Below are 46,814 nucleotides of genomic sequence, written 5' to 3'. Positions count from 1 at the left end.
CTCGCCCCCGAGGGCCGCGCCGACGGCCGTGCCGGTGAGGGGCACCGTCCTGCCGACCCAACCGACATGCCGGATCGAGCGCGAGCTCTCGGCGGTGGCGAGGTAGACCGCCCGGTCGCCGTCGATCACCGCGAGGTACGACGACTCCCCCGTTCGCTCCGTCAGCTCGCCGAGCACCGGGCCGGCGGCGGTGATCAGCCGCGCGAGCGGTCCGTCGTCTCGCGCCGACTGGGCGAGCCGCAGCACGGCCGGGCCGGCCGAGAACACGCCGTCGCCGCCGCGGCGGACGTACCCGCGCGCCTCGAGCGCCCTGAGATGGCGGAGCGCTGTCGTCGGCGTCAGACCGGCGAGCTGGGCCGCCGGTGACAGCGTCGTCTCGCCGCCGTCGACGACGATCTCGAGGAGGTCGAGCGCGCGCCCGACCGACCGCGGCACGACGCCACGCTCCGTCATCGTTGCTGTCCCGACTCGGTCACTGCGAATGTCACTCCATGACATCTCTTGACGTTGGTTGACAACGTAGGCGGGCTCGGGAGACACTGCAAGAGCCGCCGTGTGGAGGAGGCCGCCATGACGATCCCGACCGTGACCGCGCCCAGGGGCACGGCCCTGCACTGCCGGGGATGGCAGCAGGAGGCGGCGTATCGGATGCTCCACAACAACCTCGATCCCGAGGTGGCGGAGCACCCCGCCGAGCTCGTCGTGTACGGCGGCACCGGCCGGGCGGCGAGGTCCTGGGACGCGTTCCACGCGATGGCCCGCACGCTCACGACTCTGGCCGATGACGAGACGATGCTGGTCCAGTCGGGCAAGCCGGTGGGCGTGCTGCAGACCCACGAATGGGCGCCCCGTGTGCTGATCGCCAACTCGAACCTCGTGCCCGACTGGGCGAGCTGGGACGAGTTCCGGCGCCTCGAACACCTCGGGCTCACGATGTACGGCCAGATGACCGCCGGCTCGTGGATCTACATCGGCACGCAGGGGATCCTGCAGGGCACCTACGAGTGCTTCGCCGAGATCGCCCGCCGGCGATTCGGTGGCAGCCTGGCCGGCACGCTCACGGTCACCGCCGGCTGCGGCGGGATGGGCGGCGCACAACCGCTCGCCGTCACGATGAACGGCGGCGTCGTGCTGATCGTCGACGTGCAGGAGCACATGCTGCGGCGCCGCCTCGACCATCGCTACCTCGACGAGCTGGCGCCCGACTACGAGACCGCCGTGCGGCGAGCCGGCGAGTTCCGGGCGGCCGGCGAGGCGCTGTCCATCGGCCTGGTCGGCAATGCCGCCGACGTCGTCCCCCGCCTCCTCGCCGATGGCGTCGAGGCCGACATCGTGACCGACCAGACGAGCGCGCACGATCCGCTGACGTACGTCCCGAACGACCTCACCCTCGATGCGGCCGACGAGCTGCGACGCAACGAGCCCGACGAGTTCGTCCGCCGTGCGCGTTCGGCGATGGCGACCCACTGCGAGGCGATGGTCGGCTTCATGGACGCCGGCGCCGAGGTCTTCGACTACGGCAACAGCCTGCGCGCCGAAGCGAAGCTCGGCGGGTTCGAGCGCGCCTTCGACTATCCCGGCTTCCTCCCCGCCTACATCCGGCCCCTGTTCTGCGAGGGCAAGGGACCGTTCCGCTGGGTTGCGCTGTCGGGCGACCCGGCCGACATCGCCGCGACCGATCGGGCGGTGCTGGAGGAGTTCCCCGACGACGAGGCACTCGGCCGCTGGATCCGGCTCGCCGGCGAGCGGGTCGCGTTCCAGGGCCTGCCGGCGCGGATCTGCTGGCTGGGCTACGGCGAGCGGCACCGGCTCGGGCTGCGCTTCAACGAGCTGGTGCGCTCGGGCGAGGTCTCCGCACCGATCGTGATCGGGCGGGACCATCTCGACTCGGGTTCCGTCGCGTCGCCGTATCGGGAGACCGAGGACATGCTCGACGGCTCGGACGCGATCGCCGACTGGCCGCTGCTCAACGCGCTGGTCAACACCTCGTCGGGTGCGACGTGGGTCAGCATCCACCACGGAGGTGGCGTCGGGATCGGCCGTTCGATCCACGCCGGGCAGGTGAGCGTGGCCGACGGCAGCGATCAGGCCGCCGAGAAGCTGTCGCGAGTGCTCCTCAACGACCCCGGGACCGGCGTCATGCGTCACGTCGACGCCGGCTACGAACGGGCGGTCGAGGTGGCAGGCGCGCGCGGCGTCCGGATCCCGATGCGCGACGCACGCGACTGAGGAGCCGAGACGATGACGTCGACCGACAGGTTGATCTGGTGCGAGTACGCCGTGTTGCCGGCCGGCGTCGCCGAAGGTGTCACGATCGAGGTGGCCGGCGGTCGGTGCACGACCGTCACGACGGACACCGAGCCGCAGACGGGCGGCGACCGTCGTGCCGGCATCACGCTGCCGGGGGCGGCCAACACCCACAGCCACGCGTTCCACCGTGCGCTGCGCCATCGCAGCCAGACCGGGCGCGGATCGTTCTGGACGTGGCGTGAGCAGATGTACGCGATCGCCGAGGCGCTCGACCCCGACCGGTACCACCGGCTCGCCCGTGCCGTCTTCGCCGAGATGACCCTCGCAGGGTTCACCGCCGTCGGCGAATTCCACTACGTGCACCACCAGGCCGACGGCTCGCCCTATGCCGAACCGAACGCGATGGGGCTGGCGCTGGTCGAGGCAGCGCGCGACGCCGGCGTGCGCATCACGTTGCTCGACACGATCTACCTGCACGGCGGCCTCGACGCCGGGGGGTACCGGCCGCTCGAGGGCGCACAACGTCGGTTCGGCGATGGCTCGTTCGACGGGTGGGCCGAGCGGGTCGCCGCGGTCGCGCCGGCGCCGCATCTCCGGATCGGTGCCGCCGTCCATTCGGTGCGCGCAGTCGATCCCGCCGCGATCGCTGCGGTGGGCGAATGGGCGGGCGGCGCTCCGCTGCACGCGCATGTCTCCGAGCAACGCGCCGAGAACGAGGCCTGCCACGCAGCACACGCGAGCTCACCCACCGAAGTGTTCGATCGCGCGGGCGCCGTCACACCGACGTTCACCGCAGTGCACGCCACGCATGCGACCGACGGCGACGTCGACGCGCTCGGGCGCGCGGACGCCGCCGTATGCCTGTGCCCGACGACCGAGCGCGACCTGGGCGACGGCGTCGGACCGGCCTCTCGCCTCGCACGTGCCGGGGTGACGCTCGCGATCGGCAGCGACTCGCATGCCGTCGTCGATCCGTTCGAGGAGGCGCGACTGATCGAGCTGCACGAACGTCTGGTGACCGGAGCACGCGGCGTCTTCGACGCCGGCGACCTGGCGGCGACGATGCACGCGGGTCATCAGGCCCTCGGCTGGGACGACGCAGGATCCATCGACGCCGGTCAGCGCGCCGATCTCGTGACGGTGTCGCTCTCGACGCCGCGTACCGCGGGCGCCACACTCGCACCGGACCTCACCGCGGTCGTGTTCGCTGCGGGCGCCGCCGACGTCACCCACGTCACGATCGACGGGGTCGACGTCGTCGCCGACCGCCGGCACGCCACCGTCGACGTCGCCACCGAGATGCCGGCCGCCATCGAGGAGCTCACGCCGTGAGCACGCTCGTCATCGACCGCATCGGATCGCTCGTCACGAACGACCCCGAGCTGGGCGCCGGACCGCTGGGCATCGTGCGCGACGCATCGGTCGTCATCAGCGAAGGCGTCGTCGAGGCCATCGAACCCTCGGGCGCGATCGCCGACGAGCGCATCGACGCCGACGGCGCATGCGTGCTGCCCGGCTTCGTCGACTCACACACCCACCTGGTGTTCGCGGGCGACCGCGGAGCCGAGTTCAGCGCTCGCATGGCCGGCCAGCCGTACGACGGTGGCGGGATCGCCGTCACGACGGCGGCCACCCGTGCCGCCTCGACCGAAGCGCTGTCGCAGCTCACGCGTGAACGCGTCGCCGAAGCGCGCCGCCACGGCACGACGACGGTCGAGATCAAGTCGGGATACGGGCTCGACGTCGCCACCGAGCTCCGGATCCTCGACGTCGCACGCGAGTTCACGGCGGACACCACGCTGCTCGGCGCCCACCTCGTGCCGCACGAGTTCGCCGGCCGGCCCGACGACTACATCGACCTCGTCTGCGGCGAGATGCTGGCTGCCGCGGCGAGCCGCACGCGCTGGATCGACGCGTTCTGCGAGACGGGCGCGTTCGATGCCGACCAGTGCCGGCGGGTCCTCGACGCTGGCAGAGCGGCGGGACTCGGACTGCGGCTGCACGGGAACCAGCTCGGCCACGGGCCCGGTGTCCAGCTCGCCGTCGAGGCCGGCTGCGCGTCCGTCGACCACTGCACGTACCTCTCCGACGACGACATCGAGGCACTCGCCGAGAGCGACACGGTGGCGACGTTCCTCCCCGCATCCGACTTCTCGACGCGCCAGCCGTACCCGGATGCTCGGCGTGCGATCGACGCCGGCGTGCAGGTCGCGATCGCGTCGAACTGCAATCCGGGTTCGAGCTACACCACGTCGATCCCGTTCTGCATCGCGCTCGCCGTCCGCGACCTCCGGATGACGATCGACGAGGCCGTGCGAGCAGCAACCAGCGGGGGCGCACGGGCGTTGCGGCGCAACGACGTCGGTCGGTTGTCACCCGGATGTGCCGGCCACGCGGTCGTGCTCGACGCCCCGAGCCACCACCACCTCGCCTACCGCCCCGGCGTCCACCTCATCCGTACGACCGTGATGTAGTGCCCCGGCCGGTCACGGCGCCCACAACTCGACCGTCGGAAAGTAGGAACGGTATCGACGGGCGTCCCGCGTGAGGAGGGCGAGGTCATCGACGGCTGCGTGCGCTCCGATGAAGAAGTCGGGCAGGGTCGACGACATCGTGCCGCGCCGCCGCCGGTACCGGGCGAACGCCTTGCCGGCGAGGAACGCTGCCGACCACGGGATCGCGGCCCGTCGGAAGTCGCTCGCGGGCAACGCCTCATCGAGTTGCTCGACTCGGCTGAACCGGATCGAGACCTCGCTGAAGATCACCGGGTTGATGACGAGGGGACCGAGCTCGGCGGCGGTCGCGAGCGCCGAGACCGACCAGTCGGCCCAACGTTCATCCTCGGTCATCACGTCGAGCAGCACGTTGCTGTCGACGAGGGTGCCGACCGCCATCACGCACTGCGCGTGAGCGCCATGATCTCGTCTGTGGTCATGTCGACGTCGCCGCGTCCCCGAAGCCGAGCCGCGAGCTTCGACCCGCGAGTCTCTGGCCCGGCGACCTTGCGAACCACGATCTCGTCGTGTTCGACCTCGAACACGACTTCGGTGCCTGCGCCGATGCCGAACCGGTCACGGAGCTCTTTCGGAATCGTGACTTGGCCCTTCTCCGTCACCTTCACGGTAAGAATCGTACCATTCTGATTCCTACCAACGACCTCCTGTGCTGTGCGAGCACGGGGTCAGGCGCTGAGTTTCGGTCTCGGAGAGCGCGCGTGGCCTGCGTCGGGGTACGTTCGAGGGCGGTCACCCCCGCCATCACGAATCGAGACCGACTTGTCGACCTCCACCACACCCGACCGCCGGCCGCCCGGCCAAACGTTCGGCGACGTCGTCGCCGTCACCGGATCGATCGGTGCCGAGCGGGCCGCCGAGCTCGAGCGGATCGCCGGGGAGGGAGGCGTCGTGCTCCTCGTCCCCGAACCCGGGGACGAGTGCGGCGCGAGGCTGGCGGGTGCGCGCGTCGAGGCGACGCTGCCGCGGGCCGAGTGGTTCGTGACGCTCGCCGACCGCGCCGAGAACGTTCGCCTCGACGGTGAGGTGCCGGTGATCTCGGCACTGCGAACCCTCGACATCGTCGACCCGAACACCGTGGCCGCTGCGACCACCAGCGTCCGGTTCCTCCACCAGCCGACCATGGCCGTGCGTACGGTCGGCAGGGGTCGGATCGTGACGTCGGGCATCGCCGACCTCGATGCGCTGCATGCGCATCCGACGCTCGGCACGTTCCTGCGGCGCCTGGTCCGCACCTCGTTCGCGGCGAACCAGCAGACCGACCTCGGCGTCGGTGTGGTCGGCTACGGGCCGTTCGGCGGCATGGGCTACCTGCACGGGCTGGCCGCTACCGAGACTGACGGCCTCGCGCTGGTTGCCGCGGCCGACTCCGCACCCGAGCGCCTGCACGCCGCCACGCAGGACTTCCCCGAGCTCCACCTGCACCCGTCGGCCAAGGCGCTCGCCGCCGACGACGCCGTCGACATCGCCATCATCGCCACCCCGCCCGTCCACCACGCCGAGCTCGCACTCGAGCTGCTGCGCGCCGGCAAGCACGTCGTGGTCGAGAAGCCGATGTGCCTGAAGACCGACGACGCCGACCTGCTCGTCCGCACGGCCGCCGAGGTGGACCGGACGATCACGGTCCACCAGAGCCGCCGCTGGGACACCGACTGGCTGGCGATCCGGCGCATCATCGGCCGCGGCGACCTCGGCGACGTGTTCAACATCGAGACGTTCGTCGGCGGCTTCGAGCACCCCTGCAGGGCCTGGCACTCCGAAGACACGATCTCCGGCGGTGCCGTCTACGACTGGGGTTCGCACCACGTCGACTGGATCATCCAGCACTACGGCACGGCGCCGGCGAAGGTGCTGTGCACCGCCCACACACGCGTCTGGCACGACACCACCAACGTCGACCAGTTGGCCGTGTGGATGCAGTGGTCCGACGGCCGCGAGGCCACCTTCCGCCAGAGCGACGTCTGCGCGATCCGACGGCCGAAGTTCCACGTCGAAGGCACGGCCGGCACGCTCGAGGGCCACTACGAACCGGTCCGCCAGGACACGATCACGCCCGGACGCGGGTTCCAGGCAGCCGTCTCGCACCACGCCGAGCGTCCCGTCGACCTGCGGGTCGCCCGCTACGACGGGGATCACGGGCTGATCGAGTCGACGATCCCGCCGGCCCCGCACCCCGGCTGGGGCTTCCACCGCAACCTCGCCGACCACCTGCTGCTCGGCGAGCCGTTGGCGGTCCCGGCCGAGCAGTCGCGCGACGTCGTGGCGGTGCTCGAGGCGGCGCACCGGTCGGGCGCGAACGGCGGCGAGCTGATCGAGCTGTGACCGACGGCGGAGCGCAGGTGGCTGCGCCCGTGGGCATCGGCGTCCTCGGAGGGCGATCGTTCGTCGCGACGCGTGCCGTGATGCCGGCCATCGAGGCCTCCGAGCGGGCGGTGATCGCTGCGGTCGCGTCGGCGGGCGGCGCCGTGCCGGATCCGTGGGCGGCACACGCGGTCGACTCGTACGCCGCCGTCATCGAGCACCCTGACGTCGAAGCGGTCTACGTGCCGCTCCCGAACGGCATGCACGCCGAGTGGGTCGGCGCCGCTGCGGCCGCCGGCAAGGCGGTGCTCTGCGAGAAGCCGTTGGCACGCGACGCCGACGAGGCCCGTTCGATGGCCGAGGTCGCACGGCGGGGCGGCGTCCTGCTCGCCGAGGCATGGATGACGCCGTTCGACCCGCGCTGGTCGGCGGTCCTCGACCAGGCGCGATCCGGATCGATCGGCGAGATCACCCACGTCGACGCTGCGTTCACCTTCACCATCCCCGACAGCGCCGCGGACAACTACCGCTGGCGCGCCGACCAGGGCGGAGGCGCGCTGCTCGACGTGGGGATCTACTGCCTCGGCGCAGCTGTCGAGCTGTGGGGCGCCGAACCCGAGACCGTCGTGGCGACCGTCGAACGCACCGCGGGCGGCGTCGACGCGACGACGGACGCAACGCTCACGTGGACCGGTGGGCGCTCGGCCCATGTCCGCTGCTCGTTCGTCGAGGACGAACGCCAGACGCTCGAGCTGGTCGGCACCCGCGGTCGGCTCCGGCTCGACACCGACGCCCACACCGGAGGCGCCGACACCCTCGCGCACGTGGACGAAGCCGGCGACGCCCACGACGAGCTCGTCGAGCCCGGCGACCCCTACCTCGGCATGATCGACGCGTTTGCCGACGCCGTGCGAGGCGATGCGGAATGGTCGCGCCCGGTCGAGCGTTCCATCGAGCTGATGTCCCTCCTCGACCGCATCACCGCCGCCGGGAACGCGCCCACATGACCGGCGACGCGCGCGCCTCGATCTCGCCCGAGCCCCGTCGTCACGCGCTGGCGTCCGGGGTCGAGCTGCACACCTTGCGCTGGTCGCCGAACGGTGATCGCGCCCCGGGCAACGACGACCACCGGCCGTGGGTGCTCACGCACGGGCTCGCCTCGAACGCCCGGCTGTGGGACGGCGCCGCACGGCAGCTCGCCGCGCTGGGACACGAGGTGGTCACCGTCGATCAACGCGGCCACGGCCTCTCCTCCAAACCCGACGACGGCTACGACGTCGCGACCTGCGCCGACGATCTGGCCCTACTGATCGACGAGCTCGGCTTCGAGCGTCCTGCGGTGGCCGGTCAGTCCTGGGGCGGCAACGTCGTGCTCGAGCTCGGTCACCGGCAGCCCGACAAGGTCGCCCTCGTCGCTTGTGTCGACGGCGGGATCATCGACCTCCGTTCGGCGTTTCCCGACTGGGACGATGCCGCCCGGGCGCTCGCACCACCTCGACTCGCCGGCACGCCGCTCGCCGACATGGAGGCCTGGATCGCTCGCTCGGCGGCCGATTGGCCCGACGAAGGCCGGCGGGGCACGCTCGCCAACTTCGAGGTACGCGAGGACGGCACGATCGCGCCGTGGCTCACCTTCGATCGGCACCTGACCGTGCTGCGCGGGCTGTGGGAGCACCGGCCGTCGAGCCGCTATCCGGAGATGACGGTGCCCGTCCTCCTCGTGCCGGCCGAGACCGGCGACTCGAACTGGACGGACTCGAAGCGGGAGGCCATCGACGGCGCGCTCGACTCGCTGCCACGCGCCCGAGCCCATTGGTTCCGCCCCGCACACCACGACGTCCACGCACAGCATCCTGCGCTCGTCGCCGACCTGCTGCACCGGGCAGCGACCGAACCCGGCTTCTTCGAACCGACCGGCCGATCCGACACGACCGACACGACCGACACCCGCTCCACCGGAGGTGGCTCATGACCACGCCACGCCTGCTCGTCATCATGGGCTCCGGCGAGACCGCGCCGACGATGAAGGTCCCGCACCGGACCGTGTTCGAGCGGCTCGGCGATGCAGCGTCGGCGGTCATGCTCGACACGCCCTTCGGCTTCCAGGAGAACGCACCCACGCTCGCCGCCACCACGACCAAGTACTTCAAGGATGCGGTCGGGCGCGACGTCGCAGTGGCGGGGCTGGCGAGGACCGACACCGGCGACGTCGTCGCCGTCGAGTCGGGCATCGCCCGGGTTCGTGCCGCCGACTGGGTCTTCGCCGGCCCCGGCAGCCCCACGTTCGCCCTGCGGCAGTGGCGTGGCACGGCCCTCCCCGACGTGCTGGCCGAGAAGCTCCGCACCGGTGGCGCCGTCGTGTTCTCCTCAGCCGCCGCGCTGACGCTCGGCGTCGCCACCGTGCCGGTGTACGAGGTGTACAAGGTCGGCATGGAGCCGTGGTGGGAGCCGGGTCTCGACCTGCTCGCGCCGATCGGCATCAACGCCGCCGTCATCCCCCACTTCGACAACGCCGAGGGCGGCAACCACGACACCCGCTTCTGCTACCTCGGCGAGCGGCGGTTGGCGATGCTCGAACCGCAGCTCCCGGACGGCGCGTTCGTCGTCGGGCTCGACGAGCACACCGGCGTCATCATGGATCTCGACCGCGACGTCGCCGAGATCGTCGGCAAGGGCGCGCTCACGCTACGGCGCGACGGACGCTCGGTTCGCATCGATGCCGGCGCCACGATCCCGATCGACGTCATCCGGTCGGGCGGTGCCGAGGTGTCGGGTCCGTCGGCATCCGCGCCGGACGTGGTCCAGGCACGCCACGAATCCACCGTGGACGAGACCGTCGAGCGCGCCGACGCCTCCGGCAACGACGACTCGCTCGAAGCGGCCACCGCTCGCCACGAGGCGGCGTTCGACGCTGCGCTCGACGCAGGGGACGCGAAGGCGGCGGTCGAGGCGGTGCTGCTGCTCGACGCGGCGATCGTCGAGTGGTCGGCCGACACCCTGCAGTCCGATCAGGTCGATCGCGCCCGCACGGCGCTGCGCTCGATGATCGTGCGGCTCGGCGACGCCGCCACGGTGGGCCTACGCGACGAACGCGACGTCCTCGGGCCGGTCGTCGAAGCCGCGCTCGATGCCCGCAGGGTCGCCCGCGACGAGCGGGCCTTCGCGGTCGCCGACTCGCTGCGCGAGGGCCTCGACGCAGCGGGCATCGAGGTCCGCGACACGCCTGACGGTGTCGAGTGGCTGGTCAAGCAGTGACCCCGTCGGCACGCTCGCGACGGCCCGGATGACGAGCACCGACGCCACGCTGCTCGCCATCCACCTCGCTGCAACGGCGGGCATGGCGGGACTGATCTGGTTCGTCCAGATCGTCCACTACCCGCTGTTCGCCCGCGTCGGCGTCGCCGAGTTCGCTGCCTACGAGGCACGTCACACCCGGTCGACCGCGTGGGTGGTCGGGCCGCTCATGGCGGTGGAGGGCGTGTCGGCGCTGGTGATCGCCGCCGCGATGCGCGACGACGTCGGCGTGGGCCTCGCCGCCGCCGGGCTCGCGCTGCTGGCGGTCATCCACACGAGCACGGTGTTCGTCCAGGTGCCTGCCCATCGCCGGCTCTCGGAGGGTTTCGACGCCGCCACCGCCGATCGACTCGTCCGGACGAACTGGGTCCGAACGGTCGGCTGGTCGGCGAGAACGGTCGTCGCGGCGGCGATGCCGGTCGCGGCCGCATGAGAGGGCTACAGGGTCCCTGCGTCGAGCCGCGCCAGGACCTCGACGGCGCGCTCGCGCACTGCGTCGAGGTCAGCGAGTCGACGCATGCCGGCGAGCTGGCGCGCCATGCGGTGGTTCCCCGCGAGCACGTCTTCGTTGCGGGCGAGGAAGTCCCAGTAGAGCGTCGTGTACGGGCAGGCTCGTTCACCGGTTCGCTGCTTCGGGTCGAACGGGCAGGATCGGCACGAGTCGCTCATCTTGTTGATGTAGGCGCCGCCCGATGCGTACGGCTTGGTCGCCATCATCCCGCCGTCGGCGAACAGCGCCATACCGATCACGTTCGGCAGCATCACCCACTCGGCGCCGTCGACGAAGCTCGCCCACATCCAGTCGGTCATCGCCCGCGGGTCGACGCCGGCCGTCAGCGCCAGGTTGCCGAGCACCATCAGCCGCTCGATGTGGTGGGCGTAGCCGTGCTCGCGGACGTGCTCGACCACGCTCGTGACGCAGGCCATCGAGGTGGGCGCCTCGCCGGTGAACGCCGGCGGCACGGCACGCAGCGCCGTCAGGGCGTTGTGGCCCCGGTAGCCGGGCATCCAGAGCCAGTAGACGCCCCACACGTACTCCCGCCAGCCGATGACCTGCCGGATGAACCCTTCGACCGAGTTGAGCGGCGCGGTGCCGGCTCGATACGCCCGCTCGGCGGCATCGACGACCTCGCTCGGGTGCAGCAGCCCGAGGTTCATCGACGACGACAGCACCGAGTGTGCGAGCTTCCACTCGGCCTGCAGCATGGCGTCCTCGTGGGGGCCGAACGGCGCGAGACCGGTCTCGACGAACTCGTCCAGCCGGCGGAGCGCCTGCGGCCGCGTGACCGGCCAGGTGCCGTCGGGCTCAGCGCCCCAGGTGTCCGCCGGTAGGCGTTCGATCACGGCTCGATCGATCTCGTCGAGCTCGAACCGTTCGATGGTCGGCCAGGCTCGGCCGTCACGGGGTGGGGGTTCGCGGTTGTCGTGGTCGAAGTTCCAGCGTCCGCCGGTCGGCTCCGGCCCGCCGTCGCCGTGCTCGATCAGCACGTCGAGGCGCAGCCGCTGCCACCGGTAGAAGTCCTCCATCTTGAGGCTCCGCCTGCCGCTCGCCCAGCCGGCGAAGTCCTCGTAGTGGCAGAGGAACTGGTCGTTCGGGATCGCCTCGACACCGAGGGCACCCAGGAGCGATCGCCCGTCCCAGCTCATCGGCTCCATGGCGACCACCCGCTCGACGCCGAACTCGGCCGTGTGCGCCCGCACGCCGTCGGCGAGCGTCGGGGCGCGGCGATGATCGACCTCGAACCCCTCGTCGCGCAGCTCGTCGGCGAAGTGCGCCATCGCCGACAGCACGAGGTGGAGTCGCTGGCGGTGCCACCGCTTCGACGCGATCTTGCGCTCGCTCTCGACCAGCAGCACCCGGCAGTCGCCCGGTCGGCGGTCCGCGAGCGCGCCCCGGGTCCGATCGAGCTGGTCGCCCAGGATCCAGACGGTCGGGAGTGGCGCAGCCATTGCGGCGAGTCTCCCGCAGCGACGAAGCCTGCCGCCAGATCGAGCTCGCTCCCGCGCCGGAGGCGGACGTGTGGGAACCTCGAACGATGATGTCGATCTCCGGACCTGCGCCGACCGAGGCGGTCACCCCCGACCCGCCCCCGCTGGCCGGCCGGCGCGTCCTGCGCCAGCGATGGACCGACCTGGCGTACTTCCACTGGCCGTACGAGCCGGCCGACGTCCAGCGACTGCTGCCCGAGGGTGTCTCGGTCGACACGTTCGACGGGGCTGCGTGGGTCGGCGTGATCCCGTTCGTCATGTGCGACGTCCGGGTGGGACCGACGCCGCCGGTGCCCTGGCTCGGCACGTTCATCGAGATCAACGTCCGCACGTACGTCGTCGATCGACGGGGACGGCGCGCCGTCTGGTTCTTCTCGCTCGACGTGCCCCGGTCGGCGATCGTGGCCGTCGCACGAACCGCGTTCGCGCTCCCCTACTGCTGGGCTCACGCCACCCACCGGGTCGACGGGCGGCGCCACCGGTACACGATGCAGCGACGATGGCCGGACCGCGGCCCGTCGGCCGACCTCGCCTTCACGGTGGCAGATCACATCGAGCCGAGCGAGGTCGGCGAGCTCGACCACTTCCTGTCCGCCCGCTGGGGACTGCTGACGACCCGGCGAGGACGCGTGCTCCACGGTGCGGTGCACCACGAGCGCTGGCCACTGCACTACGTCTCCGACGTCTCGATCGACCAGGACATCGTCGAGGCGGCGGGACTGCCCACCCCGGATGGTGCGCCGCGGGCGCTCTGCTCGCCCGGCGTCGGTGTCGAGGTGTCGTGGCTACGGCGCGTCGGCGACGGGACGGGGGCGGCGCGATGAGCGACGACCGCTCGATGCAGGGCTCGTCGGTGCTGATCGCCGGCGCCTCCGGCGGTCTCGGCTCGGCGATCGCCCGGGACCTCGCAGCCCGTGGCGCGACGCTCACGCTCGCCGCCCGGTCATCGGAACGGCTCGCTGCGGTGGACGCGCCCGGCCACCGGGTCGCCGTCGACCTGCGGTCGCCCGAGGCGTGCGAGGCGGCCGTGCGGGCTGCGGTCGAACATGCCGGCGGCCTCGACGTGGTCGTGAACGCCGTCGGCGTGGTGGCGTTCGGCCCGGTCGCCGACCTCTCGATCGACGCGATGGAGGAGCTGTTCCTCACCAACACGTTCGTGCCGATCATGCTGGCGCGGGCCGCGCTCCCGGTGATCCGGGAGGGCGGCGCGATCGTCAACATCTCGGGCGTGATCGCCGAGCAGAACCTGCCCGGCATGGCTGCGTACGGCGCCTCGAAGGCGGCGGTGCGATCGTTCGACGAGGCGTTCGGCCGCGAGGCGCGCCGGCGCAAGATCCGGGTGATCGACGCCCGCCCACCACACACCGAGACCGGCCTGGCGACCCGCCCGATCGAGGGCGACGCGCCGAAGATGCCGACCGGTCTCTCACCCGACTCGGTCGCGACGACGATCTGCGAAGCGATCGCCGGCACGGCCACCGATCTTCCGTCAGGCGCGTTCGGCTGAACCCGGGCCTCAGCGCGGCCGGTGCGGGCCGGCGAGCGCGGCGCGGAACACCACGCCCGCGACGGTGACCAGGCCGACGCCGGCCACCAGCGCCGCCGCGCCGGCACCCGTGAACGTCGTCGCCAGCAACGCTTGCGTCGCCACGAGGAAGCCGAGCACGCCGGCGACCAGCACTGCGACGGCGTGATCCTGGAGCGCGATCAGGACGACGGCAGCGGCCGTGACCGCCGCGACCGCAGGGCCGAGCTGCTCGTCGAGGTCGACGAGCATGCCGGCACCGAGCATCGCCGAGACCGCACCGGCCACCATCGCGGTGCACCGGGGGACGATCATGCCCTCGCGGGCGAACACGGCGAGCGCCAGCGACAGGAGCCAGACGGCGATCCCCGCTTGCCATGCCGACGTGGCAGTCGCCTCCACGGCGCCGCCCACCACGATGCCGAGGCCGGCCACCATCGTCAGCAGCTGCAGGGGCAGGTCACGGTTGCGCCAGAGATCGAGGCCGATGAGGGCGACCACGGCCCCGACCGCGATGGTCGCGAAGGCCGGGTCGGTCCCGATCGACTCCAGGGCGACGCCGAGTCCGAAGGCCACGCCGATCGTGCCGACCACCCACAGGAACGAGCTGAGCCGATGCGCGCCGGGCTCCTCGAGCCGGGCCAGCCAGGTGCCGGCGACGAAGCCGACCAGGGCGATCGGGGCGGCCAGGGCGAGCCGGCCGAGCGTGCCGATGTCGTCCCATCTCGAACCGATGACGACGCCGCCGCCCATGACGGCGACGACGCTGCCGAGATAGGCGGCAACCTCGGCGGCGAGGCCGAGGTGCGCCGGACGGCGTTCGGGTGCGAGCCCCTCCTCGAACTGGCGGATCGCCGCCGCCTGGTCCTCCGAGATCAGCCCGGCGTGCACCCACACGGTCGTGCGGTCGGACGAGCCGTTCCGCGGTGCGGCGCGCGACAACATCGGTCCTCCTCTCTCGGCTCCAGTCTCCGCCCGGCGGCACGGTGCGGCGAAGGGCCGAACGTCCCCTGTCAGCCCAGATAGAGGTTGCGGAGGCCCAATCCCATGATGAACAGGCTGCCCGCCCCGTAGAGCAGCAACTCCTTGCCCTTCATGAACGGGCTGTTCCGGTAGCTGTAGAGGATCCCGATCGCGATGATGGCCGAGAAGCCGTAGAGCGCGTGCATGTCGTCGAGCACGGTGTCGTCGCGGTTGGCGAGCAGCGCGCCGATGACCGCCTGCGAGACCGCCGTCAGCTGCGCCACGATGACGCCGCCCCAGACCGGACGCCCGCCGAGCACGGCGAAGCGATGGGCGAGCAGGCACCACGCTCCCACGGCTGCGTTGGCCGCGATCAGCACCCAGGCGTTGATGTCGTGGAGGTCGTGGAGCGTGCTCACTCGCCGCAGCCGTTGCCACCGAAGACCACGGTCACGACATCGTCCTGGGACGTGCCCGTGATCAAGCCGTAGAACACGTCGCTGACGTAGAAGTTCGGTGGGATGTTGAGGTCGTCCTCGCCATCGTTCACCCCGGCGTCGGGGAACTCGGCGAGCAGGTCGACGACTCGCGAGCCGAGCGTGACCCCGCCCGGTGTGCGGAGACCCTCGGGCTCGTCGCCGATCTGGCCGACGCGACCGTACTCGTAGCCGATGAAGTGGCGGCGCCCGTTGGCGAAGCTCGACTGGTCGCCGAACAGCAGCGACAGCACACCCCAGTCGACGCGCCGAGCGATGGTCCCGTCGCAGGCCGCGAACGTGAACGGATCGACCCAGCCGGTGTCACCGGTGTTGCCGCCGAGGATCGAGGTGACGTAGTCGATCACCCCGTCGGGTGCCGCGCCGAAGAACGCCGACCCGAGCGCATCGCCGCGCAGCACCAGCTCCTGGACGGCAAGCGGCTCGGTGGTCGTCGTCGGCGGCAGGGTGGTCGGCGGCGGTGCCGTCGTGGCGACGGAGGACGGAGCCGTCGTCGCGGCGGGCGGAGCCGTCGTCGCGGGCGCCGACGTCGCCGGACTGACGGTCGTCGGCGGGGCGGTCGTCGCGACGGGCTCGATCGTGCCCGAGGTGGCGGTCGGTGCCGTCGCCTGCTCGGAACCCGAACACGCCGAGCCGGCGACGGCGACGACAGCCGCCAGCGCGATGGCACGTCGGGGGGATCGAACCATGACCCTCATTGTGGTTGACGCTGCCAGACTTGGGGCGGACCCGTGCGTCACCCGGGCCCCTTCACCGGATCAGCGTATCGGCCTCCCGACCGCCCTCGAGCAGCGCCAACCCGTCGCCGTCGACCCTGACGGTCGTGATCGAGCAGTTGTCGAGCCGGTGGATGACCAGCCGATCGTCGCCGAGACATGCACCGATCACCGCGTTGATAGCGACGAAGTGCGAGAAGATCACGGTGTCGACCTCGCGCGTTGCGACGTAGTCGACGATGCGGTCCCGGTACGTGGTGTAGCGGGGCCCGAGATCGGTCCACGACCCGTTCATCGCGCCGCGCAACCAAGCGACACGGTCGGCCATGCCGACGCCCTCGGGCGACGGGATCTCGGCCACCTCGTCGGCGATCGCCACCGACATGCCCGCGAGATCAGCGAATGGCCGGGCCGTCGACCGGCACCTGAGGAGCGGGCTGCTCACCACGCGCGCGACCCCGAGACCCGCCAGATGCCGCGCGACGGCGACGGCCTGCTCGGCACCGACGTCGTCGAGGTCGGGATCGACCGCGGCACCCCATCCGGCCTCGGCCCGACCGTGGCGGACGAGCCGGACGGTGCGTGGCGTCACTCGAAGAACCAGCCGGTTCGCGGACCGGGATCGCGGTCGTGCTCGAGGTACCACTCGCTCCCGAACGCGAGCGCGAACGCCTCTTCGGGCATCTGGAGGAAGAAGCTCGAGTCCGAGACCTGGCTGCGGTGGGCGGCGATCGCCGCCCGCTTCCGATCGATGAAGGCCGACACGTCGACCCGGAGGGTCAGCTCGGCCTCGGGGGTGCCCATCGGGTTGCCGTCATCCATCGGTCCGTCGGGATCGAACTCGCCCTCGTCGTCGGCATCGGGGCCGAAGTCGTCGAGGCCCTGCTCCTTCGCCATCGCCACGAAACGGCGCATCTCGTCACGGTTCATCGTCGCCTCGGCGACCCGGAGCCCGGGCAGGTGGTCATGCGCCAGTTCCTCGGCCCGACAACCGACCCGGTGCACCTGGATGTGGTCGGGGTGGCCGTACCCGCCGTGCCAGTCGTAGATCGTGAGGACGTCGGCGGACTCCTCGCGCAGCACGTCGACCAGGCGCGTCGCCGCCTCGTCGACGTCGGCCCGGCAGAACGCCTCGGGGTGGCCGTTCTGCTCCCAGCCGTTCATCCCGGAGTCGGTGTAGTCGAGGAACACGACCCGATCGATGCCGAGGGCAGCGGCCGACTCGGCGGTCTCGTCGCGGCGCCGGTCGACCAGCGACTCGCCGTCGCCGAGGTCGTCGGGCACCTCGCCGTGGGCGCCGTCGGTGGCGACGACCAGCACGACGCGATGGCCTTGCTGGTTGGCGAGCGCCATCGAGCCGCCGGTGGCGATCGCCTCGTCGTCGGGATGAGCGTGGAAGCAGACGAGCGTGCCCATCACGCCTGCCTGACGGCGCCCGACTCGACGAGCGCCTCGATGCGGTCCGAGGCGACGCCCCAGTCGGCCAGCACCTCGACCGTGTGCTGCCCGTCGAAGGCCGGCGGCCGTTCGATGGCGGGCTCGGTGCGCGAGAACCGTGGTGCGGGTGCCGGTTGCGTGGCCCCGAACGCGTCGACGAACGTCTGGCGCTCGGCGTTGTGCGGGTGGGCGACCGCCTCGTCCATGCGCAGCACCGGCGCGAAGCAGACGTCGGTGTGCTCCATGACCGCGCACCACTCGTCCCGCGTCTTCGCCTTGAAGACCTCGGCGAGGCGCTCCTTGAGGTGCTGCCAGTGCGAGCGGTCGTGCTGCTTCGCGAACTCCTCGTCCCCCTCGAGGCCGGTCAGCCGCAAGAGCTCGGCGTAGAACTGCGGTTCGATCGATCCGATCGAGACGTACTCGCCGTCGGCGCACTCGTAGACGTCGTAGAAGTGGGCGCCGGTGTCGAGCGTGTTGACGCCACGCTGCGAGATGTCGTGCATGCCGGTGTGGTGGAACGTCCAGAACATGGTCATCAGCACCGCCGACCCGTCGACCATCGCCGTGTCGACGACCTGCCCCCGACCGCTGCGCTGCGCCTCGAGCAGCGCACACACGACGCCGAACGCCAGCAGCATGCCGCCGCCGCCGAAGTCGCCGACCATGTTCATCGGCGGCGTCGGCGGTTGACCGGCGCGACCGAAGTGCGCCAGCGCACCGGCCAGCGCGATGTAGTTGATGTCGTGGCCCGCTGCGCTGGCGTAGGGGCCGTCCTGGCCCCAGCCGGTCATCCGGCCGAAGACGAGCCGCGGGTTGCGGTCCAGGCACTCGTCGGGCCCGACACCGAGGCGTTCCATGACGCCGGGCCGGAACCCCTCGATGAGCGCATCGGCGTGCTCGACCAGGTCGAGCAACGTCGCAACCCCATCGGGGTGCTTGAGATCGATCGCGATGTTGCGCCTGCCGCGACGCAGCAGGTCGGGATGCGAACCCTCGGGCGCAGGGCCCCGAACCGATCCGGCGCGCTCGACGCGGATGACCTCGGCGCCCATGTCGGCCAGCATCATCGCCGCGAACGGGCCCGGGCCGATGCCGGCGATCTCGACGATGCGGTAGCCGGCGAGCGGGCCGCTCATCCGGCGACCTCTGCCACCGCCTGACCGGCCGCCACGCTGCCGTGATCGACGATCGCACCGACGATCATCGGCCACAGCGGTTCGGGGAGATCGTGTCCCATGTCGGCGAGCTCGAGCAGGTGTGCGCCCGGGACGAGCTCGGCGGTGCGGCGGCCCCCCGACGGCGCGATCAGCGCATCGTCGAGACCGTGGATGACGAGCGTCGGCACGGTGACCCCCCGCAGTGCCTCTGATCGGTCACCGCTGGCGAAGATCGCCGCGAGCTGCCGGACGCCGCCCTCGGGGTAGAACGACCGGTCGAAGGCCATGCCGGCGTACTCGGCGACGCGATCGGCGTCGAAGTAGCGCTTCGAGGACCAGACCGCGAACTGCGCCGACCGGGCAACGACGTCGGCGCGTTCCGGCGGCGGCGGCGCGAGCAGGACCTGCATGGCCTCGGGTGTCGCCTGGCCGTACGCAGGGTCGCCGGGCGTCGACATGATCGACGTCGCGCTGAGCAGACGATCGGGGTGCTCGATCGCCAGCGTCTGGACGATCATGCCGCCCATCGACGCGCCGGCGACGTGCGCACGCTCGATGCCCAGGTGGTCGAGCAGACCGACGGCGTCGTCGGCCATGTCGGAGAGCGTGTAGGGGACCTCCGGCAGCACCGCCTCGGAGAGCACCGCGGCCATCACGGCGGCTGCATCGACATCGTGGCCGTCGAGCTTGGTCGAGAGCCCACAATCCCGGTTGTCGAACCGGATGACGTACCGGCCCTGGTCGGCGAGGAGGCCGCAGAACCGCTCGTCCCAGGCGATCATCTGCGCCGTGAAGCCCATCACGAGCAGCACCGCCGGGTCCTCGGCCGAACCGAAGGTGTCGTACTCGAGCTCGATCCCGGACTGCAGCGTCGCCTTCATCCGCACGAGTGTGGCAGACGCCGTGCGATCAGCTCACACGGGGCTCCGGCTGCGGACGCTCAGCCCGGCGACCGAACCGGCTGCGCCGCGGCGAATCGCACAGCGTCGCCGGCGGACGCCAGGGACCAGCGGCGATCGTCGTCGTGGCGATACAGGTCGTCGTTGTTGTCGAAGGCGAGGATGCGCTGCCCCAGCCCGCGCTGCTCGATGCCAGCCAGCTCCTGGTAGAGCACCCGGCTGTAGTTGCCCTCGACGATGATCGCCTGCGCCAGCTCGACTGCGGCGCTGAACACGTAGAACCACATGTTCATCTTCCGAGCGGGACTCACGCCATCGGCCGGCATGTCCTCCTCCGGCACCTCCCAGACGAGGGGTTGCTCGGGTGGATCGCTGCGCCCTTCGGGCCACAACATCAGCAGGTAGAAGCCGTCCACGTCCAGCGAGCAGGTGAGCCTGCCGACTCTCGGGAGGAAGTTGCCGGCCTTGTGGGTCAGCAGCCCCCGGGCGTGCTCGAGATCGACGTCGAGGTCGTGGGTGACCTCGAGGAAGAAGTCCTCGTCGAAGCGCTGTGACCAGAGCAAGAGGCAGAAGGGGTGCTGCAGCCGGTCGCGTCGCTCGGCGGCGAATCGCCGGGCCGCGTCCGTGCACCAGTTGCCCTGCATGCCCGCGTGCCGGTCGATCTCGAGCATCTCCTGACCGATGGCGTTGATCTCCAGGTGCAGCCCCTGCCGGCGGAGCCGGTAGTCCGCGAGCCAGCCGGGGTACGTCCGGTCGTCGGCTCGATCGTCGAGCTCGTCGTTCATCTTCGCCTCCCGTCGTCCGCGGGCAGCGGCGGCCCCGACGTCAGCCGTCGAGCAATCGTCGCTTCTCGTCCTCGAACTCGTCGCGGGTGATCGTCCCGCGCTCGAGCAACCCCTCCAGCTTCTCGAGCTGCGTCGCGACGTCGCTGCCCCCGTCGCCGCTGTGACGGCGACGGTCCTTCTCACTCTTCTGGGCGTGGATGAGCTTCTGCACGCGATCGGGACTGCGGACGTCGGTGAATTGCTGCTGGCCGGTCTCCCCGCCGGACTCGATGACCAGGTCGCCGGCCCCGATGATGCGTTCGAAGAACGACTGGTTGAAGATCACGTTGTTGACGCGGTCGAGCGGGATCTCGATGCCGCTCTTGGCGACGACGCCGTTGCGGAAGATGACACGGTCGTTGGTGACGACGAAGTTGGTGGTCGCCCACTTGAGGTACCTGATGACGAGCCAGATCGCGCTGAGCACGATGGCGATGAGCGCGATCCAGCGCACGACGTCCGCCAGGTCACCGTCGAGCATGGCCAGCGACACGATGCCGAGCACGATCGACGCGAGCAGTGCGAACGCGGGCCGGGCGAAGTACCACCAGTGCGGGTGCAGATCGAGCGCCACGGTCTCGTAGTCGTTCAGCAGCTTCTTCGGATAGGGCATGATCCGAACAGTACCGTTGCGGGGTGGATCAGGACGCTCTGCTGGCGGACCTCGACGCCGATCAGCGGCGCGCGGTCACCACGGACTCGCGCCTCGTCGCGGTCATCGCCGGCGCCGGCTCGGGCAAGACCAGGGTGCTCACGCGCCGCGTCGCCCACCGCATCGGCGCCGGCACCGCCGAGGGCGCACACACCGTCGTCCTCACGTTCACCCGCGAGGCGGCCGGCGAGCTCAGGAGGCGGCTGCCCCGGCTCGGTCTCGAGGAGCGGATCACGGCGGGCACGTTCCACTCGATCGCGCAGGGGCTCCTCCGACAGAGATGGGCGGACACCGACCAGGCGCCTCGCTCGATCGTCACCGACCGCAGCCGGATCGTCCGCGACGTCATGGGTCCCGAGCAGCTCGATCTGCTCGTCGAAGCGATGAACTGGGCGACGGCGCGCGGTGTCGCCGCCGACACGTACGAGGCGGCCGTCCGGCGGGGCGAGCACCGCCCGGGAGTCGCAGCCGAGCGTGTCGCCGAGGGGCTCGATCGGTATCGCAGGGAGAAGCGACGCCGCGGCGTCATCGATCTCGACGACCTCCTGTCGCTGACCATCGAGGCGCTCGAACGCGACGCCGAGTTCGCAGAGGGCGTGCGGTGGCGGTACCGCCACGTGCTGGTCGACGAGGCACAGGACCTCAACCCGCTCCAGCACCGCATCGTCGACCTGCTGCGACAGGGCGCCGACGACCTGTTCCTCGTCGGCGACCCGGCGCAGGCGATCTACGGCTTCAACGGCTCGGACCCGACGTTGCTGCTCGACGTGTCCGAGCGCTTCCCCGGCATCGAGGTCGTCCGCCTGCCCGTCAACCACCGGTCGACGCCACAGATCGTCGAGGCCGGGGACCACGCGCTACGGACCGGCGGGCAACGCAGCGACGTCAGATCGGCGCGCCCCGACGGCCCGATCGTCACCACACGAGAACACGCCGACGAGCACGTCGAAGCCCGCGACGTCGCGTCGGCCGTCGCACGCCTCGACCCCGACCTCGCGCGCGCCGGGCGGGTCGCCGTGTTGGGCAGGACACATGCCAGCCTCCAGCCGGTTCGTGCGGCGCTCGAGGCCGCCGGTGTGGCGGTGCGTCGTGCCGTCGACGGCGCCGGATCACCGCTTGCACCGTTCCTCGCCGACGCCTATCGCCTCAGGTCCGCCGGCGATCTTCGCCGATGGGCCCGTGACCTGTTCGACGTCGACGAGATGCCGGCGGACTCCGACGACCCTCGGCGCGAGGTGGCCGAGGTCGCGACCGACTTCCTGCGCGAGCAACCGACCGGGGACGGGAGCGCCTTCCGCCACTGGGTCGCGACCACCGACCCGTTCGGCGGCAGGCTGCCGGGCGTCGACGTGTTGACGTTCCACGGCTCGAAGGGACGTGAGTGGCGACACGTCCACCTGATCGGCTGCGAGACGAGCCTGGTGCCACACCGCTCGGCGACCACCGTCGCCGCCAAGGCGGAAGAGACCCGCTTGCTCTACGTCGCGATCACGCGAGCCACCGACGTGCTCACGGTCAACTGGGCGCAGCGACGGTCCGGTTACGCACGGAAGCTCACGCCGCTCCTCGACGGGTTCGAGAGCTCCGAACCCGACCTCGCTCCCCCGCCTGCCGAGTTGCTCGGCCGTACGCGCGACAGCCGCTCGCGCACCCTCGAACGGCTGCGCGCGTGGCGTGCGACGGCTGCCCGGTCCGGTGGCACGCTGCCCGAGCACATCTGCACCGACCGGGCGCTGTCCGCGATCGCCGACGCTCACCCCACCTCGCCCGACGAGCTGGATCGCGTCACGGGTCTCGGTCCGATCACCGCGCGACGCCTCTTCGACGGCATCGCCGCCGCGCTCGCCGACGAGTCGCTGACGGGCTGACGCAGGCGGCGGCCGGCGCGCCGCCGCACGGTCAGTCGCGCAGATCGACGATGACCGGCGCGTGGTCGCTCGGCTGCTTGCCCTTGCGGGCGTTGCGGTCGACGACGCTCCACTCGCACCGCTCGGCGACGCTCGCCGAGCCAAGGACGAGATCGATCCGCAGCCCGTTGCCCTTGTGGAAGTCGCCGTTGCGGTAGTCCCACCACGAGAAGACCCGTTCGGCGTCGGCATGCTGCCGCCGGAAGAGGTCGGTCAACCCCCAGTCGCACAGCGCAGCGAGGCGCTCGCGCTCGGGGACGCTGACGTGGGTGGCGTTCTCGAACTTGGCGATGTCGTACACGTCGCGGTCCTCGGGCGCGATGTTGAAGTCGCCGGTGACGATCACGTCATGGTCGGGCGACGTGTCGCGCCCGACGTGTTCGAGCAGCCGGTCGAGCCAGCTCAGCTTGTACGTGTAGTGATCGTCGTCGAGCGAGCGCCCGTTCGGCACGTAGCAGCACGAGACCCTGACCCCGCCGCACGTCGCCGTGATGATGCGCGCGTCGGGATCGGGCTCGATCCCATCGGCGAAGTTGGCCACCACGTCGGCGATGCCCACCTTCGACAGGATCGCGACGCCGTTCCACTGCCCCTGGCCGTAGTGGACGGTCTCGTAGCCGTGCGCCTCGAATGTGAGCGCCGGGAACGCATCGTCGGCGAGCTTGGTCTCTTGCAGGCACACGACGTCCGGTTGGACGTCGGTCAGCCAGTCCTCCACACGCTCGAGTCGTGCTCGGAGCGAATTGACGTTCCACGTGACGATTCGCATCAGCTGCTCGATCCCTTGGCCGCCGTCTTCCTCGCCCCCGCCTTCTTCGCTCGGGTCGTCTTCGTGGCCGGAGGCTTCTTGGCAGGCGTCTTCGTGGCCGCCGTCCTTTTTGCCGCAGTCGTCTTCGTGGCGGCCGCCTTCTTCGGTGCGGTGGTCTTCTTCGCTGCAGTGGTCTTCTTGGCGGGCGCCTTCTTCGCCGCGGTGGGCTTCTTGGCGGCCGTCTTCTTGGCGGGCGCCTTCTTCGCCGCGGTGGTCTTCTTGGCGGCCGCCTTCTTCGCCGTGGCCTTCTTGACGGGGGCGGTCTTCTTCGCCGCGGCCGCCTTCTTCGCCGTGGTCGTCTTCGTGGCGGCCGCCTTCTTCACAGGCGTCTTCTTCGTGGCCGCACGGGGACCGGCGCCCGTATCGGCTCCGCGGGCGGCTACGGAGGATTCCAGCGCAGCTGCGGCGTCGGGGGCCATGTGCGGCAACCCGGCGTCGATGCTCCGCCGGTCCGGGGTGTAGCCGACGATGACGACGGTCACCGCCTCGCCGAGGTCGAGCGCCGATCGGGCGCTGCGCGGCGCAGGGTCGTCCATGAGCCGGAGCGGCACGTACACGAGCACGTCCTCGACCCGGACGTAGGCCCCGTGGGACGAGTAGCGCTCGACCTCCCCGGTGCAGCTCGTACCCACCGGATGGCGCTCGGCGAACTCGAGGAACGGCATCAGCTCGTTGACGTGACCGCCGGTCGGCGCCGGACGCTCGACCGCCTCGGCGCCCTTCGAACCGCGGCGGGCCGAGCGAGCCGCCTCGTCGGTGGTCGCAGCCTTGGGCTTGACGCGCCGGTTCGCGCGTTCCTTGGTCTCGGTCCGCTTCGCCTCGGCCGTCTTCGCGCCCCCGCGTTTCGACGCCGAGTTGCCGTCGCGGGCGTCGCGGACCGCGCGGCGGCTCTTCGGCCCGCGCACCGGGTTGCGGGCGACGAACACCCAGCCGACGTGCGGCACCGGCTTGCCGCCGATCAACCGGCCCTCGTCGAAGAGCCAGTCGTACTCGCCGTGGAACTCCTGGAAGGAGTCGTTCGACAGCACCCCGGCACCCGCCTTGTCGGCGATCGACAGCACGAAGGCGTCGCCGCGGCCGATCGCACCGGCCGGCGGAGCGACGAGCTCGTTGTTGGCGACCGCCTCGTCGAACGCCTTGGTCTCCTTCTTGTCGATGCGGTGCCCGAAGGTCGCATCGACGACGACGGTGACGATCGCGCCCGAGTGCTCGTCGATGAAGGCCAGAACGGCCTCGTTGAGTTGGGCGAGGCTGGGAGCGCTGCGCCCCTCGGTTGCGATGTTGGAGCCGTCCACCACGAAGTGCTCGGGACGTCGTTGCTTGGCCACGGATCTGTTCTCTCGTTCTGTGCGCCGTCCGGCGCTGGCCGACATCGTAGGGTGCGACCCGATGCGGACCACCACGATTCGGGCGGTGTTCTGGGACTTCGGCGGCGTGATCCTGTCGAGCCCGTTCGACGCGTTCAACGAGTACGAGCGGGCGAACGGGCTGCCGGTCGACTTCATCCGGTCGGTGAACGCCCGTCATCCCGACACCAACGCCTGGGCTCGCATCGAGCGCCGCGAGGTCGACGCCGCCGAGTTCGACGGGCTCTTCGCCGCCGAATCGGAAGCACTCGGGCACCGGGTTCCCGGGGCTGACGTCCTGTCGATGCTGAGCGGTTCGGTGCGCCCCGCCATGGTGACTGCGCTCGACCGCGTGATCGAGGCCGGCTTCGTCACCGCCTGTCTCACCAACAACGTCGTGAGCGGTGACAGCCGCCCCGACGTCGATGCGGTCATGGCCCGGTTCGACCACGTGATCGAGTCGAGCAAGGTGGGCTGCCGCAAGCCCGAGATCGCGTTCTACGAGCTCGCCTGCTCGACGGCCGGCGTGTCGCCCGTCGAGTGCGTCTTCCTCGACGACCTCGGGGTCAACCTGAAGCCCGCCCGCGAGATGGGGATGCGGACGATCAAGGTGCTCGACCCCGACCAGGCGATCGGTGACCTCGAGACGGTCCTCGGCATCGACCTCCGTTGAACCCTCGGGCGGGGACTGTTCGAAACGGCCCGCGAGTCGTACGATCGAGGTGAGGCATCGGGAGGTTCGCCATGCAGGACCGTACGGGTCTGGTACTGGCCGGAGCAGCCGCACGAGGCGCCTACGAAGCCGGTGCGCTGTCGGTGCTGCTCCCCGTTCTCGAATCGAGGCGGCAACGACCGACGGTCCTCGTCGGCACGAGCGCCGGTGCGCTCAACGCCGCCTTCCTGGCCAGCCGGGCCGATCGTGCTGCCGATGCGGCGACGAAGGAGCTGCTGGATCTCTGGCTCTCGATCGGCCGCAAGGAGGTCTTCGGGCTGTCGTTGTGGAGCGCGCTGGACGGCGTGCTCAACGAGCTGGGTCTCGGCGGGCGGCCGCAGGGCATCGTCGACACGAGTCCGCTCCGCGAGACCGTGGACGCCGCCATCGGCGACTGGAGCCAGATCCGCACCAACATCGACAACGGCCACCTCGATGCGCTCGCCGTGGTGACCACCTCTGCCGCGACCGGCCGCACGGTCGTGTTCGTCGAGGGCGGCACGCCGAGCAGGGGCCACCCACTTCCCGAGTTCGACCTGAAGAAGGGCATCGAGTACGCAGCGCCGATCGGCGGGATGGACGTCGACCACGTGCTCGCCTCGGCGGCGATCCCGATCCTGTTCCCACCGATCGAGATCGAGACCGGCGCCGACACGACGGACTGGTTCGTCGACGGCGGCCTCCGTCTCAACACGCCCATCAAGCCGGCGATCGAGCTCGGCGTCCATCGCGTCGCGATCGTGGCGGCCGACCCGGCGACACACGCGCCGCCGGCGCACGAGCGACCCGACCGACGGCCCGATACCGACGACCTGCTGCTGCACTTCCTCCAGGCCGCGCTGGCCGACCCGCTGATCGAGGACATGTGGACGCTCGCCGGCGTCAACACCCTGCTGGGCGGCCAGGCGCAGCCCGACGGCAAGCGGCCGATCGAGTACCTCTTCGTCGGCCCGAGCGCCCGCGGCGAGTTGGGCCATCGCGCCGCCCAGGTGGTCAACGGTCTCGGTCTGAGCGAGTTCTGGCTGCTCAGCCGCCTGCTGGGCCACCAAGGTGGCCAGAGCGAGGAGCTGCTCAGCTACCTGCTGTTCGACCCCGAGTTCTTCGAGGAAGCCGCCGACCTCGGCAAGCACGACGCCCAGGACGAGCTCGACCGCGTCGCGTGCGACGACCGCGAGTGGCGCATCGACCCGATCCCCGTGTGACGATCACACTCGCCGACTGTCGGGACCTGCCGACATCGATCGGGGTCGATGAGCTAGGAAGTCGTCGTGGACCCCGGCGCGCACCGACCCGATGTTGCGGTGCTGACGCGCGCAGCGGAACGCCTCGACTCGCTCGCCGACACCGCCGAGCTGATGGGCGACGAACGCGGTGCCGACCGCTTCCGCGCCGAGGCGCGGAGCCAGCGCCTGCTCGCCCTCTCGCTGCTCGACGCCGCCTCCGATCAGGAGCGGGAAGATCGCACATAGGGCCGCGTCCACCGACGTTTGCGGGCCACGCACGAGCTCAGGCCGCGTCGGGCCGATCGGCGTCGTGCCACCAGCCGTTCAGCGATGCGGCTGCGGCGATGAACAGGTGCTCGGCCGCACGGTCGGCGCGAGCAGCGTCCATGCACGCGAGCGTGTACTTGGCGAGGTGCGCGTCGCGATGGGCGCCCGCGTTGGCGGCGAGGCGCCGCCAGATCTCCGGTCGCTCGGCGGGCGACGCGTGCCACGCTGACGCCGCCGCGGCCGTGCGGCCGGCCTCGACGAGCTCGCGAACCGGCACGACCAACGGATCCGGCGCCCACTCGTGGTCGAGCGCCACCGAGCCGAGCGAGGCGCGGAACCCGAGCACGTAGGTGGCCGCGACCGCGATCGCCGTCCGCACCGTCGGCGCAGCAGGCGCGACGCCGAGCGCCGCCTGCGGCATCGTGAGGCAGTGCGACCACCCGTAGGGGGCGTGGTCCGGATCGTCCTGGAGCATCGATCGGGCCGCCGTGCGGAGCAGCACCCGGCGGGCATCGGCGACGGTGAGCTCGTCGACGAGGTCGCCCAACGTGTCGGCGGCCAGGCCGGTCCGCTCGGTCGTGGACATCGTCGGATGGATGAACGTGTTCTCCGGCTGCTCGGGCAGGCGCGGCGCAGTCAGACGACGTTCGAGCTCGGACGCGGGATCGGGGGCCTGATCGGCCCGCGGCGACGCGAACCAGCGCAACTGCCAGTCGGGTCGGCGCACCAGCTCGTGCACCGTCGTCCGCGCCATCGACGCGGCGTCCATGCTGCGGGCCGCGATGCGCGGGAGCAGGAACAGCAGGATCGACCCGTGCGCCGCCGCTGCCAGCGACGGCAGGACCGGGCCGGCGAGGGTGTGCACGAGCTCGTCGGCGTCGAGGCGATCGACCAGCCAGGTGATCGCGTCGTCGGCCGCCTCGAGATCGCCGGAGGCCACCGCGGCCACGAGCACGCCGGCCGCGTCCTGCTCGATCGCACGGCCGTGCGTCGGCCGGTGGTCGAAGGGTTCGCCCCACGCCTCGTAGGCCGAGCCGACCTCGCGGAGCCGGTCGACGATCGGATCGCGATGGATCGATGCGACGTGGCCGAGAAGCCCGACCCGCGCCAGCGCTTCGAGCGGCGCGTGGAGCACGAACGAATCGCCCGGCTCCTCCCTCGGCACCGCGACGCGACGCGCTACGTCGTCGAGCAGCTCGATGTCCGACAGGGCCCCACTCGACTCCATGCCGGAACCGTACGACTTCAAGCTTCGTTGAAGTCAAGGACGGGTTCAGAGGCCCGTGAAGGCACGCTCCATCAGGTGGACGAGCTCTTGGTCGTGCACCGTCTTGGAACCCGTGGCCGGGCTCCCCGACTCGACCCGTGCGATGTGGCGCAGGTCGTAGCCCAGGTCCTTGACCCGCCAGGTGTGGTGCTCGATGAAGTTCCAGGCGCCCATGTTCTCGGGCTCCTCCTGCAACCACCGCAGCTCCTTCGCGTTGACGTAGCGATCCCGCACGATCTCGAGCATCTGGTCGCTCGGCAGCGGATACAGCTGCTCGACGCGGACGATCGCCGCCGGCGCGCCACGTGCGTCGCGCTCGGCGATGGCGTCCCACGCCACCTTGCCCGAACAGAAGATCACCCGCTTGACCGACGCCGGATCGGTGACGCCGGGATCGTCGATGACCTCCTCGAACGACCCCATCGTGAGCTCGTCGATGTGCGAACGGGTCTGCTTCATGCGCAGGCCCTGCTTGGGCGTGAAGATCACGAGCGGCGTCTGACGCTCTTGGTGGACCTGCCGCCGCAACAGGTGGAAGTACTGCGCCGCCGTCGTGGCGTTGCAGACCTGCATGTTGTCCTCGGCGGCCAGGGTGAGGAAGCGTTCGATGCGGGCCGAGGAGTGCTCGGGCCCCTGGCCCTCGTACCCGTGCGGCAACAGGAGGACCACGCCGTTGCGCTGACCCCACTTGTCCTCGGCGGCGACGATGTACTGGTCGATGATGACCTGGGCGCCGTTGACGAAGTCGCCGAACTGCGCCTCCCACATGACGAGTGCGCCGGGGTTGGCGTGCGAGTAGCCGTACTCGTAGCCGAGCGCGGCGTACTCGCTGAGCAGGGTGTCGTACACCCAGAATCGGGCCTGTGCGTCGGGCAGCTCGTTGATCGGCACCCAGGGATCGCCGGTGTCGAAGTCGACCACGGCGGCGTGCCGCTGGCTGAAGGTGCCGCGCCGCGAATCCTCGCCCGCGAGCCGCACCGGGTGGCCTTCGAGGACCAGCGAGCCGATCGCCAGCGCCTCGGCCGTTGCCCAGTCGACGTCGTGCTCGCTGGCGAACTGCTTGTTGCGGGCCTCGAACTGGCGGAGCAGCTTCGGGTGCGGCGTGAAGCCCTCGGGGAAAGCGGTGAGCTGCTCGAAGATCCGCTCGAGCGTGGCTCGCTCGACGCCGGTCGGGATGTGCGGCAGCACGCCCAGCGGCTTCGGTGGCGGCGGCACCTCGGGCACGTCGCCGGAACGCGAGCGGGTCTCGTCGAGCGCGATCTGGAGCTTGCCCTGGAAGTCGGCGAGCGCCTGCTCGGCCTCGTCGACCGTGATGTCGCCCCGCTTGACGAGGGACTCGACGTAGAGCTTGCGGACGCTGCGCCGCTCGGCGATGGCCTTGTACATCAGCGGCTGGGTGTAGCTCGGGTCGTCGCCTTCGTTGTGGCCGTGCCGGCGGTAGCACACCATGTCGATGACGACGTCCTTGCCGAACGTCTGGCGGTACTCCCACGCGAGCTTGGCGACCCGGACGCAGGCCTCGGGATCGTCGCCGTTGACGTGGAAGATCGGCGCCTGCACCGTCTTCGCCACGTCGGAGCAGTAGAGCGACGAGCGGCTGAACTCGGGCGCGGTCGTGAAGCCGATCTGGTTGTTGATGATCAGGTGGATCGTGCCACCGATGCGGAAGCCGCTGATGTTGCTCATCGCCAGGCACTCGGCGACGACGCCCTGCCCGGCGAACGCGGCGTCGCCGTGGATGAGCAGCGGCAGCACCGAGTGGGCGCCACGTGGCTCGATCTGGTCCTGCATCGCCCGCACCATGCCGAGCACGATCGGGTCGACCGTCTCGAGGTGACTGGGGTTGGCCGCGAGCTCGACGGCGATGTCCCTGCCGGACGGGCTCTCGTACTTGCCCGTCGCGCCGAGGTGGTACTTGACGTCGCCCGAGCCCTGCACGGTGTCCGGGTCGACGTGGCCCTCGAACTCGGAGAAGATCGCCTCGTAGCTCTTGCCCATGATGTTGGACAGCACGTTCAGGCGGCCCCGGTGGGCCATGCCGATGACGGCGCCGTCGAGATCGGCGTCGGCCGCGCAGGAGAGCACCTGGTCGAGGATCGGGATCGCCGATTCGGCGCCCTCGATGCCGAACCGCTTCGTGCCCACGTACTTGGTCGCGAGGAACTTCTCGAACGCCTCGGCCGCGTTGACACGCTCGAGCACCCGGTGCTTCTCGTCCTTGGTGAGCGGTGGTTGCTTGATCTCGACGTGCTCTTGGATCCAGCGCTGCTCGTCGGTGTTCTGGATGTGCATGTACTCGACGCCGATCGTGCGGCAGTAGGCGTCGCGCAACACACCGAGGAGGTCGCCGAGCCGCAGCTTGTCGGTGCCACCGACGCCGTCGGTGAGGAACTCGCGGTCGAGGTCCCAGATCGTGAGGCCGTAGGTGGCCGGGTCGAGCTCGCGGGGTGTGTGCGGCTCCTTCCAGTGCAGCGGGTCGAGGTCGGCGATCAGGTGCCCGCGCACCCGGTGGACGCGGATCAGCTTGGCGACCGCCATCTGCTTGGCGAGCATCGCCTCTTCGCGGTCGATCGGGTTGATGTCGGGGCGCCACTTGACGGCCTCGTAGGGCATGTCGAGGTCGTGGAAGATGTCCTCGTAGAACCCGTGCTCGCCGAGCAGCAGCTCGTGGACCCGCTTGAGGAACAGCCCGGACTCGGCACCCTGGATGATGCGGTGGTCGTAGGTGCTCGTGACGGTGACGACCTTCGACACGCCGAGCGACGACAGGTTGCGGAAGTCGGCGCCCTCGAACTCGGCCGGGTAGTCGATGTTGCCGACACCGACGATGACACCCTGGCCGGGCATCAGGCGGGGCACCGACTGGACCGTCCCGATCGTGCCCGGGTTGGTGAGCGTGATGTTGGCCCCGGCGTAGTCGTCGAGGGTGAGCTTGTTGTTCTTGACCTTGCGGATGATCTCCTCGTAGGCGGCGAGGAAGCCCCCGAAGTCGAGCGTGTCGGCGTTCTTGAGCACGGGCACGATCAGCGTGCGGGTGCCGTCGCCCTTGTCGACGTCGACGGCCAGGCCCATGTTGACGTGGTCGTGACGCACGATGCGGGGCTTGCCGTCGACGCCCTCGGCGAACCCGTTCTTCATGTTCGGCACTTCCGTGGCGATCGCCTTCACGACCGCGTAGCCGATCAGGTGGGTGAAGCTCACCTTGCCCATGCCCGTACGGGCGCGGTAGCCGTTGATGACCTTGCGGTTGACCTCGAGCAACTTCGCCGGCACGTTGCGGAACGACGTCGCGGTCGGCACGTCGAGGCTGGCGGCCATGTTCTTGACGATCGCGGCGCCGACGCCCCTGATCGGCTCACCCGGCTCGTCGGCGACGGCCGCCGGCTTCGCACCCGCAGGCGGCGCTGCGGTGGGCGCCGCGTCGGCTGGCTCGGCGGGGGCTGCGGCCGCTGGCGGCGCTGCGGTGGGCGCCGCTTCGGCAGGCTCGGCGGGGACCGCTTCGACGGTGGGCGCTGCAGGCGCGCTCGGCGCGACCTCGGCGGGCGGAGCTTCGGCGACCGCAGCGGTCACCGTCCCCGCGGACGCCGAGCGGTAGTCCTCGAAGAACTCGCGCCACGACTCCCCGACCGAGCTGGGATCGGCCTGGTACTGCTCGTACATCTCTTCGACCAGCCAGGAGTTGGCGCCGAAGCCCGGGCTCGATGCATCTGTCGTCGACATCGCCAGCGATCGTACTGCCACGGCCGGTGGGCGGCGCCACGGTCCACGTCCGCGCCTTGACGAATTCGTGACTCGCCGGTGACCGAAACGACAGTCAACCGGCCGGGACTTCTGCCACGATGGTGGCCATGCAGAGCGGCGATCGCGAGGGCCTCGACGGCGACCTGCCGTCGGCGACGCCCGAGCCGTCGCAGGCCCACGAACCGGCTCCCACGACACCGCCCCGAGCCGCCGGGTCCGACCCCGATGCCGGCCCGACGGCGAAGGTCGCGACCAGACCGCAGCTCCCGCGGTCCGACGCAGCCCGCCCCTCGATCGTCGAGTCGGCTGCGCCGAGCCGACCGACCCCCGGCGCACCGACGTGGTACCGCAGCGATCAAGACCGCTACAAGAGCGTCCGTCGCCGCGCCAACCCGTTGCATCGGCGACTCGCCCGCGGCGTCATCGGGCTGTCGTTGCTCGGGGCGGCGGGTTTCGGCATCTACCTCGGCGCTCGTGAGGTCCGCGACTACCTCAACCGCGACACGCTGCCGGCGGCAGGCGCCGACACGCCCGTCATCCGGGCGTCGAGCTTCCTCGTCACGTCGTCGGCACCCGCCCCCGAGATCAACGGCACGATCACGCTCGATGCCGCGAGCGGGGCGTACGAGTTCGTCGGTGCAGGCAGCATGGCCGGCGTGCAGGTCGTCAGTCCCGACGGGCGGCGCGTGTTCGTCCGCGTGGGCGGTGGCACATGGCGGCAGCCCGAGGCCGGCGACTCGATCGTCGGAGCCCTCGGTCGCGCGATCCCGTATCTCGCCGATGTCGAGGACGCCGACGACGTGCTGACCAACCGACTGCGACAGGGCTACATCGACTTGATCGATCGCACCACCGAAGGCGTCGACGACGGCCAGCGGACGCGCTACGAGATGACGTTCGACACCTTCGCGTTCAGCGAACGGTTCCCGCTGCAGTGGCAGGCGCTGCAGCGCGACGCGATCCCGGGCATCGGCGTGGGCCGGGCGATCTCGGTGACGATCTGGCTCAACGAGGAGGACGTGCTCGTCCGCCTGCTCGACGAGGACACGAACTGGGCGTGGGAGCGGCTGACCTACACCGATCAGTCGTTCCGACCGGCCGACCCGGCCGACACCATCGTCGCGGCGACGACCGGTGACGAGTCCGGCCAGCCGGCCGGTGACGCTCAGCTCGACGGCTAGGAGACTGCTGAGCAATCTCCTAGATCCGCTCGAGCGCTCCGCCGTCGAAGAGGGGTGTGATGCCGAACGCCTCGACATCGGCCGCCATCTGCTCCTCGGTCGGCGGGTCGAGCTCACCGGCGGCCGCCTCGAGGATCGCCGGTAGCAGCCGGGCGTCGCTCGTCGTGTTGAGGTAGAGATCGTCGGTGGCGAGCACGTGGCGCACGGCGCGGCCGATCGCCTCCGGGTCCGAGATCGGCTCGTACCAGCTGAACTTGCGCATGTCGCCGTCGGGCCACCGCCCTCGCGCCAGCGCCTTGATCGTCTGCGCGGCGACGCGGCGTTGCGCGCACAGCGTCCGGAGGGTCTCGACGTCGGACCGGTACGCCGGGTCGGTCAGGAGCACGTGGTTGTACGGGAACAGCACGCTGTCGAAGTCGAAGCGTTCGAGGCTGCGAACGAGCATCGACGCAATGCGGAGCCCGTGCCCGGTGACGCCGATGAAGCGCGTCAGCCCCTCGTCGCGGGCCGCGGCCATGGCCTCGACGACGCCGCCGGGCGCGAACGCCGCCTCCCACTCGTCGGGTTCGACCAGGTTGTGGAGCTGGATCAGATCGACGTGGTCCACGCCCATCCGGGCGAGCGAGCGTTCGAGCTCGGCGCGTGCGGCGATGCCCTCCCGTTCGCCGGTCTTGGTGGCGAGGAAGAACCGCTCGCGGTGCTGCGCGAGGAACGGCTGCAGGCGGTCCTCCGAGGCACCGTACGAGGCGGCCGTGTCGATGTGGTTGATGCCGGCCGCATCGATCAGGGCGAGGGTGGCGTCGGCTCGCTCCTGGCGCATGCCGCCGAGCGCAGCGGCGCCGAAGATGACGCGCGTCGACGCGTGACCGGTCCGGCCGAACGGAAGCGTGGGGACCATGCCGGCAGCGTAGAACACGTCGCCGTGCACGCTCCGTGGTCGTGTCTGCGCGACCGCCACGCTGCCAGGTCACCGCAGCGGTCCGGCCACCGAACAGCCAGCGAGTGACTTTACGAAGATTTGACGTTTTTGCCATTTCTCGATACCATCGAGAGCGAGCGATTTCCCGATCAGAGCCCTGCGCATGCCCGCCAGCAAGCACACCACCTCGACCACCATCTCGTCGACCAGCACGACCATGGCTGGTGCCGACGGAGCGACCCTGCACGTCGTCGATCTCGACCGCGACAGCATCGACGACCTGATCCCGCTCGGCCTCGCGCTGCACCACTTCGGCGACGCGATGCTCGAGCTCCGCGGACCGACCGCCGAGTTGCACCACGCCCTCACCGTGCTCACCCGGCAGCTCAGGCGCGCGCTCGACGACCACCACGGGCTCGACGACCTCGACCACCTCCGCGACGTCGGCGACTCGACCCACCACGCGGTCGACGCTCCCGGCGGTGACGGTGCGGGCGACGACCGCGGGGCGCTCGACGTGGTGCGATCGCTCGTCACCGACCCGGCGCGCATCGCCACCGCCGACGGTGTGGTCGCGGCGGAGTTCTGCGGCGAGGCGTGGGACGACATCGCTCGCCAGGCGGAGGACCGCGCCGTCGCCGCCATCGAAGGCGCCGGGACGTACGGCACCACTCCGATCCTCCGGCTCGCGGCCACCCGGGCCGCCCAGACCCGGCTGCCGTGGTGGGGCACGCCCGAGTGGGCTGCGCTGGTCGAGCAGGCGGTGGCGCAGCAATCGGTGCCCGAGGAGCTCCGCGTGACGCTGCTCAGAGCGCCTGAGCACGTCGGCATCGACCTCCTGGCGCGCGTGCTCCACGGCAACGAGCGCCAACCGGTCTGACCGAGACCGTACGCCAGGCCCCAGGCCCCGAGCAGCTCGATCAGATCTCGGTGGGCCGATCGGCGGGCGGGGTCGGCCAAGATGTCGCCATGACCGACCGGTCCGAATTCGGATTCCGAACCCGGGCAGTGCACGCGGGCGGCCGACCGGATCCGGCGACGGGCGCCCGTGCCGTCCCGATCTACCAGACGTCGTCCTACGTCTTCGGCGACACCGACGAGGCCGCCAACCTGTTCGCGCTGCAGACCTACGGTCACATCTACAGCCGGATCTCGAACCCGACGGTCGCCGCGTTCGAGGAGCGGATCGCCTCGCTCGAGGGCGGGATCGGTACGATCGGCACGTCGAGCGGTCAGGCTGCGGAGTTCCTCACCCTTGCGTCGCTGGCCGGGCAGGGCGACCACCTGGTCGCCAGTGCCCAGCTGTACGGCGGCACCCGCACGCTGATGGAGGTCACCCTCGCCCGTTTCGGGGTGGCGACGACGTTCGTGGCCTCGCCCGAGCCGGACGACGTCGCAGCGGCCATCACGCCCCAGACGAAGGCGATCTACGTCGAGACCATCGCCAACCCGTCCGGCATGATCCCCGACTTCGACGGCCTCGCCGACGTCGCCGGGGCGAACGGCGTGCCCCTGGTGGTCGACTCCACGATGGCCACCCCGTACCTGTGCCGGCCGATCGAGTTCGGCGCCGACGTCGTGCTCCACTCGGTGACCAAGTTCCTCGGCGGGCACGGGACGTCGATCGGCGGCGCGATCGTCGAGTCGGGCCGGTTCCCGTGGGACAACGGCCGGTTCCCGCTGATGACCGAGCCCATGCCGGCCTACGGCGGCCTGAGCTGGTGGGGGAACTTCGGCGAGTACGGCTTCCTCACCCGAGTGCGCTCCGAGCAGCTGCGCGACGTGGGCGCCACGATGACGCCGTTCAACGCCTTCCTGTTCCTGATGGGTCTCGAAACGCTGGCTCTGCGCATGCGCCAGCACGCCGAGAACGCCCGGCAGGTCGCTGCGTTCCTGCACGAGCACCCGCTCGTCGAGTGGGTGCTCTACAGCGGCCTGCCCGACTCCCTCTGGTACGAACGGTCGCAGCGCTACCTCCCCGAGGGCCCGGGTGCGGTGTTCTCGTTCGGGGTCAGGGGCGGCCGCCCCGCCGGGTCGCGCTTCATCGAATCGGTTCGGCTTGCATCGCACCTCGCCAACATCGGCGACGCTCGCACGCTCGTGATCCACCCCGCGTCGACGACACACCAGCAGCTGTCCGACGAGGCACTCGTCGCAGGCGGCATCGAGCCGGACCTCGTGCGCATCTCGGTCGGCCTCGAGGACGTCGAGGACATCTGCGCCGACCTCGATCGGGCGCTGCGAGCCAGCCAGGACGGTCCGGCATGACGATCCTCGAACGTGCGTCGGAACGGCTCGCGCTGATGCAGCGGACGCGGACGGTGGCGATCGTCGGCATGTCGGCCAACCCCAGCCGGGCCAGCCACTTCGTCGCCACCTACCTGGCCGGCAAGGCGCCGTGGACCGTCTACTACGTCAACCCGCGCGAGCACGAGGTCCTCGGTCAGCCGGTGTACCCGTCGCTCGACGCCCTGCCCGACGTGCCCGACCTCGTCGACGTGTTCCGGCGAGTCGACGACCTCCCGTCGGTCGTCGACGAGGCCGTCGACGTCGGGGCCGGCGCCGTCTGGTTCCAGCTCGGCCTCCGGCACGACGATGCCGCCACCGTGGCGAGCGCCGCAGGCCTCGACGTCGTCCAGAACCGCTGCCTGAAGATCGAGCACGCCCGCTTCGCCGGCGGACTCCACACCGCCGGCTTCGTGACCGGCGTGATCGACTCCCGTCGCGGCCGCCTGATCTGACGGACGGGGCCGCCGGCGCCGTCGGTGCGGCCGACGTCTGCGATTCTGCGAACCTGGAGCGATGCGCAACGCTTCGCACCGGCGGTACCGGGTGCTCGACTCGTTCGAGCGGTTCTCGCAGGTCGACGACGTGTTCTCTCGCTCGAGGTGGGACCCCGAGATCCGCTCCGAGGCGGCCGATCGCTTCTACTCGACCTATCGCCGGCCGCTGACGGAGTGGCGGGCCGCGCCCGGCTACACCCAGCACGACTATGCGCTCCGCAACGCGTCGTGGCACGTCACCGACACCTTCGCCGAGATGTTCGAGACCGACGACCGTCGCGACGGGTTCCTCGACCCGCTGTCGATGCTGCGCGACGGCGCCGACGAGCGGATCGAGTTCGAGTCAGCCGCCGCCGCGGCGAGCGACGTCAAGCACGTCGCGAAGGTCGTGGGTGCCGACCTCGTCGGGATCGCACCGTTCGACGAGCGGTGGGTCTACACCGAGCGGTTCTCGGTGCAGCGCGGCGGTCCGAAGCCGAACGACCTGCCGGAGGGGCTGACCAGCGTCATCGTGATCGGGCAGTCGATGGACCACGAGCTCACCCGCACCGCGCCGTCGGCGCTGGCCGGCACGGCGACCGGCATGGGGTACTCGCTCGACTCGGTCGTGCTGCTCACGATCGCGCAGTACCTCCGCAACCTCGGCTACGAAGCCGTCCCGTCGATGAACGACACCGCGCTGGCGATCCCTCTTGCGCTCGAGGCCGGGCTCGGCGAGTACGGGCGGCACGGGCTGCTGATCACGCCGGAGTTCGGCCCACGCTTGCGCCTGGGCAAGATCTTCACCGACCTGCCCCTCGCGCGCGACCACCCCCACTCGTTCGGTGTGGAACGGTTCTGCGACGGGTGCCGGCGCTGCACCGACGCCTGCCCGGCGAAGGCGATCCCCGGCGGCGAGCCGTCGGCCGCGCGCCACAACCGCTCGAACCTGATCGGCGTCGAGAAGTGGTCGGTCGACGGCGAGAAGTGCTTCGGCTACTGGACCAAGGTCAACACCGACTGCTCGGTCTGCATCCGCGTGTGCCCGTACAACCGCGATTACTCGAAGCCGGCGAACCGCTGGTGGGTGAAGCTCGCGTCGCGTGCGCCGCGGCTCGCCCTGCGGCTCGCCGACCGCGCGGGCCACGGGAAGCGCCTGCTCCCGAAGCACTGGTGGCCCGAACGGACCGGCGGCGCGCGAGAGTAGCGACGTGACGAGGATCGTCGATCTCGAGATCGAGGAGTTCCGGCGTGACGGCGCCACCGTGCTGCGGCAGCTGCTGCCCGAGTCGTGGGTCGACGAGCTCGCCGCCGGCGTCGAGCACAACCGCACGCACCCCAGCGAATGGTCGCACTGGTACACGAACCCCGACGAGTCGGACGGGTTCTGGAGCGACTACGTCACCTGGCGGTCGGTGCCCGAGTACGAGCGGATCGTCCGCGAGGGCAGCCTGGCGATGGTCGCCTCGCAGCTGATGGGTTCCCGGACCGCCCGCTTCTTCCACGAGCACGTGCTCGTCAAGGAGCCCGGGGCCACCGAGCGCACACCGTGGCACCACGACCAGCCCTACTACTGCGTCGACGGCGATCAGAGCGTCAGCATGTGGATCGCCCTCGACCCGGTGCCGGCCGACACCGCCATGCGCTTCCTCGCCGGCTCCCACCGCTGGGACCGCTGGTTCATCCCGCGTAAGTTCGTCGACCACACGCCGTACGCCGCGGAGAGCGGCCGGTACGAGCTCCTGCCCGACATCGATGCGCTGATCGCCGAGGACCCCGATCGGCGCCGGGTCGTCAGCTTCGACACCGACCCGGGTGACGTGATCGTGTTCCACTACCGCACGCTTCACGACGCGCCGGGCAACCCGTCGACGACGACGCGACGCCGAGCCGTGAGCCTGCGATGGGTCGGCGACGACGCGGTCTGGGCCGAGCGACCCTGGCAGGTGTCGCCGCCGTTCGATCCTGCGGGTCTGGTGCCGGGGGACGCCCTCGACGACGAGCGCTTCCCGGTCGTCCATCCCGGGTCGTGACCGGCACGTGACCGGCCGGTACCGTCGGGCCATGAGCAAGCCGACGCTGCCCGACGGACTCGTGGCGATCGTCAAGAGGGACTGCGAGACGTGCCAGACGATCGTGCCGGCGCTCAGGGAGATCGCGGCAGCGCGCGACCTCGTCGTCTACACCCAGGACGATCCGGCGTTCCCCGGTGACCCGCTGGCGATCCACGACGTCGATCTCGGGGTGAGCTGGCACCACGACATCGAGACCGTGCCGACGCTGATCCGGGTCGAGGACGGCGCCGAGGTCGACCGCACGTTCGGCTGGTCGCGTGACGCGTGGCGCGAGTTCACCGGCATCGACGACCTCGGTGGAGGGTTGCCGGCGATGCGTCCCGGCTGCGGCTCGCGGAGCGTCGACCCGGACCTCGTCGACGAGCTGCGGGCACGACACGGTGGCAGCGTGCTGCGGTCACGGCGGATCGAGGTCGCCGAGCTCGAGGATCCCGTCGAGATGATGTTCACGCGCGGCTGGAGCGACGGCCTTCCCGTCGTGCCGCCGACCGAGGAGCGCGTGCTGGCGATGTTGACCGGCACGTCACGGGCTCCCGACGAGATCGTCGCGACCGTGCCGCCCGACCTCGTCCACGCGTCGGTCGAGAAGGTCGCGATCGCGGCGGTGATGGCCGGCTGCCTCCCCGAGTACCTGCCGTGGGTGCTGACGGCGGTCGAGGCGGCGTGCAACGACGAGTTCAACATGCACGGGCTGCTGGCGACGACGATGCCGGTCGGGCCCGTCGTGATCTGCAGCGGGCCCGGCACGCGGGCGATCGGCATGAACTCGGGCATCAACGCGCTCGGTCAGGGCAACCGTGCCAACTCGACCATCGGGCGTGCGCTCCAGCTCGTGATCCGCAACATCGGCGGCGGCCGGCCCGGCGAGGTCGACCGCGCCGCACACGGCAACCCCGGCAAGCTGAGCTTCTGCTTCGCCGAGAATGACGCCGACTCGCCCTACGGCACGCTGGCCGGCCAACACGGCGTCGATCCCGGCGTCGACGCCGTCACCCTGTTCGCAGGCGAGGGACCGAGGGGCATGGTCGATCAGCTGTCGCGGACGCCCGAGAGCCTCGCCAACTCGCTCGCCCACCAGCTCCAGGCGATGCACCACCACAAGCTCGTCATGGCCTTCGACGCGATCGTCGTCATGGGCCCCGAGCACGCCAGGGTCTTCGCCGAGGCCGGTTGGGATCGCGACCGGATCCTGTTCGAACTGCACATGCGGCTCACCACGCCGATCGGCGAGCTCGCCCGCGGGGCCGGCGAGATCGCCGAGGGCGTCCCGACCCAGTCGGCGAGCGGCTTCCTCGCGCCGGACACGGCAGATGGCCCGGTCAACCTGCCGAAGTTCCGTCCCGACGGCCTGATGCTCGCGTACAGCGGCGGCGGCGCCGGCCTGTTCTCGATGGTGATCCCGGGCTGGGTGAACGGCGAGATGGGTTCGAAGCCGGTCACCCGCGAAGTGCGATACTGATCAGCGGCGCAAGGGGGCAGCGATGGCACAGACGATTCTCGACCCGACCGGCGAGCAGACCGTCGCCGAGCGAGCGCGCCTCGCCCGCCCGGCCTCGCTCTCGGGGCTGACCGTCGGGCTGCTCGACATCTCCAAGCCGCGCGGCGACGTCTTCCTCGACCGGATCGAGCAGCGCCTGACCGAGGTCGGCGCGAAGGTCAAGCGCTACCGCAAGCCGACGTTCGCCAAGCCGGCACCCGTCGACCTGCGCCACCAGATCGCGACCGAGTGTCAGGTGGTCATCGAAGCGCTTGCCGATTGAGGCAGCTGCACGTCGTGCAGTGTGCACGACATCAGCGACCTCGAGATCCGCGGCATCCCGGGGATGTTCGTCGCGTCGAACGAGTTCGTGACCGCGGCCGAGTCGCAGTCCAAGTCGCTCGGCTACTCGGCGATGGCGCGCGTCTTCACGCCGCACCCGATCCAGGACCGCACCGACGACGAGATGGTCGCCTACGCCGACGCCGCCTTCGACGACATCGTCGGCCAGATCACAGCAGGCTGACGACCCGCTGGCGCACACGGGCGACGCCGGGAATCCGTCGCCCCGCCGCCGCGATCAGGAGGCAGAGCGGCACGGCGATGCCGGCGGAAAGGCCCGACTTCACGAGGTGCCCGATGTCCGGCACGGCCGAATCACTCCCATCGTCGACCCGGTCGAGGCTGCGACGACAGAGGATCCTCGCCCGGGTGCGTCAGTCGGGCAGTCGCACGAGATCGCCGTCGTCGGCGCAGAGACCCTCGTCGACGAGGGCCCGTACGAGGCGACTCGCATCTGCGCCGTCGCGCTGCATGACCGCCGCGACGTCGCGGCGCTCGACGGGGCCCTCGGTGAGTGCGCGCATCAGTCGACCGCGCGCCTGCCGGTCGCTGCCCTCGAACCGCGCCTGCCGGCCGCTGACGCCACTCGACCCGATCGCCGGGTCATCCCCGCGCGAGATGTGCCAGGCACATCTCGTGCGGATCGGACACTCGACACACGAGGGCTCGGGCCGGCACAGAACGGCGCCGAGGTCCATCAGGCACTGGTTCCAGACCCAGGCGTCACCGGAGGGGCATGCCGCATCGGCCATCGCCTGGACGCGCTTGGGCGTCAGCCGCTCGCCCGCCACGCGTGCGTACACGCGGGCGATGTTCGTGTCGACGACGGCCGCGTCGATCTCGAACGCGAACGCCAGCAACGCCCGCGCCGTATAGGGCCCGACGCCGGGCAGCTCCAACAGCTGCTCCAGCGTCTGCGGGAAGCCGCCGAGCGCATCGACCCGGGCCGCCGTTGCGTGCAGGTTGCGCGCCCGCCGCGGATACCCGAGGCCCTGCCACTCGCGGAGGACGTCGGCCAGCGGGGCGGCGGCGCAGGCTGCCACGGTCGGGAACCGCTCGAGGAACCGCTCCCACCTCGGCACCACCCGAGCGACCTGCGTCTGCTGCAACATCACCTCGCTGACGAGCACCGCCCAGGGGTCCCGCGTCCGGCGCCACGGCAGATCGCGCAGGCGTGGCAGGCCCCAGGCGAGCACGTCCGCCGTCAGGCCGTCGACGTCCGCGACCGCGCTCACTGCTTGCGGTTGCGGCGCCAGCGACGGAACCGTTCCTGATGGCGCTCGATCGTCGTCGGCGGCCGCCGGATCAGCTCACCGGTGTCGTCGCGAGTCGGGAAGCGCAACTGGAAGTCGATCGACGACTCGCCACGGCGGGTCTCTTCCTCGGCGAGGTCGCGCAGCCGGATCAGGCGCTCACGCCGCTCGATCGACCACGGACCCACCCGGAGCGACAGGTACAACACCCCACCCAGCAGGATCGGGAAGAAGAACTGGGCGAACCGGTAGGACGCGACGCCGAGGGTGGCGCGCCGCACGGAGGCACCGAAGCCGCTGAGCATCGCCACGTAGCCGCCGTCGACGTAGCCGAGGCCGCCGGGCGTGATCGGGATCGCGGCAAGCACGTTGGCGATGCCGAACGCGATGATCAGCGCGTCGACGTCCATCGTCACGTTGAAGGCCCGCAGGAAGATCCAGAGCGCGGCCGCGTCGAACAGCCAGTTGAGGGCAGCCCAGAACGCGACCCGACCGAGGAGCCGACGATCGCTGAGCAGCTGTTCGAGCCGCTCGGCGACGCGGTGGAGCACCGTGGCCGCCTTCTCGTCGTCGAGGCGCAGCTTCCGGGCGATCCAGCGGATGATGCGTTCGGAGCGCTCGGTGCCCTCCATCAGACCGAACACCAGCGTGCCGGCAAGCCCCATGACGAGGATGCCCGCCAGCGCGGCGGTTCCGTAGATCGCGTTCACGCCCCGGATCGGGATCGACACGATCAGCCCGCACCACAGGATCATGTTGAGCACCACCGCCGAACCGAGCCCGACCGTTGCGAGGGCGAACCCGGCGTCGGCACCGGACACCCCCGACAACGTCATCAGCCGGTAGCCGAGCGCCGAGCTGGCCGCGCTGCCGCCCGGCACGATGCTCGACAGCGCCCGGGTGCTCATCTGGATCCGGTACAGCCGCCAGTGCGACAGCGGTTCGCCGGCCTCGCCGAGCGCCGCCTTCATGAGCGGCGCGTAGCAGTACAGGGCGATCATCTCCAGCGCCAATCCGACGACGAGCAGGACCGGCTCGACCCGCTGCAACTCCGACCATGCGTTGCGGAAGTTCGGGATCAGCGGGATCACGAAGTAGTAGATGACCGCCACGAACAAGAGGACCTTGAGGGTCGGCCGCCATCTCGGCTTGGATTCCTCGAACGCCGGCTCGCGCTCGGTCACCGGCAACTCGCCCGTGGGCAACAGCGGGTCCGGGGCGTTCGTCGCGTCGGCGGCAGCGGATTCGGTCATCGTCCAACGGTCGGGAGGTACGACCACCGACCAGCCTACGGCGTCGACGCGGCGGCGTGGATCAGGTCAACGATCGCTGCGATCAGGTGGTGGCGCACGTCGGCGTCGGTCTTGCCGAGGTGGACCACGGTCAGCGCACGATCGGGCACCACGACGATGTACTGACCCTCGAAGCCATGCGCAGCGATCGACCCCGGGAACGCGGGCCACATCCACCAGTGGCGCCCGTAGTCGAAGCCACCCGGAACCGGCTCGGCGGGGTCGTGGGCGACGACGGTGCGGCCGTGGTCGGCCCAGCCCTCTGGCAGGATGCGGTCACCGCCGGCGGTCACGCCGTCGTTGCGGTACAGCTCGCCGAACCGGGCGAAGTCCCGGGCGGTCGCGTAGACGTACGACGAACCGACCCAGGTGCCGACATCGTCGAACTTGGGCGTCGCCGAGCTCATGCCGCACGGCTCGAAGAGGCGGTTGCGCAGGAACGCCTCCATGCCGTCGCGGCCGCCGCCGACGATGCCCCCGAGCGCCCGCGTGACGATGTTGGTCGTACCGGACGAGTAGTTCCAGACGGTGCCCGGTTCGTGGTCGAGCGGCAGCGCTGCGGCGTAGGCGGCGTGATCGGCGTGTCCGTCTCCGAAGAGCATCGCGATGCAGTCGGACTGGTGCTCGTCGACGTAGTCCTCGAAGAAGCGCAGGCCGGGGCGCATCTCGAGCAGGTCGAGCCATGTGATGCCCGCCTTCCGAGTGCCCTCCCATTCCGGTACGGGAGCGGGTGCGTCGAGATCGACCAGGCCGTCCATGACGAGCAGGCCGACGGCTGCGTGCGTCATCGACTTGGCCGTGCTCCAGGAGATCAGCGTCGTGGTCTCGTCGACTGGTTCCCCCGGACCGAACGCGGTGTCGGGCTGGTGGCCGTAGCGTTCGGCGACGATCTCGCCGTCGCGGACCACCACCATCGCGAGCGAGATGCCGTGTTCGGCGGGCCGTCCGAAGATCGCGTCGACATGATCCCGGAGGGTCATGCACGGACGGTATCCGACCCGGCGGCCGCGGGCCGGCGCGCGACCGTGACTAGCGTCGCGACCATGCAGCGGTTCGGTCGTCCGAGCACGGGCGACGTGATCGCCGGGGTGTCGGTCGCGCTCGTCGCGATTCCGCAGTCGCTGGCGTACGCCGAGCTTGCGGGGATGCCGCCCCAGTACGGGCTGTGGGCGACCGCGCTCCCGTCGCTCTTGGCCGCGCTGTTCGTGTCCTCGCGCTATCTGCAGACCGGACCGGTGGCCCTCACGGCGCTCTTGACGTTCGGTGCGCTGTCGCCGCTCGCCACGGAGTCGTCGGCCGAGTACATCGAGATGGCGGCGCTGCTGGCGCTCCTCGTCGGCGGGATGCGCGTCCTGCTTGGCCTCGGCCGGCTGGGCCGGGTCGCATACCTGCTCTCGCCACCGGTGCTCGTCGGCTTCACGACGGCCGCCGCGATCCTGATCCTGTCGTCGCAGCTCCCCAAGGCCTTCGACGTCGACCCCGACCGCGGCGGCGTGCTCCACAACGCGTTCGACGCGCTCGCGCATCCCGGGCGGTGGAGCCTCACGGCGATGCTGTTCGCGGCGATGACGCTGGTGATGATCTTCGGCGGGAGGCTCCTGCACCGGTTGTTCCCCGGCGTGCTCGCCGCGGTGGTCGTCGGCCTCGTGATCAGCTCGGCCTCCGGCTACGGCGGATCGATCGTCGGCGAGCTCGACGGCGGCTTCATCTCGCTCGGCGTCGAGTTCCCCTGGTCGCGCACGGCCGATCTGATCGTGCCAGCGCTGGCCATCGCGCTCGTCGGGTTCGCCGAGCCGGCATCGATCGCCCGGACCTTCGCCCGGCTCGACAGGGAGCCGTGGGACGCCAACCGCGAGATGGTGTCCCAGGGTGTGGCCAACCTGGCCGCCGGCGTGTCGGGCGCGTTCCCGGTGGGCGGTTCGTTCTCGCGCAGCTCGCTGAACCGGATGGCCGGCGCCACAAGCGCGTGGGCCGGCGCGATCACCGGCGCGTTCGTGTTGCTGACCCTCCCGCTGACACCCGTGCTGCGCGACCTCCCGCAGGCCATCCTCGGCGCGATCGTCATCGGTGCGGTCGCGAAGCTGATCAACCTGCGCGGGTTGTGGGACCTCCGCCACCGGGGCACGCCGCACCTCCTGGTCGGTGCCGCCACGCTCGCCGCCACGCTGGCAACCGCGCCGCGTGTCGAACGCGGCGTCATCGTGGGGATCGCGGTCTCGCTCGCGGTCGAACGGATCGGGCGTGTGCCACTGGGCGACGGCGATCACGACAACGACGTCACCCAGCCGACCGAGGCCGCCAGCTCGGCGTGAGCCGGCGCCGATCAGGCGGTGACGCCGAGGTTCGCCAACCCCACGGTGCCGACGCCCGCCGATGTCGCGCCCGGCGCGAGCGCGAGCAGGCCTCCGGTGGCGATCGCCGGGCCGGCGATGCCGTCGCGGCCGTTCGGCGTGTCGGGCGGCCCGAACTCGTCGTACGGCGCCGACGCGTACACCTGCTCGGTGTAGCCGTCGTCGAAGAACAACTGGCTCGTGAGCGTGGTGTCGCCGCTGACGTGCACGCTCAGGTGGATGTGGACGGCGCGGCCCGGGTACCAGCCGGGATAGATCGTGAGGAACTCGACGATGCCGTCGTCGCCGGCGGTCTGGAGGCCGCGCAGGAACGCCGTGCCCTCGCCCTCGTCCTTGCCGGTGCCGCCGTCTTGGTACGAGCTGTAGTCGCCCGTGGCGTCGGCGTGCCAGATCTCGACGGCGGCGCCGGGAACCGGCTCGCACGCAGCGTCGATCACCCGGAGCCCGAGCCGGAGCGGGTGACCCGGGTAGCCCTCGGTGACGTCGCGCCGGTCGAGCCGCTCTCGGTTCGGGAACGGACCCGCCGTCGTGTCGGCCAGGAGCGCGCAGACACCGAGCGTCTCGAAGTCGGCCGCGGTGAACGGATCGAGCGCGCTGGCGCTCGCCGTGGTCGGACCCGGCTCATCCGCATCGGCAGCAGCGGCCGAGCTCGTGGTCGGCGACGCTGCCGTGGTCGCCCGCGACGTCTCGGCAGGCGCGGTCGGCGCGCTGGATCGAGCGCCGTCGTCCGTCTCGGTGGGAGCCGAGACGGCATCGTCGTCGGACGACGAGCATGCCGCGGCAACCGCCGCCATACCACCGAGCACGAGGAAGCGCCGGCGGTCCAGGAACGTTCGATCAGGATGCATGACCGGATTCGATCTTGCCAGGGTCA

Annotated in this window: 47 protein-coding genes; 23 read left to right on the top strand and 24 right to left on the bottom strand. The window is 70.8% G+C overall.

The features are described 5' to 3' along the window. Positions 1 to 453: helix-turn-helix domain-containing protein (locus QNJ12_RS08990; protein WP_300621853.1), on the bottom strand; the 453-nt coding region annotated here is incomplete at its 3' end. 117 nt (positions 454 to 570) lie between these two features. Between QNJ12_RS08990 and hutU the strand changes: the two genes are divergently transcribed. Genes hutU through hutI form a run of 3 tightly spaced genes read left to right on the top strand, consistent with a single transcriptional unit; the run spans position 571 to position 4,724 of the window. Continuing rightward, positions 571 to 2,229, top strand: a complete 1,659-nt coding sequence (hutU, locus tag QNJ12_RS08985; protein WP_300621851.1) for a urocanate hydratase — start codon at positions 571 to 573, stop codon at positions 2,227 to 2,229. 12 nt (positions 2,230 to 2,241) lie between these two features. Continuing rightward, positions 2,242 to 3,582, top strand: coding sequence for a formimidoylglutamate deiminase (locus QNJ12_RS08980; RefSeq protein WP_300621848.1), 1,341 nt, complete (start codon positions 2,242 to 2,244; stop codon positions 3,580 to 3,582). Then, positions 3,579 to 4,724 carry an imidazolonepropionase gene (hutI, locus tag QNJ12_RS08975; RefSeq protein ID WP_300621845.1) on the top strand — a complete coding sequence of 382 codons (1,146 nt, stop codon included), beginning with the start codon at positions 3,579 to 3,581 and terminating at the stop codon, positions 4,722 to 4,724. Before QNJ12_RS08980 ends, hutI begins: the two co-directional genes overlap by 4 nt. A 12-nt stretch (positions 4,725 to 4,736) precedes the next feature. Here hutI and QNJ12_RS08970 read toward each other — a convergent pair whose 3' ends face one another. Then, positions 4,737 to 5,144: a type II toxin-antitoxin system VapC family toxin gene (locus QNJ12_RS08970; RefSeq protein ID WP_300621842.1), complete on the bottom strand. Its 408-nt coding sequence runs from the start codon at positions 5,142 to 5,144 to the stop codon at positions 4,737 to 4,739. After that, positions 5,144 to 5,371 (bottom strand): AbrB/MazE/SpoVT family DNA-binding domain-containing protein, encoded by a 228-nt coding sequence (locus QNJ12_RS08965; RefSeq protein WP_300621839.1) that lies wholly within the window; start codon positions 5,369 to 5,371, stop codon positions 5,144 to 5,146. The genes QNJ12_RS08970 and QNJ12_RS08965 overlap by 1 nt, the downstream gene beginning before the upstream one ends. Before the next feature lie 154 nt (positions 5,372 to 5,525). On the opposite strand from QNJ12_RS08965, the gene QNJ12_RS08960 reads away from it, so the two are divergent. From QNJ12_RS08960 to QNJ12_RS08940, 5 genes are read left to right on the top strand one after another with little or no spacing between them, the layout of a single operon-like run. Further along, positions 5,526 to 7,085 (top strand): Gfo/Idh/MocA family oxidoreductase, encoded by a 1,560-nt coding sequence (locus QNJ12_RS08960; protein ID WP_300621836.1) that lies wholly within the window; start codon positions 5,526 to 5,528, stop codon positions 7,083 to 7,085. Positions 7,086 to 7,102: 17 nt separating this feature from the next. After that, positions 7,103 to 8,071: a Gfo/Idh/MocA family oxidoreductase gene (locus tag QNJ12_RS08955; protein ID WP_300621833.1), complete on the top strand. Its 969-nt coding sequence runs from the start codon at positions 7,103 to 7,105 to the stop codon at positions 8,069 to 8,071. Next, positions 8,068 to 9,036 (top strand): alpha/beta hydrolase, encoded by a 969-nt coding sequence (locus QNJ12_RS08950; RefSeq protein WP_300621830.1) that lies wholly within the window; start codon positions 8,068 to 8,070, stop codon positions 9,034 to 9,036. The genes QNJ12_RS08955 and QNJ12_RS08950 overlap by 4 nt, the downstream gene beginning before the upstream one ends. Further along, complete coding sequence (locus QNJ12_RS08945; protein WP_300621827.1) at positions 9,033 to 10,319, top strand: hypothetical protein; 1,287 nt, start codon at positions 9,033 to 9,035, stop codon at positions 10,317 to 10,319. The genes QNJ12_RS08950 and QNJ12_RS08945 overlap by 4 nt, the downstream gene beginning before the upstream one ends. Before the next feature lie 28 nt (positions 10,320 to 10,347). After that, positions 10,348 to 10,791: a hypothetical protein gene (locus QNJ12_RS08940; protein ID WP_300621824.1), complete on the top strand. Its 444-nt coding sequence runs from the start codon at positions 10,348 to 10,350 to the stop codon at positions 10,789 to 10,791. A 5-nt stretch (positions 10,792 to 10,796) separates the two neighbouring features. Here the strand turns inward: QNJ12_RS08940 and QNJ12_RS08935 are convergent, their stop codons facing one another. Continuing rightward, positions 10,797 to 12,308: a cryptochrome/photolyase family protein gene (locus tag QNJ12_RS08935; protein ID WP_300621822.1), complete on the bottom strand. Its 1,512-nt coding sequence runs from the start codon at positions 12,306 to 12,308 to the stop codon at positions 10,797 to 10,799. An 86-nt stretch (positions 12,309 to 12,394) separates the two neighbouring features. Between QNJ12_RS08935 and QNJ12_RS08930 the strand changes: the two genes are divergently transcribed. After that, on the top strand, positions 12,395 to 13,171 hold the full coding sequence (locus tag QNJ12_RS08930; protein WP_300621819.1) for a DUF2071 domain-containing protein: 777 nt from the start codon (positions 12,395 to 12,397) through the stop codon (positions 13,169 to 13,171). Beyond that, entirely contained in the window at positions 13,168 to 13,854 is a 687-nt protein-coding gene (locus QNJ12_RS08925; RefSeq protein ID WP_300621816.1) for an SDR family oxidoreductase, read from the top strand. The genes QNJ12_RS08930 and QNJ12_RS08925 overlap by 4 nt, the downstream gene beginning before the upstream one ends. Positions 13,855 to 13,863: 9 nt before the next feature. On the opposite strand, the gene QNJ12_RS08920 is transcribed toward QNJ12_RS08925, so the two are convergent. The 9 genes from QNJ12_RS08920 to QNJ12_RS08880 all read right to left on the bottom strand — a co-directional run bounded on the left by QNJ12_RS08920 (position 13,864) and on the right by QNJ12_RS08880 (position 20,978). Then, positions 13,864 to 14,817, bottom strand: a complete 954-nt coding sequence (locus tag QNJ12_RS08920; RefSeq protein ID WP_300621813.1) for a DUF2157 domain-containing protein — start codon at positions 14,815 to 14,817, stop codon at positions 13,864 to 13,866. A 68-nt stretch (positions 14,818 to 14,885) separates the two neighbouring features. Continuing rightward, positions 14,886 to 15,254, bottom strand: coding sequence for a hypothetical protein (locus QNJ12_RS08915; protein WP_300621810.1), 369 nt, complete (start codon positions 15,252 to 15,254; stop codon positions 14,886 to 14,888). Then, on the bottom strand, positions 15,251 to 16,021 hold the full coding sequence (locus tag QNJ12_RS08910) for a hypothetical protein (protein WP_300621808.1): 771 nt from the start codon (positions 16,019 to 16,021) through the stop codon (positions 15,251 to 15,253). Before QNJ12_RS08910 ends, QNJ12_RS08915 begins: the two co-directional genes overlap by 4 nt. Before the next feature lie 61 nt (positions 16,022 to 16,082). After that, positions 16,083 to 16,640 carry a histidine phosphatase family protein gene (locus tag QNJ12_RS08905; RefSeq protein ID WP_300621806.1) on the bottom strand — a complete coding sequence of 186 codons (558 nt, stop codon included), beginning with the start codon at positions 16,638 to 16,640 and terminating at the stop codon, positions 16,083 to 16,085. Then, a complete protein-coding gene (locus QNJ12_RS08900) occupies positions 16,637 to 17,464 on the bottom strand; it encodes a PIG-L deacetylase family protein (protein ID WP_300621803.1) in 828 nt (275 codons plus the stop codon). The genes QNJ12_RS08905 and QNJ12_RS08900 overlap by 4 nt, the downstream gene beginning before the upstream one ends. Then, positions 17,464 to 18,621: a CaiB/BaiF CoA-transferase family protein gene (locus QNJ12_RS08895; protein ID WP_300621800.1), complete on the bottom strand. Its 1,158-nt coding sequence runs from the start codon at positions 18,619 to 18,621 to the stop codon at positions 17,464 to 17,466. The genes QNJ12_RS08900 and QNJ12_RS08895 overlap by 1 nt, the downstream gene beginning before the upstream one ends. Beyond that, the gene (locus tag QNJ12_RS08890; protein WP_300621797.1) at positions 18,618 to 19,523 is read right to left on the bottom strand and encodes an alpha/beta fold hydrolase; all 906 of its coding nucleotides are present in this window, start codon (positions 19,521 to 19,523) and stop codon (positions 18,618 to 18,620) included. Before QNJ12_RS08890 ends, QNJ12_RS08895 begins: the two co-directional genes overlap by 4 nt. Positions 19,524 to 19,582: 59 nt before the next feature. Further along, complete coding sequence (locus QNJ12_RS08885; protein WP_300621794.1) at positions 19,583 to 20,326, bottom strand: hypothetical protein; 744 nt, start codon at positions 20,324 to 20,326, stop codon at positions 19,583 to 19,585. 40 nt (positions 20,327 to 20,366) lie between these two features. Continuing rightward, positions 20,367 to 20,978, bottom strand: coding sequence for a PH domain-containing protein (locus QNJ12_RS08880; protein ID WP_300621791.1), 612 nt, complete (start codon positions 20,976 to 20,978; stop codon positions 20,367 to 20,369). A gap of 23 nt (positions 20,979 to 21,001) precedes the next feature. Between QNJ12_RS08880 and QNJ12_RS08875 the strand changes: the two genes are divergently transcribed. Further along, positions 21,002 to 22,885: a UvrD-helicase domain-containing protein gene (locus tag QNJ12_RS08875; RefSeq protein WP_300621788.1), complete on the top strand. Its 1,884-nt coding sequence runs from the start codon at positions 21,002 to 21,004 to the stop codon at positions 22,883 to 22,885. Between the two features lie 31 nt (positions 22,886 to 22,916). On the opposite strand, the gene QNJ12_RS08870 is transcribed toward QNJ12_RS08875, so the two are convergent. Both QNJ12_RS08870 and QNJ12_RS08865 read right to left on the bottom strand, forming a co-directional pair. Then, the gene (locus tag QNJ12_RS08870; RefSeq protein ID WP_300621785.1) at positions 22,917 to 23,693 is read right to left on the bottom strand and encodes an exodeoxyribonuclease III; all 777 of its coding nucleotides are present in this window, start codon (positions 23,691 to 23,693) and stop codon (positions 22,917 to 22,919) included. Continuing rightward, positions 23,693 to 25,060, bottom strand: coding sequence for a hypothetical protein (locus QNJ12_RS08865; RefSeq protein ID WP_300621782.1), 1,368 nt, complete (start codon positions 25,058 to 25,060; stop codon positions 23,693 to 23,695). Before QNJ12_RS08865 ends, QNJ12_RS08870 begins: the two co-directional genes overlap by 1 nt. 61 nt (positions 25,061 to 25,121) lie before the next feature. On the opposite strand from QNJ12_RS08865, the gene QNJ12_RS08860 reads away from it, so the two are divergent. The 3 genes from QNJ12_RS08860 (at position 25,122) to QNJ12_RS08850 (ending at position 27,259) form a co-directional block, all read left to right on the top strand. After that, positions 25,122 to 25,751: an HAD-IA family hydrolase gene (locus QNJ12_RS08860; protein WP_300621779.1), complete on the top strand. Its 630-nt coding sequence runs from the start codon at positions 25,122 to 25,124 to the stop codon at positions 25,749 to 25,751. A 71-nt stretch (positions 25,752 to 25,822) separates the two neighbouring features. Beyond that, on the top strand, positions 25,823 to 26,992 hold the full coding sequence (locus QNJ12_RS08855; RefSeq protein ID WP_300621776.1) for a patatin-like phospholipase family protein: 1,170 nt from the start codon (positions 25,823 to 25,825) through the stop codon (positions 26,990 to 26,992). A gap of 66 nt (positions 26,993 to 27,058) precedes the next feature. Further along, positions 27,059 to 27,259 (top strand): hypothetical protein, encoded by a 201-nt coding sequence (locus tag QNJ12_RS08850; protein WP_300621773.1) that lies wholly within the window; start codon positions 27,059 to 27,061, stop codon positions 27,257 to 27,259. 37 nt (positions 27,260 to 27,296) lie between these two features. Here QNJ12_RS08850 and QNJ12_RS08845 read toward each other — a convergent pair whose 3' ends face one another. Both QNJ12_RS08845 and QNJ12_RS08840 read right to left on the bottom strand, forming a co-directional pair. Next, a complete protein-coding gene (locus tag QNJ12_RS08845; RefSeq protein WP_300621771.1) occupies positions 27,297 to 28,508 on the bottom strand; it encodes a hypothetical protein in 1,212 nt (403 codons plus the stop codon). Positions 28,509 to 28,553: 45 nt separating this feature from the next. Continuing rightward, a complete protein-coding gene (locus tag QNJ12_RS08840) occupies positions 28,554 to 32,267 on the bottom strand; it encodes a multifunctional oxoglutarate decarboxylase/oxoglutarate dehydrogenase thiamine pyrophosphate-binding subunit/dihydrolipoyllysine-residue succinyltransferase subunit (protein WP_300621768.1) in 3,714 nt (1,237 codons plus the stop codon). Positions 32,268 to 32,395: 128 nt separating this feature from the next. Between QNJ12_RS08840 and QNJ12_RS08835 the strand changes: the two genes are divergently transcribed. After that, positions 32,396 to 33,469, top strand: a complete 1,074-nt coding sequence (locus QNJ12_RS08835) for a hypothetical protein (protein ID WP_300621765.1) — start codon at positions 32,396 to 32,398, stop codon at positions 33,467 to 33,469. A gap of 19 nt (positions 33,470 to 33,488) precedes the next feature. Here the strand turns inward: QNJ12_RS08835 and QNJ12_RS08830 are convergent, their stop codons facing one another. Both QNJ12_RS08830 and QNJ12_RS08825 read right to left on the bottom strand, forming a co-directional pair. Beyond that, on the bottom strand, positions 33,489 to 34,367 hold the full coding sequence (locus QNJ12_RS08830; RefSeq protein WP_300621763.1) for an aldo/keto reductase: 879 nt from the start codon (positions 34,365 to 34,367) through the stop codon (positions 33,489 to 33,491). A 69-nt stretch (positions 34,368 to 34,436) separates the two neighbouring features. Beyond that, positions 34,437 to 34,607, bottom strand: coding sequence for a hypothetical protein (locus QNJ12_RS08825; RefSeq protein ID WP_300621761.1), 171 nt, complete (start codon positions 34,605 to 34,607; stop codon positions 34,437 to 34,439). Here QNJ12_RS08825 and QNJ12_RS08820 point away from each other — a divergent pair. The 7 genes from QNJ12_RS08820 (at position 34,606) to QNJ12_RS08790 (ending at position 41,228) form a co-directional block, all read left to right on the top strand. Beyond that, the gene (locus QNJ12_RS08820) at positions 34,606 to 35,268 is read left to right on the top strand and encodes a hypothetical protein (RefSeq protein WP_300621758.1); all 663 of its coding nucleotides are present in this window, start codon (positions 34,606 to 34,608) and stop codon (positions 35,266 to 35,268) included. The two genes, QNJ12_RS08825 and QNJ12_RS08820, sit on opposite strands and share 2 nt — an antisense overlap. 89 nt (positions 35,269 to 35,357) lie before the next feature. Beyond that, on the top strand, positions 35,358 to 36,656 hold the full coding sequence (locus QNJ12_RS08815) for an O-acetylhomoserine aminocarboxypropyltransferase/cysteine synthase family protein (protein WP_300621755.1): 1,299 nt from the start codon (positions 35,358 to 35,360) through the stop codon (positions 36,654 to 36,656). Then, on the top strand, positions 36,653 to 37,129 hold the full coding sequence (locus tag QNJ12_RS08810; RefSeq protein WP_300621752.1) for a CoA-binding protein: 477 nt from the start codon (positions 36,653 to 36,655) through the stop codon (positions 37,127 to 37,129). Before QNJ12_RS08815 ends, QNJ12_RS08810 begins: the two co-directional genes overlap by 4 nt. A 61-nt stretch (positions 37,130 to 37,190) precedes the next feature. Continuing rightward, positions 37,191 to 38,357: a reductive dehalogenase domain-containing protein gene (locus QNJ12_RS08805; RefSeq protein WP_300621750.1), complete on the top strand. Its 1,167-nt coding sequence runs from the start codon at positions 37,191 to 37,193 to the stop codon at positions 38,355 to 38,357. Between the two features lie 4 nt (positions 38,358 to 38,361). Continuing rightward, positions 38,362 to 39,183, top strand: a complete 822-nt coding sequence (locus tag QNJ12_RS08800; protein WP_300621747.1) for a phytanoyl-CoA dioxygenase family protein — start codon at positions 38,362 to 38,364, stop codon at positions 39,181 to 39,183. A 31-nt stretch (positions 39,184 to 39,214) separates the two neighbouring features. Continuing rightward, positions 39,215 to 40,684: a thioredoxin gene (locus tag QNJ12_RS08795; protein WP_300621745.1), complete on the top strand. Its 1,470-nt coding sequence runs from the start codon at positions 39,215 to 39,217 to the stop codon at positions 40,682 to 40,684. 22 nt (positions 40,685 to 40,706) lie between these two features. Then, a complete protein-coding gene (locus QNJ12_RS08790) occupies positions 40,707 to 41,228 on the top strand; it encodes a UGSC family (seleno)protein (protein WP_300621742.1) in 522 nt (173 codons plus the stop codon). Here the strand turns inward: QNJ12_RS08790 and QNJ12_RS08785 are convergent. The 4 genes from QNJ12_RS08785 to QNJ12_RS08770 form a co-directional block, all read right to left on the bottom strand. Beyond that, on the bottom strand, positions 41,215 to 41,352 hold the full coding sequence (locus tag QNJ12_RS08785; RefSeq protein WP_300621739.1) for a hypothetical protein: 138 nt from the start codon (positions 41,350 to 41,352) through the stop codon (positions 41,215 to 41,217). The two genes, QNJ12_RS08790 and QNJ12_RS08785, sit on opposite strands and share 14 nt — an antisense overlap. Positions 41,353 to 41,418: 66 nt before the next feature. Next, positions 41,419 to 42,279 (bottom strand): A/G-specific adenine glycosylase, encoded by an 861-nt coding sequence (locus tag QNJ12_RS08780; protein ID WP_300621736.1) that lies wholly within the window; start codon positions 42,277 to 42,279, stop codon positions 41,419 to 41,421. After that, positions 42,276 to 43,550 (bottom strand): lysylphosphatidylglycerol synthase transmembrane domain-containing protein, encoded by a 1,275-nt coding sequence (locus tag QNJ12_RS08775; RefSeq protein ID WP_300621734.1) that lies wholly within the window; start codon positions 43,548 to 43,550, stop codon positions 42,276 to 42,278. Before QNJ12_RS08775 ends, QNJ12_RS08780 begins: the two co-directional genes overlap by 4 nt. 35 nt (positions 43,551 to 43,585) lie before the next feature. Next, a complete protein-coding gene (locus tag QNJ12_RS08770) occupies positions 43,586 to 44,569 on the bottom strand; it encodes a serine hydrolase (RefSeq protein ID WP_300621731.1) in 984 nt (327 codons plus the stop codon). Positions 44,570 to 44,632: 63 nt separating this feature from the next. Here QNJ12_RS08770 and QNJ12_RS08765 point away from each other — a divergent pair, with 63 nt between their 5' ends. After that, the gene (locus QNJ12_RS08765; RefSeq protein ID WP_300621729.1) at positions 44,633 to 45,901 is read left to right on the top strand and encodes a SulP family inorganic anion transporter; all 1,269 of its coding nucleotides are present in this window, start codon (positions 44,633 to 44,635) and stop codon (positions 45,899 to 45,901) included. Positions 45,902 to 45,912: 11 nt separating this feature from the next. Here the strand turns inward: QNJ12_RS08765 and QNJ12_RS08760 are convergent, their stop codons facing one another. Beyond that, positions 45,913 to 46,788, bottom strand: coding sequence for a hypothetical protein (locus tag QNJ12_RS08760; protein WP_300621727.1), 876 nt, complete (start codon positions 46,786 to 46,788; stop codon positions 45,913 to 45,915). Positions 46,789 to 46,814: the final 26 nt, after the last annotated feature.

Origin of the sequence: Ilumatobacter sp., assembly GCF_030065885.1 — a bacterium.
Classification (GTDB): domain Bacteria; phylum Actinomycetota; class Acidimicrobiia; order Acidimicrobiales; family Ilumatobacteraceae; genus Ilumatobacter.
The sequence above is the reverse complement of the archived record's forward strand: the minus strand, read 5'-3'. Positions and strand labels throughout refer to the sequence as shown.

Excerpts from the sequence above, each read along its gene's own strand:
- QNJ12_RS08805 (WP_300621750.1), top strand. The coding sequence starts at position 37,191 with ATGCGCAACGCTTCGCACCGGCGGTACCGGGTGCTCGACTCGTTCGAG.
- hutU (WP_300621851.1), top strand. The coding sequence starts at position 571 with ATGACGATCCCGACCGTGACCGCGCCCAGGGGCACGGCCCTGCACTGC.
- QNJ12_RS08885 (WP_300621794.1), bottom strand. The coding sequence starts at position 20,326 with ATGAACGACGAGCTCGACGATCGAGCCGACGACCGGACGTACCCCGGC.
- QNJ12_RS08855 (WP_300621776.1), top strand. The coding sequence starts at position 25,823 with ATGCAGGACCGTACGGGTCTGGTACTGGCCGGAGCAGCCGCACGAGGC.
- QNJ12_RS08870 (WP_300621785.1), bottom strand. The coding sequence starts at position 23,693 with ATGCGAATCGTCACGTGGAACGTCAATTCGCTCCGAGCACGACTCGAG.
- QNJ12_RS08920 (WP_300621813.1), bottom strand. The coding sequence starts at position 14,817 with ATGTTGTCGCGCGCCGCACCGCGGAACGGCTCGTCCGACCGCACGACC.
- QNJ12_RS08795 (WP_300621745.1), top strand. The coding sequence starts at position 39,215 with ATGAGCAAGCCGACGCTGCCCGACGGACTCGTGGCGATCGTCAAGAGG.
- QNJ12_RS08945 (WP_300621827.1), top strand. The coding sequence starts at position 9,033 with ATGACCACGCCACGCCTGCTCGTCATCATGGGCTCCGGCGAGACCGCG.
- QNJ12_RS08815 (WP_300621755.1), top strand. The coding sequence starts at position 35,358 with ATGACCGACCGGTCCGAATTCGGATTCCGAACCCGGGCAGTGCACGCG.
- QNJ12_RS08910 (WP_300621808.1), bottom strand. The coding sequence starts at position 16,021 with ATGGTTCGATCCCCCCGACGTGCCATCGCGCTGGCGGCTGTCGTCGCC.
- QNJ12_RS08835 (WP_300621765.1), top strand. The coding sequence starts at position 32,396 with ATGCAGAGCGGCGATCGCGAGGGCCTCGACGGCGACCTGCCGTCGGCG.
- QNJ12_RS08935 (WP_300621822.1), bottom strand. The coding sequence starts at position 12,308 with ATGGCTGCGCCACTCCCGACCGTCTGGATCCTGGGCGACCAGCTCGAT.
- QNJ12_RS08830 (WP_300621763.1), bottom strand. The coding sequence starts at position 34,367 with ATGGTCCCCACGCTTCCGTTCGGCCGGACCGGTCACGCGTCGACGCGC.
- QNJ12_RS08860 (WP_300621779.1), top strand. The coding sequence starts at position 25,122 with ATGCGGACCACCACGATTCGGGCGGTGTTCTGGGACTTCGGCGGCGTG.
- QNJ12_RS08765 (WP_300621729.1), top strand. The coding sequence starts at position 44,633 with ATGCAGCGGTTCGGTCGTCCGAGCACGGGCGACGTGATCGCCGGGGTG.
- QNJ12_RS08900 (WP_300621803.1), bottom strand. The coding sequence starts at position 17,464 with ATGGGCACGCTCGTCTGCTTCCACGCTCATCCCGACGACGAGGCGATC.
- QNJ12_RS08840 (WP_300621768.1), bottom strand. The coding sequence starts at position 32,267 with ATGTCGACGACAGATGCATCGAGCCCGGGCTTCGGCGCCAACTCCTGG.
- QNJ12_RS08880 (WP_300621791.1), bottom strand. The coding sequence starts at position 20,978 with ATGCCCTATCCGAAGAAGCTGCTGAACGACTACGAGACCGTGGCGCTC.
- QNJ12_RS08760 (WP_300621727.1), bottom strand. The coding sequence starts at position 46,788 with ATGCATCCTGATCGAACGTTCCTGGACCGCCGGCGCTTCCTCGTGCTC.
- QNJ12_RS08980 (WP_300621848.1), top strand. The coding sequence starts at position 2,242 with ATGACGTCGACCGACAGGTTGATCTGGTGCGAGTACGCCGTGTTGCCG.
- QNJ12_RS08825 (WP_300621761.1), bottom strand. The coding sequence starts at position 34,607 with ATGGTCGTGCTGGTCGACGAGATGGTGGTCGAGGTGGTGTGCTTGCTG.
- QNJ12_RS08845 (WP_300621771.1), bottom strand. The coding sequence starts at position 28,508 with ATGGAGTCGAGTGGGGCCCTGTCGGACATCGAGCTGCTCGACGACGTA.
- QNJ12_RS08950 (WP_300621830.1), top strand. The coding sequence starts at position 8,068 with ATGACCGGCGACGCGCGCGCCTCGATCTCGCCCGAGCCCCGTCGTCAC.
- QNJ12_RS08930 (WP_300621819.1), top strand. The coding sequence starts at position 12,395 with ATGATGTCGATCTCCGGACCTGCGCCGACCGAGGCGGTCACCCCCGAC.
- QNJ12_RS08775 (WP_300621734.1), bottom strand. The coding sequence starts at position 43,550 with ATGACCGAATCCGCTGCCGCCGACGCGACGAACGCCCCGGACCCGCTG.
- QNJ12_RS08925 (WP_300621816.1), top strand. The coding sequence starts at position 13,168 with ATGAGCGACGACCGCTCGATGCAGGGCTCGTCGGTGCTGATCGCCGGC.
- QNJ12_RS08810 (WP_300621752.1), top strand. The coding sequence starts at position 36,653 with ATGACGATCCTCGAACGTGCGTCGGAACGGCTCGCGCTGATGCAGCGG.
- QNJ12_RS08820 (WP_300621758.1), top strand. The coding sequence starts at position 34,606 with ATGGCTGGTGCCGACGGAGCGACCCTGCACGTCGTCGATCTCGACCGC.
- QNJ12_RS08770 (WP_300621731.1), bottom strand. The coding sequence starts at position 44,569 with ATGACCCTCCGGGATCATGTCGACGCGATCTTCGGACGGCCCGCCGAA.
- QNJ12_RS08890 (WP_300621797.1), bottom strand. The coding sequence starts at position 19,523 with ATGAAGGCGACGCTGCAGTCCGGGATCGAGCTCGAGTACGACACCTTC.
- QNJ12_RS08970 (WP_300621842.1), bottom strand. The coding sequence starts at position 5,144 with ATGGCGGTCGGCACCCTCGTCGACAGCAACGTGCTGCTCGACGTGATG.
- QNJ12_RS08895 (WP_300621800.1), bottom strand. The coding sequence starts at position 18,621 with ATGAGCGGCCCGCTCGCCGGCTACCGCATCGTCGAGATCGCCGGCATC.
- QNJ12_RS08940 (WP_300621824.1), top strand. The coding sequence starts at position 10,348 with ATGACGAGCACCGACGCCACGCTGCTCGCCATCCACCTCGCTGCAACG.